Below are 54838 nucleotides of genomic sequence, written 5' to 3'. Positions count from 1 at the left end.
ACGACATCGACCCGATGGACAGCTACGGCCTGTCCAAGCTGGTGAACGAAAAGACTGCCCGCGCCTTCGCCATGCGCTACGGGGCTGACATCTATGCCCTGCGCATCGGCAACGTGATCGAGCCGCACGAATATTCCAACTTCCCGGGCTACCTGGACAATCCGATGTCACGCAAGCGCAACGCCTGGAGCTACATCGACGCCCGCGACCTCGGCGAGATCGTGCATCTCTGCATCCAGAAGGACGGCCTGGGTTTTCAGGTGTTCAACGCGGTGAACGACACCATCACGGCCGACCTGCCTACCGAAGAATTCCTGAAGAAATACGCGCCCAACACGCCGATCACCCGCCCGATGGGCCCGCGTGAGGCACCGCTGTCAAACCGCAAGATCCGCGAGGTTCTGGGCTTCAAGGAAGCGCATGACTGGCGCAACTATGTAAAGCGCTAGGATCAGTGCAGAACCGGGGCGCGGCCGGAAAGGCCGCGCCTTGCGCAAGGGGAGCGTGGAGTGACGAAGACCAAGCTGCGGCTGCCCGACCGGAAGGTCAAGGTTACCCTGCGGGATGTGGCGCTGCACGCCGATGTCAGCGAATCCACCGTCTCGCGCATCATGCGCAACGAAGGTCTGGTGGCCGAGGCGACCCGACAGAGGGTCATGGAAAGCGTCCGCGCGCTTGGCTATGTGCCGAACCGCATCGCCGGATCGCTCGCCTCGCTCGACACGCATCTTGTGGGCGTCGTGGTTCCCTCGCTCTCCAACATCGTCTTTCCCGAGGTGCTTCAGGGGATCAATGCCGGTCTGCGCGGCACCCCGTATCAGGCGGTGATCAGCGTAAGCGACTACGAGATGGATCACGAGGAAACGCTGGTTCGCGGCATCCTGTCATGGCAGCCCAAGGCGATCCTCATCACGGGCTTCGAGCACACGCTTGCGACGCGGCGCATGCTGGATCAAAGCGGGGTGCGGGTGGTCGAGATGATGGAGATCGACAGCGCCCCCATCGACATTGCGGTCGGCATGTCGCATCGCAAGGCCGGTTATGCAGCCGGCAGGCACCTGATCGAGCGCGGCTACCGGCGCTTTGGCTATGTCGGGCACGACTGGACTTCGGATCGCCGCGCGCGCCAGCGGTATGACGGTCTTTCCGAGGCCTTGTCCGAGGCAGGGTTGTCCGTTATCGCCCATGCCATCGCCGACGGCTCCAGCTCGATTGGCGCCGGCAAGGAGCAGACAGCGCAGCTGCGCCACATGGCCGACGTGGACGTAGCGGTCTATTCGAACGACGACATGGCTGTGGGCGGGATATTTCATTGCATCGAAGCAGGCATCTCGGTCCCGGATCAGTTCGCGATCTTCGGCTTCAACGGCCTGGAAATCGGGCGTGAATTGCCAAGACCCCTGTCCACGATCCGCTCGAACCGCTTCCTCATCGGCCAGAAATCCATCGAGGCCATCCTTCAGGCCCCCGAACGCCCCGCGACCAAGACCACCATCGACACCGGCTTCGAGATCTTTGCCGGAGCCACCGCCTGACCACACCGCAGTTCCCGGGATCGCGGATCGGCCCGGACTGCGGCAGGGTCGCAACGGGTTGGGGCACCAAGGTCGAGGGTGAAGGCGAGTGAAGCGCCCCCAAGCATGGTGGCTAGAAACGCAGGGTTTCCTGTAGTCAGGCACCTTCGGAAACTGCCTCGATCCGATGTCCCTCGAGGTCAATCACGAAAGCCGCTTACTAGCCAGGGCCATAGGGCCATACTTGCAAGTGGGGAGATGAATGGTGCTGCAAGAGAGGATTGAACTCTCGACCTCTCCCTTACCAAGGGAGTGCTCTACCACTGAGCTACTGCAGCGCCGTTGGTGGCGGCGGAATAGACGCATTCGCACTGAGGTGCAAGGGGGTATGCACGGGAATTCCTACCCTCTCTGGACCCATCCGCGCCCTTGGGGTAGAAGCCTTGGCCATGCGCAGCCCTTTGGACACCTCGCCTGGGGAAAAGTCCCGGAAGCCCAGACGCCCTGAAAGCCGCGACGATCGGCTCAAGGCGGCGCTGAAGGCCAACATGGCGCGCCGGAAGGCACAGGCAAAGGCCCGCAACGCCGAGGAACGGCCGGGCAAAAGCGAAGGGGAATAGGGCGGATGGATTCGATTCTGGTGCGCGGCAACGGGGCCCTTTCGGGGGCGATCCCGATCGCGGGGGCGAAAAATGCCTGCCTCACGTTGATGCCTGCCACGCTTCTGTCGGATGAGCCGCTGACGCTGACCAACGCCCCGCGGCTTTCGGATATCCGCACGATGACCCAGCTGCTGCAATCGCTGGGGGCCGAGGTCGCCAGCCTTCAGGATGGGCTGGTGCTGGCCTTGTCCAGCCATTCGATCACCAGCCACAAGGCCGACTACGACATCGTGCGCAAGATGCGGGCCTCGATCCTGGTGCTGGGGCCGATGCTGGCGCGCTATGGCCACGCGGTCGTGTCGCTGCCCGGCGGGTGCGCCATCGGCGCGCGGCCGGTCGATCTGCATCTCAAGGCGCTTGAGGCGATGGGGGCAGAGCTCGACCTGCGCGACGGCTATGTCCATGCCAAGGCCCCCGGCGGGCGGCTCAAGGGCGCGGTGGTGGAGTTCCCCTTCGTCTCGGTCGGCGCCACGGAAAACGCGCTGATGGCGGCGACCCTCGCCAGAGGGACGACCGTCCTGAAGAACGCAGCGCGCGAGCCCGAGATCGTTGACCTTGCCCGCTGCCTGAAGAAGATGGGGGCGAAGATCGACGGCGAGGGTACCTCGACCATCACGATCGAGGGCGCCGACCGTCTTGGCGGGGCAACGCACCAGGTGGTGACCGACCGTATCGAACTGGGTACCTACATGCTGGTGCCGGCGATCTGTGGTGGCGAGGTAGAATGCATCGGCGGTACGCTCGATCTGGTGGAAGCCTTCGCCGAACGGCTGGAGGCGGCGGGCGTTTCGGTCACTCAGACCAACCGGGGCCTGAAAGTTGCTCGCAAGAACGGCCGTGTCCGGGCTGTAAACGTGACGACCGAGCCCTTCCCCGGCTTCCCGACCGACTTGCAGGCGCAGATGATGGCGCTTCTCTGCACTGCCGAGGGCGTGTCGGTTCTGGAGGAGAGGATCTTCGAGAACCGCTTCATGCATGCGCCTGAACTGATGCGGATGGGCGCGCGGATCGATGTTCACGGCGGTACTGCCACCGTGACCGGCGTCGAAAGGCTGCGCGGCGCCCCGGTCATGGCGACTGATCTGCGCGCCAGCGTGTCACTGATTCTTGCGGGACTTGCGGCCGAGGGCGAAACCGTGGTCAGCCGTGTCTATCACCTGGATCGCGGTTACGAACGGGTGGAAGAGAAACTCCGCGCCTGTGGCGCGCATATCGAACGTATCCAGGCATGACCGACGCGAAGTTCGAGGATGGCGGCGAAGCGCCGCTGCGGCTGGTGGCACAGGATGCCGAGGATCTGAAGGTGATCTCGGCCCTGATCCAGGACGCGGTTCTGCCGGTGACGGAACTGAAATATGACGCAAAGCGCCACCGCTTCGCGCTGCTGGTGAACCGTTTCCGCTGGGAAGACCGTGACCAGGCTGAACGCGTGGGCCGCGCCTATGAACGGGTGCGCTCGCTCCTTGTGATCGAGGATGTCCGAAAAGTGCAAAGCCTTGGCTTTGATCGCAGCGATAAGGATCTTGTACTGTCGCTTTTGTCCATGGAGTTCACTCCGGCCGAAGATGGTTCGGGTCGGGTGACACTGACGCTTGCCGGGGATGGCGCCATAGCCCTGGATGTCGAGGCGCTGGAAGTACGGCTGGACGATGTGACCCGCCCCTATCGTGCGCCTTCGGGAAAGGCGCCCTCGCACGACAGGGGGTGACGGTCAGCCCCGCAGGGTTGCGGCAAAGGTGTCGAACAGCCCGTCATTCGCCGCAATCAGCGCACCGTCCAGAGGATCGGTACCTTCGCGCAGGCCCTGCACCATGCCACCGGCTTCCTTGACCAGAAGGATGCCTGCCGCAACGTCCCAGGCGGACAGTTCGCGCTCCCAGTAGCCGTCGAAGCGGCCCGCAGCCACATAGGCCATGTCCAGCGACGCTGCCCCCCAGCGCCGCACACCGGCGCAGGCGGGCATCAGCCGCCCGAGATCCCTCAGCATTGCAGGCAGGGTGGATTTTGCGCCAAATGGCACGCCGGTCGCAAAGACCGCCTCATGCATCGCCCGCCGCCCCGAGACACGCAGACGGCGATTGTCGTTCAGCCAGCAGCCTGCACCCTTTTCAGCCCAGAACATCTCGTCCTTCGCCGGGTCGTAGACGACGGCGGAAACGATCTCGCCCTTGTGTTCCAGTGCGATCGACACGGCCCAGTGCGGCATCCCGTGCAGGAAGTTCGTCGTCCCGTCCAACGGGTCAACGATCCAGCGCCGCGTTGGGTCGGCCCCTGCGGCGGCCCCGGTTTCTTCGCCCAGCCAGCCATAGGTCGGGCGCGCGCCCAGCAGTTCTTCCTTGATCAGTCGCTCGGCCTCGCGGTCCGCCCGGCTGACGAAATCGCCCGGCCCCTTGGTCGAGACCTGCAGATTCTCCACCTCGCGGAAATCCTTCACGAGGCTCCGTCCCGCCTTCCGCGCGGCCTTGATCATCAGGTTTAGGTTGGCCGAGCCCTGCATCCATCGCTCCCGCAGCTGTCAGACCCGGCCCTATAGACGGTCGGCGGTCTGAACGGAAGAGGGCTGGACAGCAAGGGCCGAACTACTGCGCAATCATGACCTTCATGTTCTCAAGGCCTTCCCACTTCACCATGTCGAACAGGATCTTCGCATTGCCGGGATGCAACCGCACGCAGCCGGCCGAAGCGGGGCGGCCCAGACGCCTGATCTGATCGGTACCGTGAATCGCGTAATGGCCGTCGTAGAAGATTGCAAAAGGCATCGGCGCATTGTTGTAGCGGCTTGATCTGTGGTTGCGCGACAGGAATTCCGGCGCATAGACCCCGGTTGGGGTAACCTTCCCCGGCCGTGCGGTCGAGACCGGCCAAGTGTAGATGTGCCTGCCTTCGTGGTATACCTTCATCGTCTGGGTTGAAATCGAGACCCGTGCCAAAATTCTGTCTGCAAGGGCCACGCCGGGCAACAGGGTCAGGGCAAGCAGAAGCGCAACAAAAAAGCGCACCATGACGACCTCCGAATGACTCGAACAACGGCTCAAGGATTCCAGCTGACTTTGACAAGTCAAAGGAAAACCTGAGGTCCGGCGATCAACTTGCGTGCTGCGGTCTTTCCGCCCGGCAAGCGGTCGCCGCGCCCAATGGGCAAACAACCGCAGAAGGAGGACAAGCGGCCGGCAGCGGCCGGGGCTGCCGCGCCAAGGCCGGTCCGGGTAATGGTGACCATAGCCCGCCGCTTGCCGTCACCTGCAAACTTGGCCACCGCAGGACCCGCAAGGGCCTTTCCGTCACCCGCGAACGCACCTCGTTGTTCTTCTGTCCTGCCGGATGACACCGCGAGCGCCAGCTGGCGCACAGATAGGCAGTGCGCTTCTCGGCCTGCCACTGCGGAACGGGCTACTGGCCGATTGACGCGCATGGTTCGCAGGCCGATGGTCCTGCGGCCCGATGTGATGTGAAGCGTGCAGTACCGACTCTGATCGCTCTGGCAAGGCGCGGAGGCTAGGTGCTTCTTTGCAATTTCACCGGCTCCGACCGTGCCAGCCGCAGGAAATGCGCGATGTAGGGTTTGCCGGCGTCCTCCTCGCGCGTGGCGGCATACATGCGTTTGGTCACCGGGTCGGGCCCGAGGGGGCGGGTGATGTAGTCGGCATTGGTCCTGACCTCGCGCATCACCCAGTCGGGCAGCACCGCCACCCCACGGTTTGATCCCACCAGCATCAGGATCACGGCCGTCAGTTCGGCGGTTCGCTGTGCCCGCGGCTCCACCTTTGCGGGCGTCAGCAATTCCGTAAAGACATCCAGCTTGTCGCGGCTGACCGGGTAGGTGATCAGCACCTGGTCGCGGAAGTCCTCTGCCGTGATGAAGGCCTTTTGCGCCAGCGGATTCTGCGACGAGGCGACGAAGGTCGGGTGGTAGTCGAACAGGGGGTTGAACACGATTCCCGGCGGCGGTTCGCGGTCGGAGGAGATGACGAGGTCCACATCCTCGCGGTGCAGCGCGGGCAGGGCCTCGAAGGCGAGGCCGGCACGGATGTCCACGTCGATCTCGGGCCAGGCGTGGCGGAAGAGTTCGAGGACCGGGAACAGCCAGTCGAAACAGGCGTGGCATTCGATGGAGATGTGCAGGCGGCCCGTTCGCCCGGCGCGGAGCGCGCGGAATTCCTCTTCCAGCGCGTCGATCTCGGGCAGGATGCGTTCGGCCGCCCGCAGCATCCGCAGGCCCGCCGCCGACAGCCGCATGGGTTTCGAGCGGCGCACGAAGAGCTCCATCCCCGCCTGGTCCTCCAGCCCCTTGACCTGATGCGACAGCGCCGACTGCGTCATGTTCAGCATGTCGGCGGCCCGTGCGAGGCCCCCGGCCTGCTGGATCGCCCGGATCGTGCGCAGGTGGCGCAGCTCGATATACATGAATGAACCTCATGAAGATCGTGAGAACTATGAATTTGTCTCAGGCTTGTCGATCTGCGACAAGGGGGCATCGAAGGAGACCGTCATGCCCACCCCGCGTATCAGCTTCGAATTCTTCCCGCCGCAATCCCTGGACGCTTCCTTCCGGCTGTGGGAAACGGTGCAGGCGCTGGCGCCATTGCAGCCCTCGTTTGTCTCGGTGACATATGGCGCGGGCGGCACGACGCGGACGCTGACGCATGAGGCGGTCTCGACCATCCATCGCAACTATGGCCTGCCGGTCGCGGCGCATCTGACCTGCGTCGATGCCACCCGGACCGAGACGCTGGCCATCGCCGAGGCCTATGCGGCGGCGGGCGTGACCGAGATCGTCGCGCTGCGCGGTGATGCGCCGAAGGGGGCGCAGCGCTTCGTGCCGCATCCCCTGGGCTTTGCCAATTCGGTGGAGCTGGTCGAGAAGCTGGCGCGCACCGGCAAGTTCAAGATCCGCGTCGGCGCCTACCCCGAGCCGCATCCAGATGCCGCCGATGCCACGTCGGACGTGACCTGGCTGAAGCGCAAGATCGACGCGGGTGCATCGAGCGCCATCACCCAGTTCTTCTTCGATGCCGACACCTTCTTCCGCTTCCGCGATCAATGCGTGAAGGCGGGGATCGAGGCCCCGATCATCCCCGGCATCCTGCCGATCACCTCGTGGGAGGGTGCGAAGAAATTTGCCCGGCGCTGCGGCACCTCGATCCCGCACAGGCTGGACGAGGCCTTTGCCACCGCCGCCCGCGACGGGCGCGAGGAGCTGCTGGCGCTGACCCAGTGCACGCAGCTTTGCGACAAGCTGATCGAGGGCGGGGTGGAGGATCTGCATTTCTACACGCTGAACCGCCCGCACCTGACCCGCGAGGTCGTCCACGCCCTGGGCATCAAGCCCGAGGTGGTGCTGGAGAAGGTGGCCTGACTTCCGGCCCCTGCGGGGCCAACCGTCGTCTCCCTGGGCGGCTTTCCGACCTGACCCCAGCAGGTGCCCGGAAAGCCGCCATTTTTCCCGGCTTGCCCCTTGGTCCCGATCGGCTAATGTCGCCCAACCCTGTCGTGGATGCGCCCCATGCCCAAGCTTGTGACCCTTCTGAACGGCCCGAACCTGAATCTTCTGGGCCTGCGCCAGCCCGAGATATACGGGCGCGAGACACTGGATGATGTCGCCTCCAAGGCAGCCGATCTGGCCGAGGAACTTGGACTTTCCCTGCGTGCCCTGCAATCGAACCACGAGGGGCAGCTGGTTGACTGGATCCAGGGATGCCGCGGCACATCGGCGGGCATCATTCTGAATCCAGGGGCTTATTCGCATACGTCGATTGCCATTCTGGACGCGCTGAACGCCTTCGAGGGGCCGGTGCTGGAAGTGCACATTTCGAACATTCACAAGCGCGAGCCATTCCGACACCATTCCTATGTCAGTCTGCGCGCCGACGGGGTGATCGCAGGCTTCGGCACAGAGGGCTACCTGTTGGCTGTCCGCCGGATGGCGTCGCTTCTGGCCGGATGACTGACCGGTTCCAATGGCATCCGAAGGCGCGGCTGTCTGCTGCCGGGCAAGAGGTCGGCCGGGCAGTACCGCAGGGTCCGGTAGCTGATGCCACTGCAGAGGGCCTGGCGCAAGTCATCGGATTGCCAGCCTTCCGGGTCGGAGCACCGGATCAGCCGCCGCCAGAGGAGGGCCGGGTTCCCACCTTCGAGACGCTCACCTCGGGTTCGACCGGGACGCCCCGGCGCATCCGGCGGACGCAAGGATCGTGGATCGCAAGTTTCAAGGTCAACGCGGGCTTGGGCATCGGCCCGGGCGCGCGGGTGGCGGTCTTGGGCCGCCTGGTGCATTCGCTGTCGCTTTATGGCGCGATCGAAGGGCTGCACCTGGGAGCTGCAGTTCACCTGCTGGACACGCTGCGCCCGGATCGGCAAGGCAGGTATTTGAAACAGCAAAGGATTTCTCATCTTTACGCCACGCCGGCGCAACTGCGCATGTTGTCCGAGGGGCAGGAAACATTGCCTGATCTGCAACGGGTTCTTGTCGGGGGATCGAAGCTTGACCCGGCCTTGCGCGGGCGGTTTCAGGCCTTGGCGCCGGCAGCAGCGATCTGCGAATTCTATGGCGCGGCGGAAACCAGCTTCATCACCTTGTCCGATTCGGCGACGCCAGCGGGTTCGGTCGGCCGACCCTATCCGGGCGTGGCGCTGACCTTGGATGCGGCGGGTGAGCTATGGGTGAAAAGCCCCTACCTGTTCATGGATTACGCTGGCAGCCCCGGCGGTGCGCGCTGGCGTGACGGTTGGCTGTCGGTGGGCGAGATCGCGCGGATGGAAGACGGCTTCCTCTATCTGCATGGCCGGGCCGGGCGGATGGTTACCGTGGCCGATCAGAATGTCTTTCCCGAAGAGATCGAGGCACTGATCGAAGCCATGCCAGGCATCCGCCGTGCTGCCGTGCTGCCGATGGCCGACACCCGGCGCGGGCATTCGCTTGTCGCCTTCGTGCAGGGCGACTCATCGACCGAGCCAGCGGTCCTGGCCAGTCTGCGCGGGCAGCTTGGGGCAACAAGGGCGCCCAAAAAGCTGGTCTGGATCCAGGATTGGCCCGCCTTGCCTTCCGGCAAGACGGATCTTCGCGCGCTGGAGGCGCTTTTGCCTTGGCCCGCCTGATCGCCGCACGGCGGACGGCGGTGGTTCCCCGGGGCGGAGCCTTCGCCCGCCTCGGGATCGAGGCCCTGGCAACCCCCGTGGTGCAGGCGGTTCTGGCCGATGCCGGCATCGCCGCAGCGCAGGTGGATGAGCTTGTCCTGTCCAACGCCCTGGGTGCGGGCGGCAATCCCGCGCGGCGGGTGGCACTGGCTTCGGGGCTGGATCAAGTGGCGGGTCTCAGCATCGACCGTCAATGTGCGGGCGGGCTGGATGCGATCCTGCTGGCGCGTGCGCTGGTGGACAGTGGCGCCGCGCAGGTGGTTCTGGCTGGAGGGGTCGAAAGCTATTCCCGCCGGCCGCTTCGGTTTGCCACCGATCCTGATGGAGGACCGCCGCTTCCCTATGACGAGGCCCCCTTCACCCCCTGGCCGGACCGAAACCCCGGAATGGCCGAGGCGGCAGAGGCGCTGGCGCTGCGGCTGGGGATCAATCGTGCAAGGCAAGAGGCCTGGGCCGCAGACAGCCACGCCAAGGCGCTTGGATCCGACCGGTCTGCCGAGATCGTGCCTGTCGGCGGTGTGGCCCGCGACGCGTTTCCGCGTGCGCTTACGCCTCGGCTGCTGGCTCGGGCACCGGTGGTTCGCGGCAGCATCACGGCGGCCACGGCGGCAGTGGCGGCGGATGCTGCGGCGGTTTGTCTGGTGGTCAGCGAAGGGATAGCCGAGGGGCGCGGGCTGGCGATTCTGGCCGGCGCCACGGTCGGGGCTGACCCTATGGAGCCCGGCCTGGCCCCGCTTGCGGCGATCCGGGCTGTCTGGGCGGACGAGCCGCTTGCGATGGCCGAGGTGATGGAGGCCTACGCGGTGCAGGCGCTTGCGGTGGTTGACGGGGCGGGGCTGGACCCGGCCATCGTCAATCCGGGCGGCGGCGGGCTTGCCCGAGGCCACCCCGTAGGTGCCTCGGGCGCGATTCTGGCGGTGCGGCTGTTCCACGACTTGCGGCGGGGCAGGGGGCTTGCCGCCATCGCCGCTGCGGGTGGAATCGGCTCGGCCCTTCTGGTCGAAGCCTCAGGCGCGTGACAACAGCGAGGCGGGGCGCATCCGTGCAAGGCTTTGCGTCACAAGCCCGGCAATGACCGCCTTCAGGATGTCGCCCGGCAGGAAGGCCATGCCCAGGAAGGCGGCCTCGGTCAGGCTCTTGTCCAGCATGATCGCCATGCCGCTGATGCCGAAGACATAAAGCACGCCGATCCCGCCGATGACCGAAGCAGCGCCTGCAGCAAGGCCAGTCGGCAGGGTGGTGCGTTCCATCAGCCAGCCGGTCACAAATGCAGCGACCGGAAAGCCGATCAGGTACCCGACAGACGGCCCGGCAAACACGCCCAGCCCCCCGCGCCCACCAGAGAGCAGCGGCAAGCCTGCGGCAACCAGGGCAAGGAACAGCAGAACGGCCAGCGCGCCCCGCCGCGCCCCAAGCACCGTGCCGCACAGCATGATCCCCAGCGATTGCGCCGTGATCGGAACGCCGGCAGCGAGATCGATCTTCGGAATCAGGCCAAGCACCGCGATCAGGGCGGCAAACAGGGCGATATGGGTCAGGCTTCGTTCCATGTATTCCTCCGTTTTGTCGCGCTTCTATCCGGTGCCGCCTCGGGCTCGCAAGGCCTCGGCCGCCCGGTCGGCGTCGTCAAGGGCGGCAAGCGTGGCGGGCACCAGCACCCGCCAGCGCGGGCGGCGGGCAGAGCGGGCAGACCATGCGTCGGTGATCTGGGCCAGACGATCAAGCATCACGGGGATGAACCGGATCACCAGTGCCATCGCCAGCGCCAGGCGACGAGGCGCCAGACCGAAAGGTGCCAGAGGGCGGGCAAGTCCCTGGAATATGGCAATCATGTCGGACAGGCGCGTGGTCATGGTGACAAAGTTCGCCAAGGCTACTGCGGTCAACATGCGCAGAGTGACCGCCGCCCCACCTGCGAAGTCCCCTGTCCATAGATGCCACGCAGCCACGACCAGCACGAAGGGCCAGAGAGGGCGCAAGAGGCGCAGTCCGGTCATGGCGAAGCCGCCGCCCCCGGCAAGGTATAGCGTGGCCGTTGCCAGTGCAGACAGGCCAAGGCCAAGGGGCGATCCCATGAGAAACAGCCCGGTCGTCGCCAGCGCCATCGCAGCAAGCTTTACCCCGGCGGGCAGGCGGTGCGCCCAGATTTCAACCGGCGAGGTGAGCGTCAGCATCGTGCTCTCCGATCCGTTCCATTTCGGCGGTGAAGGCCGGAATGACCTTGTCCGGCTGCCCATCGGCGACAATCCGACCGGCTTCCAGCCAGATTACCCGGTCGGCCGCGTGCAGCGTTGCCGGATCGTGCGTGATCGTGATCAGCCGCTGTGGAAGGGTGGCAAAGCGGCGGGCAAGGCGCGCCTGGGTCGGCAGGTCCAGGCCCGCAAGGGGCTCGTCCAGCAGGATCGTGCGGGGCTGCATCAGAAGAACCGACAGAAGGCAGAGATAATGCCGCTGCCCCTGGCTCAGCGTCGATACCGGCGCCTTGGCCCAATGTGCGCGACCTTCGGCCGCCAGCAGGGCATGTGCCTTGCGCATTGCCTCGGCCTGCGGCTGGCCTTGCTGGGCAAGACCGAAGGCCAGTTCCTCCTCGACCGTGGGGAAAAGGATCTGGTGATCCGGGTTCTGGAACAGGATGCCGATGGCCGACAGGGCCGCCTTGCGGTCGCTGAAGGGATCTGCGCCTTCGACACGCACGCTGCCCCGGGCCGGCGCGATCAGACCCGCGATCAGCCGCAGAAGCGTGGTCTTGCCCGATCCGTTGCGGCCCAGGATGCCGACGCGCCTTTCGGTGATGTCGAGAGTAAGGTCATCAAGCACCTTGCGCCCGCCAAGGCTGACGCTGGCGGCCGCAAGGCGGATGCCGGAACTGGTATCGGACATGGGGCGGTCCTTGATGATCCGCCGCCCTTCTAGGGTCGCGGGGCGGGCGCCGCAAGCCGTTCAGGCCGGCCGCGCCCGCAAGGCGTCAGCGGCAGGCGGCGACGTACTGGTTGCCGTACTGGTCGCGATAGTAGCACTTACCGCCTGGCGCAGGGCCGATGAGCTGGGCGGCTGTGGCGCCGACAATGGCACCGACAATCGCGCCCTTTTCACGGTCCTTGTCCGACGACACGGCAGCGCCAACGGCAGCCCCGCCGACCGCGCCGATTGCAGTGCGCTGTTCGGCTGGTGTGCAGGCCGAGATGGCCAGCGACAGGCCGACGATAAGAAGAAGCGAACGGGTCATGAGAGACTCTCCTGGTTGAAACGTCACCATGTAATCTCAAGTTGCAGGGCAAGTTCCACTCAAAGCTTCGGCATGACGGATTTCCGGCGTCTGGTCGGTCAGAAACCGCCGATGCCGCCGTGGTCCCAGCCTGCAAGTTCCGGGGTGTCCTTGCGGGCCCGACGCAGGTGGCCGCGCCGACTTCATCCCGATGCAAACCGGATTGGGGTTCGCCTTGTCCAGAGATAGGCTTTCATCGGTCAGGAATGGGTCGGGCCGTGGACGGGGTCGGATCAAGCCTTGCCCGACTGACCTTTGCCGTGGCACGTCTGCGAGGCAGGCCAAGTCCGCACAGCACAGGCCGCCGCGGCATGGAATGCCCCAGATCGAGAGAAGGGTGTGAGCCGAGGGTAGGGCGGGTGATCCAGCTGCGCGTTACGTCAACGGCCCGCTCGATGCATGGACCATCCATGCTGACGCAACGACTGCAAGCAAGGCAGGCGAATCACCCGGATCTGTGGTGCGCGCAAAATACATGCCGAGGGTAACAGGATCGTCTCATGAACGATTCTGGACAATCGCGTTCAGGCACCGCGATCCCCTGATGGCAAGCATGGTTGCCGGGTGACTGCGATCCGTTGCCGAAGGATCGCCTGCGATGGGCACAGCACGGCAAGACCGGACTGGTGAAGTCGCATGCGATCATTCGACCGCATGCGTTGTCACCCACCGGACCGCGGCCAGATTTCAGCCCTGACGGGCGGCGGCGACCGAGGCTTCCAGGATCTCCATCGCCTCGGCAAAATGGGCGTCGGGGATGGTGATAGGGGCCAGGAAGCGGATCACGTTGCCATAGACGCCGCAGGTGAGAAGGATCAGGCCGCGCTTCTGGGCCTCCATCCGCACCCGGCTGGTGAAGCCCGCGTCGGGCTCTTTCGTTCCCGGCTTGCCGAATTCGACAGCGACCATGAAGCCGGGACCGCGGATATCCATGATTTCCGGCGTGGTGGCGCGCATCGCCTCGAGCCGCTGTTTCAGCCGGCTGCCAAGTTCGTTGGCGCGGGCGCAGAGGTCTTCTTCCTCGATCACGTCCAGAACGGCGTTGGCCGCGGCGATGCCCAACGGGTTGCCGGCATAGGTGCCGCCGAGGCCGCCGGGGTTGGCGGCATCCATCAGCTCGGCCCGGCCGGTGACGGCGGCAAGCGGCAGCCCGCCCGCCAGGCCCTTGGCCATGGTGGTCAGGTCGGCGGCCACGCCGTGCATTTCCATCGCGAAGAGATGGCCGGTGCGGGCAAAGCCAGTCTGCACCTCGTCGGCGATCATCACGATGCCGTGCTGGTCGCAGAGCGCCCGGATCGCCTTCACGAGCTCGGTCGGCGCGGGGTAGAAGCCGCCTTCGCCCTGCACGGGCTCGAAGATGATCGCGGCGACGCGGGCGGGGTCGAGGTCGGCCTTGAAGAGCTTTTCGATGCCGGACATGGCGTCCTTGGTGGAAATCCCGTGCGGCTCCATCGGGAAGGGGACGTGGAAGACATCGGGCATCATCGCGCCGAAGCCCTTCTTGTAGGGCTCCACCTTGCCGGTCAGCGACATGCCCATGAAGGTCCGGCCGTGGAAGCCGCCGCCGAAGGCGATGACGGCATTGCGGCCGGTGGCGATGCGGGCGATCTTGATCGCGTTCTCGCAGGCCTCGGCCCCGGTGGTGACGAAGATCGTCTTCTTCTTGAAGTTGCCCGGCACCTTCTCGTTCAGGCGTTCGGCCAGGCGGATGTAATTCTCATAGGGCATCACCTGGTGGCAGGTGTGGGTGAACTTCTGCATCTGGTTCGCCACCGCGGCCATGACCTTGGGGTGGCAATGCCCGGTGTTGACCACCGCGATCCCGGCGGCAAAGTCGATGTAACGGTTGCCCTCGATGTCCCAGACTTCCGCATTCAACGCCTTGTCCGCGTAGATCTGCGTCATCATCCCCACCCCGCGCGAGATGGCCTCGTCGCGGCGCTTAGCTACTTCGGCGTTCAGCATTGTCTTGCTCCCCAGATCGATGCAGACCCCGAGCCCTCGAGGTCTTTGCGCCATTTGATCAAATAACTCAGGCGGGTTCAATCCGTCTTGTGGCCATTCAGCCTTCGTTAACCCTTCCGAAGGCAGGTTGCGAGTCGTGACCTTGACCGGGGGGTATGATGGCAGACGGACAGATTGCGCACTCGATGCAGTCAATGAACCGCGCCATGCGGCTTGATTGCCTGCGCCTGGCCCGTTCGCGCCGGGTCGGGGCGACAACCTGGCACAGGCTGATCGGCGAACACGGTGATGCGCGGGCAGCCCTGGCCGCGCTGCCGGCGATCGCTGCGGCCGCAGGCGTGGAGGGGTATGAGCCCTGTCCCGAAGGCGTGGTCCAGGCAGAGATGAAACGCGGCAATTCCCTGGGCGCGCGGTTGCTTGTGCATGGTGAGGCCGATTATCCCCGTGCCCTGCTTGATCTGCCCGATGCGCCCCCGGTGCTTTGGGTTTTGGGCGATGTTTCGCTTCTGAACCGGCCGGGCGTGGCACTGGTCGGGGCGCGGAATGCCTCGTCGCTTGGCGTGCGGATGGCGCGCCGTCTGGCACAGGGGCTTGCAGGTGCAGGCCTCGCGGTCATCTCGGGCATGGCCCGCGGGATCGACGCAGCCGCACATGCTGCCGTGGTGGAAGCCGGCGGGGCGACGATTGCCGTTCTGGCGGGTGGGATCGATGTCGTCTACCCACCTGAAAACGATGCGCTGGCACGGGAAATTGCCGACAAGGGGTGCCTGATCAGCGAACACCCTCCGGGACTGGAGCCACAGGCACGGCATTTCCCCTTGCGAAACCGGATCGTCGCTGGCCTGTCGCGGGCGGTGGTCGTGGTCGAGGCTGCCGCGAAATCGGGTAGCCTGATCACAGCGAAAGCAGGGCTCGACTATGGGCGGGAGGTGATGGCCGTGCCAGGCCACCCGTTCGATGCCCGCGCATCGGGCTGCAACATGCTGCTGCGGGATGGAGCAGTTCTGGTTCGTGGCCCGCAAGATGTGCTGGAGGCGCTGGTCGCGTCCGCGCATCCCGGAACCGAGGTTCGCGAGCCCTCCCTTCCGGGGCCGGAGGTACCGCAGCCACCGCTGAAAGAGGTGGCGCTGCTGCATTCGATGATCCTGTCCCGCCTCGGGCCCAGCCCGATTGCCGAGGATCAGCTGGTCCGCGACCTGAATCTCAGTCCGGCGCAACTGGCGCCCGAACTTCTGTCGCTGGAGCTGGAGGGCCGCATTGTCCGCCAGCCGGGCGGCCTGCTCGCGCGGGTGGACTGAAGGCCCATCCACCCTTTCGGCTGTAGTCGCTGTTGCGGCGCCTGGCGAGAGGTGTTCGCCATGGATCGCCCGGCGCACGGGGGCTCTGGTTGACAAGCCCGCCTCTTGTCCCACATGGTGCCGCGCCATTCGCCGGGCCCTTGGAGTATCGGGAACACATGCCAGTCGTCGTCGTTGAATCCCCAGCCAAGGCAAAGACAATCAACAAGTATCTCGGCCCGGACTTCACGGTTCTTGCCTCCTACGGCCATGTCCGGGACCTGCCGGCCAAGGATGGTTCGGTCGATCCCGAGCATGGATTCGCGATGCAGTGGGAGGTCGCCCCCGAGTCGAAGAAACATGTGCGCGCCATTGCCGAGGCGTTGAAATCCGACGACACGCTGATCCTGGCCACCGACCCTGATCGCGAGGGAGAGGCCATCAGCTGGCACCTCAAGGAGGCGCTGGCCTCAAGCCTGAAAAAGGGAAAGAAGGTCGCACGGGTCACCTTCAATGCCATAACCCGGGATGCCGTCAGCCGGGCGATGAAGGAACCGCGCGATGTCGACCAAGCGCTGGTAGATGCCTACCTCGCCCGCCGGGCGCTGGATTACCTTGTAGGCTTCACCCTGTCGCCGGTCCTCTGGCGCAAGCTGCCGGGGGCCCGGTCGGCAGGCCGGGTGCAATCGGTCTGCCTGCGCCTGATCGTCGAGCGCGAGATGGAGATCGAGGCCTTCAAGGCGCAGGAATACTGGACCATCAAGGCCGTCTTCCGCACTCCTCGCGGGCAGGAGTTCGAGGCCGGGTTGGTCGCGCTTGGCGGCAAGAAATTGCAGAAATTCGACATTCCTACGGCGACAGCGGCTGAACTTGCCGTTCAGGCTTGCACTTCTCGAACATTCTCGGTGTCTGCGGTCGAATCCAGGCCTGCGACGCGCAATCCCTGGCCGCCGTTCATGACCTCGACCCTCCAGCAGGAGGCCAGCCGCAAGTACGGCATGGGGGCGAAACAGTGCATGAATGCGGCACAGCGCCTGTATGAAGCGGGCTACATCACCTACATGCGCACTGACGGCATCGACATGGCGCCCGAGGCGGTGATGGCCGCGCGCGAGGAGATCGGGCGACGATTTGGGGCGGCCTACGTCCCCGAAAGTCCGCGCATGTACAAGAACAAGGCCAAGAACGCCCAGGAAGCGCATGAATGCATCCGGCCCACCGACATGGCGCTAGATCCCGAGAAGATCCGCGTCGAGGAGGACCAGCGCAAGCTTTACGAACTGATCTGGAAACGCACCATAGCCAGCCAGATGGCAGCGGCCCGGCTGGAGCGGACGGCGGTGGACATCACCAGCCCCGATGGCGAGGTGGTGTTCCGCGCGACTGGTCAGGTGGTGCTTTTCGACGGTTACCTCAAGGTCTATGACCAGGGCCGCGACGACCGGCAGGAGGGCGAGGATGAGGACGAAGGCCGCCTGCCGCAGGTGATGCAGGGCGAGGCGCTGGACAAGGGTGCGATCACACCCGAACAGCATTTCACGCAGCCCCCCCCGCGCTATACTGAGGCGACACTGGTCAAGCGGATGGAAGAGCTGGGGATCGGTCGCCCTTCCACCTATGCCTCGATCCTGACCACGATCGTTGACCGTGAATATGTCCGCAAGGAAAAGAACCGGCTGATCCCGGAAGACAAGGGGCGTCTGGTGACGGCCTTCCTGACGAATTTCTTCCGCCGCTACGTGGAATATGATTTCACCGCTGACCTGGAAGAGGAACTTGACGATGTGTCAGCCGGGGCGCGCGACTACAAGGATGTCCTGGCGCGTTTCTGGCGCGACTTCTCGGCAGCGGTGGCCGAGACGGCCGACCTGCGGATCGGCGAGGTTCTGGAGAAGATTGACGAGTTCCTCGCCCCGCACCTCTATCCGCCGCGCGCCGATGGCGGCGATCCGCGCGCCTGTCCGTCCTGTGGCACGGGACGCCTGCATCTGAAGACGGCGCGCTCGGGCGGGGCCTTCATCGGATGCGGCAATTACCCCGAATGCCGTTATACTCGACCGCTTGCGGGGGATTCGGAAAGCGTCGCCTCGGATGGCCGAATCCTTGGAAAGGATGACCAGGGCAACGAGATCAGCCTGCGTGCGGGCCGCTTTGGCCCCTATGTTCAGCGCGGCGATGCCAGTGAGGCCAATCCCAAGCCGGACCGCGCCAGCCTGCCGAAGGGATGGTCTCCTGACAGCATGACGCTCGAGCGGGCGCTGGCCCTTCTGTCCCTGCCGCGTGAGGTGGGCAAGCACCCCGACGATGGTCTGCCGGTCGAGGCCGGGATCGGTCGGTTCGGGCCTTATGTGAAGCACGGATCGGTCTATGCCAACATCGCGGACGTGGAAGAAGTGTTCACGATCGGCATGAATCGTGCAGTCGAGGTTCTGGCGCAGAAGGCGAGCCGTGGCCGCGGGCCGTCGGTCGCGACGGCGCCGCTGAAGGTGCTGGGCGAGCATCCGGATGGCGGCGAGGTGCAGGTCATGCCAGGCCGCTACGGCCCCTATGTGAAATGGGGCAAGATCAATGCCACTTTGCCGAAAGGCATTGAGCCCGAGGCCGTGACACTGGAAGAGGCGCTTGCTCTGGTCGCCGAAAAGGCTGGCAAGAACGGCAAAGGAAAGAAGGCTGCCACGAAGAAATCGACTGCAAAGTCGGCAGGCAGGAAGGCGCCGGTTAAGAAGGCGTCTGCCGGAAAGGGCGCCCAGACTTAGCCTGCCCGGCAATCTCTCGTGTCAATGATCGGCCGCCACGCAGGTGAAACTTCATGTCTGTCCGCAGTTGTTCCGCGGCGGCTGAACAGCGCCTCGCCTTGGAACCGGCCCTGGTGATGAGCGTCAGCCGTGGCGCGGGTCGAGCAGGCGGCCCAGCACGTCGGTGGCCCGGATCACGCCAAGCCTGCGCCCGTGCTCGGCTACGACCAGCGCCTCTGCACCTGCCTTCAGCGCCTCCATCACGGTCTTGACCGGGGTCTCGGGTGCCACCTCGGGGCCCGATGCGTTACCCGGTGCCATCACGTCGCGCGCCGTCAGCACGCCCAGCGGGTTCATGTGGGCCACGAAATCGGCGACATAGTCGCTGATCGGGTTGGCAATGATCTCGCGCGCGGTGCCGCATTGCACGATCCGGCCACCTTCCATCAGCGCGATGCGGTTGCCCAGCTTGAAGGCCTCGTCCAGGTCGTGGCTGACGAAGATGATCGTGCGCTTCAGGGTCCGTTGCAGCTCCAGCAGCTCGTCCTGCAACTTCGCGCGAATCAGCGGGTCCAGTGCCGAGAACGGCTCGTCCATCAGAAGGATCGGTGCCTCGGTTGCAAAGGCACGGGCCAGGCCAACGCGCTGCTGCATGCCACCCGACAGCTCGCCCACCTTCCGGTCGGCCCATTGCGTCAGGTTCACCAGCGCCAGTTGCGCATCCACCCGGCTGCGCCGTTCGGCCGCGGACATGCCGCCAAGCTCCAGCCCGAGCCCCACGTTCTCGCGTACCGTACGCCATGGCAAAAGGCCGAACTGCTGAAAGACCATTGCGACGCGATGCAGACGGATGCGCCGAAGGGTTGCCGGGTCGGCGTGGGTGACATCGACCAGCACATTGCCATCACAGACATGGACTGCGCCACGACAGACGGGGTTCAGGCCATTCACTGCGCGCAGCAGGGTGGATTTTCCGCTGCCTGAAAGGCCCATCAGCACCAGAATCTCGCCCTCTGCCACATCGAGCGAGCAATTGTGCACTCCCAGCACCTGTCCAGTGGCCTGCTGGATCTCGCCCCGGCTTTGCCCTTGGTCCATCAGCGGCAGGGCCCGGTCGGGGTGGTCGCCGAAGACGATCGAGACGTTCTCGAATCGCACGGCAAGCCTGGAGGTGGCGTTGGGATCGCCGGTCACAGTCATTTCTTCGCCCCCACGCGCAGCATGCGGTCAAGGATGATGGCCACCACGACGATGATGAAGCCGCTCTCGAATCCAAGCGCGGTGTTCACGCGGCTTAGCGCCTGCATGACCGGCTTGCCAAGGCCATCGGCCCCCACAAGTGCGGCAATGACCACCATCGACAGAGACAGCATGATTGTCTGATTCAGCCCCACCATGATCTGCGGCATCGCAGAAGGCAGTTCGACTTTCCAAAGGCGCTGACGTGGCGTGGCGCCAAAGGCGGTCGCGGCCTCAAGCAGTGCCGTGGGGGTCGAGGCGATGCCCAGCTGGGTCAGCCTGATCGGCGCGGGCAGGACGAAGATCACCGTGGCGATCAGGCCAGGTACCATGCCGAGGCCGAAGAAGACGATCGCCGGGATCAGGTAGACAAAGGTCGGTAGCGTCTGCATGAGGTCGAGTACCGGCACCATTGCGCGGTAAAGTCGCGGCCGGTGAGCAGCGGCGATGCCGATGGGCACGCCGATCCCCATGCAGACGACACAGGAGGCGAGGACCAGCGTCAGGCTTTCCGTCGTGGGTTTCCAGTAGCCCTGGTTGAGGATGAAAAGAAAACCCAGAAGAACCAGCAGACTGGTCTTCCACGACCGCTGCAGGATCCACGTCAGCCCGACAAAGATCGCGATGACAACCAGCGGGTGCGGCGTCTGCAGAAGCCACAGGAAGGACCGCACCATCGCCTCAAGCGCCGAAGCGATGGCGTCGAAGATCGGCGCGGCGTTGACCTTCAGCCAGTCAAAGATCGTCTGCGCCGTTCGCCCCACCGGAATCTTGTAACTGGTCAGCAAGTCCAGCACGCAGAGTCCCTTTCGCTAGCTAGGAAACGAGGCCGCGGCAGCATACCAGCCACTGCCGCGGGCCGTGATTGATTGCACTCAGTTCAGCGCCGCAGCGACGGCCGCCTTGGCATCGCCGCCATCCCTGGTCGTGACACCTTCCAGCCACGGCTCCCAGGTTGCGGGATTGGCCGCAAGCCAGGCCTTTGCCGCCTCTTGGGGATCGGCCCCGTCATTCAGGATGGCCCCCATGATCTCGTTTTCCATCTGAAGCGAGAACACAAGATTTTGCAGGAACTTTCCCGTGTTCGGGCATTCCTGGACATAGCCCTTGCGGGTATTGGTCGCCACGATCGCACCACCGAAATCGGGTCCGAACCAGTCATCGCCGCCGGAAAGATAGGTCAGCTGGAAGCTGGAGTTCATCGGATGCGGTTCCCAACCCAGGAAGACTATGGGTTCGCCACGCTGATCGGCACGGGCGACCTGGGCCAGCATCCCCTGTTCCGAGCTTTCCACCACCTCGAAGCCGGACAGCCCGAAGGCATCGGCCGCGATCATGTCGAGAATCAGGCGGTTGCCGTCATTTCCGGGCTCGATCCCGTAAATTTTTCCGTCCAGCGCATCCCGGTGGGTGGCGATGTCGGCGAAGTCCTTGATTCCCAAAGCCGCACCTGCGGCGTTGGTTGCCAGCGTGTACTTTGCGCCCTCAAGGTTGGTGCGCACTGTCTCTACCGTTCCGGCTTCGCGGTAGGGGGCGATGTCGGCCTCCATCGTGGGCATCCAGTTGCCAAGGAAGACGTCGATATCCCCCTCGGCCAGTCCGGTGAATGTGACGGGCAGGGACAGGACCTTGGTCTCGGTCTCATAACCCAGGGCTTCCAGAACGACGGTCGTGGCGGCCGTGGTGGCGGTGATGTCGGTCCAGCCGACATCGGAGAAGACGATCCGGTCGCAGCTTGCGGCAAAGGCGCTGCCGGCCATGGCAAAAGTGACCGCTGTGGTCAGAAGGGTGGAACGGATGGGCATGGCTACTCCCTGTGGCGTTTTTGTTGATTGACGAGTCAATAAACTTCGTGCTGATACGGTTTGGCAAGCACTTTGTGAGGCCGCGCCGATGCCGAAGCTTGGGATGGAGCCTATCCGCAAGGAAGCCCTGGTAAAAGCCACCATTGTCGAGATCGGCAGGGTGGGTTCGCTGGATGTGACGGTCGGTCAGATCGCGAAGCGGGCCGGAATGTCGCCTGCGCTGGCGCATCACTACTTCGGGTCGAAGGAGGAGATGTTCCTCGCCGCCATGCGTCACATTCTGACGCTTTACGGGGCCGAGGTGCGGGGGGCGCTGGCCGCGGCAGAGGGGCCGGAAGGGCGCATCAGGGCGATCCTGGTTGCCAGCTTCAGCCCGGGCAATTTCCGGCGCGAGGCGGTCAGCGCCTGGCTGAACTTCTGGGTTCTGGCGCAATCCGTGCCACAGGCAAAGCGGCTTCTGGCGATCTATCAGCGGCGGCTGCAGTCGAATCTTGTCGCGGCGCTGCGCCCCCTTGCGGGGCGGCGGGCCCTCGAAATCGCCGAATCGCTGGGGGCCATGATCGACGGCCTCTATCTGCGTGAGGTTCTTAAATCCGGTCCCCCTGACGGTGCGGCGGCCGTGGCCATGGCGCTGCGTCATCTGGAGGCAGAACTCGAGCAGGGTGGTGGGGAATGACGGCAGAATATGTGATCGTCGGTGCCGGCTCGGCAGGCTGCGCCATGGCCTACCGTCTGGCCGAGGCTGGCCGCAAGGTCACCGTGATCGAACACGGCGGTTCTGATGCCGGACCTTTCATCCAGATGCCCGGCGCGCTGTCCTACCCGATGAACATGGGCATCTACGACTGGGGCTTCACCACGGAACCCGAGCCGCATCTCGGGGGACGCGTTCTTGCGACGCCGCGCGGAAAGGTGCTGGGTGGATCCTCGTCCATCAACGGGATGGTCTATGTGCGTGGCCATGCGCGCGACTTCGACACATGGGCCGAGATGGGGGCGGACGGCTGGTCCTATGCCGATGTCCTTCCGTATTTCAAGCGGATGGAACATTCGCACGGCGGTTCCGGGCCCGAGTTCCGGGGCACGGACGGCCCGCTGCATGTGACGCGCGGCTCACGATCGAACCCGCTTTTCGATGCCTTCATCAAGGCGGGCGAGCAGGCTGGATACCCGGTGACCGCCGATTACAACGGCCAGCAGCAGGAAGGCTTCGGCCCGATGGAGGCGACGATCTGGAAGGGGCGCCGCTGGTCTGCGGCCAACGCCTACCTGAAGCCCGCGCTGAAGACCGGGAACGTGACCATCGTGCGTGGCTTCGCCCGCAAGGTGGTGATGGAAGGCACCCGCGCCGTCGGCGTGGAAATCGAGCGTGGCGGTCGGATGCAGGTCATCCGCGCGGCGCGCGAGGTCATCCTTGCGGCCTCGTCGATCAACACGCCGAAGCTCCTGATGCTGTCGGGCATCGGTCCGGCCGAGCATCTGCGCGCGCATGGAATCGAGGTCGTGGCCGACCGCAAGGGCGTGGGTGCAAACCTTCAGGACCATCTTGAAATCTACATGCAGTTTTCGGCCCTGCAGCCGATAACGCTTTATAAGTACTGGAATCTCATCGGAAAGGCGTGGGTCGGGGCACAGTGGCTTCTGACTGGCGGCGGACCTGGCGCGTCGAACCAGTTCGAAGCCTGTGCCTTCATCCGGTCCCGCGCCGGGGTGGAATACCCCGATATCCAGTATCATTTCCTGCCCATCGCCGTTCGCTATGACGGCAAGGCAGTGGCCGAAGGCCACGGCTTTCAGGCCCATGTCGGGCCGATGCGGTCCAAGTCGCGTGGTTCGGTCACCTTGCGGTCGGCAAATCCGGCGGATGCGCCGGTCATCCGTTTCAACTACATGTCCCACCCCGAAGACTGGGAGGATTTTCGCGCCTGCATCCGCCTGACGCGCGAGATCTTCGCCCAGGAGGCCTTCAAGCCCTTCGTCAAGGCAGAACTCGCCCCCGGTCCGACGGTCCAGAGCGACGTGGAAATGGACGACTACCTGCGCGAACACGTCGAAAGCGCTTATCACCCTTGCGGGACTGCCCGCATGGGGCGCGCCAGCGATCCGATGGCGGTCGTGGACCCGGAATGCCGGGTGATCGGGGTGCAGGGACTGCGGGTTGCCGATTCCTCCATCTTCCCGCAGGTCACGAACGGCAACCTGAACGGTCCCTCTATCATGACCGGCGAGAAAGCCGCCGATCACATCCTGGGGCGGACACCGCTGCCGGCCTCGAACCTGCAACCCTGGATCAACCCGAACTGGCGGGTATCGCAGCGCTGACTTGATCCCGGTCAAGGCCCGGGTATTCGATCCGGGTCTAGATGCACAAAGACAATCGAAAGGAGACCGGAATGTCGAACACCCCGCATACCCTCCAGGAGGAATTCCCTGGGATGGCGGCAAAGATCAGCGCACTGAAGGTTTCGGATGCGCATTTTGCCCGGCTGCTGGAGGAATACGATGCGGTCAACGACAAGGTTCATCGCGCCGAAACCCGGCTGGACCTTCTGACCGAAGCCGAGGAAGAGGTGCTGCGCAAGACACGTTCGCGCCTGAAGGACCAGATCGCTGCGGCGCTGCGGAAATAGCAGCAGCTGGTGGAAGACATGGTGCCCTCCTCGCAGAGCTTCCGGGGAGGGCGCAAAGCGAATGACGAGGTTCAGCCGATCCCGTAGGGCAGGATGTCGCGGGCGTTGGGGTTGATCGTCAGTCGCCCTTCCAGTGGCGGGACCGACCGCTGGTGGCAGTTGGTGCGTTCGCAGATCCGGCAGGAAATGCCGATGGGTTCGAACCGGCCCTTCAGGTCCAGCCCGTCGGAATAGACAAGCTGCGGCGCATGCTGAACCTCGCAGCCAAGTCCGATGGCATAACGGCGGACCGGGGCGAGGAAGGCCCCGCCGGGTTTCGACACGTCGCGGGCCAGGCAGAGATAGCGGACACCGTCCGGCGTCTCGGCTAGTTGTCTCAGGAATTGTCCGGGGGTTTCAAAGGCCTGATGGACATTCCACAGCGGGCAGGCGCCGCCGAAGCGTGCGAATTGCAGGCGTGTGGAAGAGTGGCGTTTGGTGATCGTGCCGGCCTGATCCACGCGGACGAAGAAGAAGGGAATTCCCTTCGCGCCGGGGCGTTGCAAGGTTGAAAGGCGGTGGCCGACCTGCTCGATCGAGGCGCCGAAAATGTCGGCCAGACGTTCCAGATCATGCCGGACCTCCTGCGCGGTGGTCAGGAAGGCGCGGTAGGGAAGCAGCGCGGCGCCGGCGAAATAGTTTGCAAGGCCGATCTTGGCGATGTCGCGGGCCTCGGGTGTAGAAAATCGGGCTAGGTCCAGCGTGGCTTCCAAGAGATCGTTCTGTGTCAGCAAAGCGATCTGATGCAGAAGCTGGAAGCGCCGAGAGGGGCCGGAAGCGCGGGCGGAAATGTCCAGCCGTCGCGCTGACGGATCATAGTGACGAAGGGGCGCGGTGTTCGAATAGTGCAAGCTGATTCCCGCGCGTCTAAGCACTTCTTGGGCCAGGTTTTCAATTGTTTTGCCGTTATTTGCAGACGTTGCAAAATGTTCGGCTGCGCGGTCGATCGCATCAAGGTAATTGTCGCAATAGTGAAAGAAATCGCGCACCTCTTCCCAAGGGGAAGGGCGCAGGGCGGCATCCTCGCGCCCCAGTGCCTCGTCCAGCGAAGCCAGGCGTTCGTGCGTCTGGCGGTAGGCGCGATGCAGGTCCAGAAAGGCTCGTGCCAGGGCGGGGGCGTTTGAGGCAGCAAGCCGCAGGTCCGCAAGCGGTGGGCTGGCAGAGGTGAAGACCGGATCCGCCAGGGCCTCGCGCATGTCGGTGACCAGGCGCTCGCTCTCGCCAACGGTCAGTTCGGTCACATCCAGGCCGAATTCCTGCGCCAGGGCCAGGACAACCGCCGCGCTGACGGGTCGGTGGTTGTTTTCCATCTGGTTCAGATAGGGCAGGGACACCGACAGCTTGTCGGCAAAGGCCTTTTGCGTCAGGCCAAGCCGGCCCCTTATCTCGCGCAGCTTGACTCCGGCATAGAGCTTCTGGGTGGGCATCGGACCTCCAGCTTTGCAAAGCCGAGCTTCGCTTTGCAAAGCGCCATGGTCAAGCGCCCAGTTGCCGGGCCCGGCGCATCACCGACAGAATCGCAAGTACCGAGGCCAGGGACGAGGCCAGCATCAGCAGCACCAGCGGCAATTCCGTAGCCCCCGGACCCAGCAGCACGCCTGCGAACGCTGCAAGTCCCGCGCCGCCGCCTATCGTGATCGCCCCGCCAAGACCCGAGGCGGTGCCGGCAAGTTCGGGCCGCACCGAAAGCATTCCGGCATTGGCATTCGGCAGGCAGATACCATTCCCCAGGCCCATGAACAGGGTGAGGCCGAAGAAGGTGATCGGCCCCGACAGTCCAGCCAGCGTCAGAACTGCCAGCAGGGCAAGTCCCAGGGTGGTCACCAGCGTGCCGATCAGGATCATCCGGTTCATGCCAATTCGCACCGAATATCGCCCCGCAACGAAATTTCCGCCTGCATAGCCTACGGCAGTAAGGGCAAATAGCCCGCCAACTGCCGAAGATGACAGGCCAAAGACCTTGTCGCCCACATAGGGCGCGCCGCCCAGAAAGGCGAAGAAGCAGCCCGAGGCAAATGCCGCCGCCAGTGTATAGCCCCAGAACCTGCGCGAGGCGAAAAGTGCGGGATAGGTCCGCGCCTGTTGGCGCAAGGTCACCAGGCGCAGGGTCGCCGTCTCGCCCAGATCGGCCCAGACCAGCCAAAGCACCCCGGCGCCCAGCACCAGCAGCAGGGCAAAGTTCGCCTGCCAGCCGTAAAGGTCGTCCAGCACGCCGCCGATCACCGGGCCGATCATCGGCACCAGGCTCATCCCCATGGTGACATAGCCGATCATGCTGGCGGCTTGCGCATCATCCACCATGTCGCGGACGACGGCGCGTGACAGCACCATGCCTGCGGCGATGACGGCCTGCGCCATACGGAAGATCAGGAATACTGTGGCATTGGGTGCCAGCAGCGTTCCGACCGTTGCCATCAGGAACAGCAGCAGCGACCAGATCAGCACCTTGCGGCGCCCGTAGCGGTCCGAGATCGGCCCGATGACGACCTGCAGAGCAGCAGACAGGGCGAGGTACAGCGCGACCGATTGCTGCATCACGCCGTAGGGCACCCCGAACCAGACCGCCATCCCCGGAAGCGAAGGCAGGAAGATGTTCATGGTCAATGCCGACAATCCGGCCAGCAGGATAAGGGTGACGATCCTGGGCGGGGTCGTTCGATCAAGGAAGCGGGATGATTGCATGCGCAACGGCTACGCCCGGCGCAGGGCATTGTCCACCGTCGGACTGCGCGGCCAGAGACGCCGGGCCGCCCCTAGCCCCATTTGTGGAAGATGAAGAAGGCGCCAACCGCAATGAAGGCAAAGCCGAGCGCATGGTTCCAGGCAAGGGGCTCTTTCAGATACAGCACGGAAAAGACAGCGAAGACCGAAAGCGTGATGACCTCCTGGATCGTCTTCAGCTCGGCCGCCGAGAAATGGCTATGCCCGATCCGGTTGGCAGGCACCTGCAAGAGATATTCGAAAAAGGCGATCCCCCAGCTGACCAGGATGACGGTCAGAAGCGGGGCTGACTTGAACTTCAGGTGTCCGTACCAGGCAAAGGTCATGAAGATGTTCGACGCAAGCAGCAGGCCAATGGTCAGGACGGGAACGGGAAGGCTGGGCATGATGTCCTCGCTTGATTGTCGTGGCTTCCATACGCCTGCGCGTGGCGGCTCTCCAGATATTCGCGGATTTGCAATTTGAACGGCAGGCATTCAAACAAATTTGCAAATTTTCTGTTTCTTGCTTCTCGCCTGCGGACCATTCCCCTAGATTGGCGTGGCCGTCAGGCAGGGGGGAAGCCATGAAAGACATCCTGAACGAACTGGAAGCCCGTCGCGAGGTTGCCCGGGCCGGCGGGGGAGAGCGCCGCGTGGCGGCGCAACATTCCAAGGGCAAACTGACCGCGCGCGAAAGGATCGAGCTTCTGCTCGACGAGGGCAGCTTCGAGGAATTCGACATGTTCGTCACCCACCGCTGCACCGACTTCGGGATGGAGAAAGACCGCCCGCCGGGCGATGGCGTAGTGACCGGCTGGGGCACGATCAACGGACGGCAGGTCTATGTCTTCAGTCAGGACTTCACGGTCATGGGAGGGTCGGTCAGCGAAACCCACGGCGCGAAGATCTGCAAGATCATGGACATGGCAATGCAGAACGGCGCTCCGGTCATCGGCATCAACGATTCGGGTGGGGCGCGCATCCAGGAAGGCGTAGCCAGCCTTGCCGCCTATGGCGAAGTGTTCCAGCGCAACATCGAAGCTTCGGGCGTGATCCCTCAGATCTCCCTCATCATGGGCCCCTGCGCAGGCGGCGCAGTCTATTCCCCTGCAATGACCGACTTCATCTACATGGTGAAGGACAGTTCCTACATGTTCGTCACCGGTCCCGACGTGGTGAAGACGGTGACGAACGAGATGGTCACGGCCGAGGAACTGGGTGGTGCCTCGACGCACACCCGCAAGTCCTCGGTCGCGGACGGGGCCTTCGAGAATGACGTCGAGGCCCTGGCCGAGATTCGCCGCCTGTTCGACTTCCTGCCCCTGAACAACCGCCAGAAGCCGCCAGTGCGGCCCTTCTTCGACGACCCCGCCCGGATCGAACCCAGCCTTGACACTCTGGTGCCGGACAATCCGAACCAGCCCTATGACATGAAGGAGCTGATCCTGAAGGTCGCGGACGAGGGCGATTTCTTCGAGATCCAGAAGGACTTTGCCGCCAACATCATCATCGGCTTCATCCGGCTGGAGGGCCAGACGGTGGGGGTGGTGGCCAATCAGCCCATGGTGCTGGCCGGCTGTCTCGACATCGACGCCAGCCGCAAGGCCGCGCGGTTCGTGCGCTTTTGCGATGCCTTCGAAATCCCGATCCTGACCTTCGTCGACGTGCCGGGTTTCCTGCCGGGGACGGGGCAGGAATACGGGGGCGTCATCAAGCACGGGGCGAAGCTTCTCTTCGCTTACGGCGAGGCGACGGTGCCCAAGGTCACGGTGCTGACCCGCAAGACCTATGGCGGGGCTTATGTTGTCATGGCGTCGAAGCACCTGAAGGCCGATTTCAACTATGCCTGGCCCACGGCCGAGGTGGCGGTGATGGGGGCGAAGGGGGCGGTCGAGATCCTGTATCGCAGCGAGCTGGGCGAGCCGGAGAAGATCGCTGCGCGGGTGAAGGATTACGAGGATCGTTTCGCCAATCCCTTCGTGGCGGCGGAAAAGGGGTTCATCGACGAGGTGATCATGCCGCATTCGACGCGCCGCCGGGTGGCGCGGGCTTTTGCGGCCCTGCGGGGCAAGAAGGCGGCGATGCCCTGGAAGAAACACGACAACATTCCGCTGTGACGATGATGGATTTACGCCGCCTGATCCCGGCTATTCTGATCCTGTCAGGTCTTTCCGCCTGTCAGGACGAGGCGCCTGCACCCGATGCGATTTCGGTGCCATCGGGGCGGGCGCTGTCGCTGATCGAGGTCGTGACGAATGTGCCCGGGCCAGAAGGGGCGACCGCGCGCTTCCGGTTCCTTGCCCCGGGCCTGAAACCCGAGGAAGCTGCTGCGGCACAGGACGACATGCAGGTGCTGTGCGATGAATATGCTCTGCCCCGGACTTCGGGCATGGTTCCTGCACCGCGCCAGATCATCATATCGCTTTCCGCAGAAAAGGTTCCCTTTGGCCAGGCTGCGCCTGGGGTCGTGCAGTTCTTCGAAGCCTACAGTCTTCAGGACGGGGCCTGCATGTGGGAACAGTTCTGATGCATGAACAAAATCTTGTATTTCCGGCTGGCGCGACCCAAGAGGCTGATGTAGGAACGCAACAGGTCGCAAACTTGGTTCGGCTGTCGTGTTCTTCCGTTACCCGTTCGGGTATGGTATTGGCAGGCCGGCCCAAATCGGCCGAATGCAACAAATCGGAACGTACTGCCGGTGATGGCATGTCCGGGCCGCAAAAAGGATGGAGTAGAGGATGTCGAAGAGCGGAATCGTTCTGGTCATGGCTATGGTTGCAACCCTGGCTGCTTGCGCCAAGAAGGAAGAGCCGACCCCCGTCGAGCCGGTCACCGTCGAGCCGACCTACACCGGCAAGTACAAGTGATCTTTCGGGACGGGCCTGGCTGCCTTGGGCGGAAAGGCCCGTCCCTCACCTCTGCCCTGACGGGTTCGGTGTAGCCCTCGGGCCGGATTTTCCCCCCAGACATCCTACCCCTTTCGGTCGGAGCCTATGGGCCACCCGGTCGATTTTGCTTATGCGTCCGGCCACTGCCACAAAAGGGAGCCTGGTCAGATGCTGAAGCACCGCGGCTTTCCCGGACGGATGCCGGGAACCGATTTCCAGTTCACGATCCGCCGCGCCAACGTGAAGGAAGGCGCGACAAAACTCATCCGGCGCGAGCGGTTCAAGGACCGCAAGAAGCTGGACCGGGCTGCGGATGCGGCCTTCATGGCCGCACTCTGGCAGTATTTCGGCGAAGAACCATTCCAGCGCGGCAACCTGGATGCAGGGCGGCTGTCCTGGCTGTTCGGCCGCGAGGTTGTGCCCGCCGAGGATCCGTTTGATCCCTGTTCCTACGAGGCGCTTTTGCGCATCGACGTGAAGCGCGCCGAGGCGTCCTTTCCCGAAGTGTTCGCCCCGGATGCACCCGCAGCGTCCGACGACTGGGATGACGAGGACGAGCAGGCATGAAGGCGCCGATGCTGCACCCGTCTCGGCAAGCTTTTGCGCAAGGCTGCGCACGTGGTGGCGATGCCATTGCACCGGGCACCGTTGCGCGGCACGATTGCCTTGCGGATCATTGGCAGTTTGCCCGTGGTGTGCGCAGACACAGTTGTTACCCTTCCCCTTCCCTTCGGCCCGGCCCATCCCAGGCCGGGCCTACCCTTGGCGGGCAGTCCTCTGCCGATTGCGCAACCCGGCCGAGAAACTGCTTTGAATCCAGTGCCGTTGCAGTAAAATCCGCAGCAATAACGACAACTGAACGAGGCAGTTCTTCATGCGCAAGTCGCTCATCCTTTTCGCTGTTCTGTCCATGCCGCTTTCCGGCTGCATGCAGGATCCCACGTCGCGCGGGCTGGCTGGTGCCGCCGCAGGCGCGCTGGTCGCCGATGCGCTGGACGAAAACATCATCGCCGGTGCCGCGCTGGGCGGCCTTGCCGGTGCTGCTACTTGCGGCATCGAACTGGGCCTGCCGCCCTGCCGCCCGTCTTACTGATCTGACCGCCTTCAGGCGGGTCCAAACCTTTACAAGGGCCATCCGGGCTGAGCGCCGGGGTGGCCCTTTGCCATTCGTGCCGCAAGGGGGAGCCGATGTTTGACAAGATCCTGATCGCCAACCGGGGCGAGATCGCATGTCGCGTGATCAAGACCGCGCGCAGGATGGGGATCAAGACCGTGGCGGTCTATTCCGATGCCGACCGCAACGCGCTGCATGTGCAGATGGCGGACGAAGCGGTGCATATCGGGCCGCCCCCCGCCGCACAGTCCTATATCGTGATCGAGCGCATCCTGGATGCGATCCGCAGGACGGGTGCGCAGGCCGTGCATCCGGGCTATGGCTTTCTCAGCGAGAACATGAATTTCGCCGCCGCGCTGGAGAAGGAGGGCGTCACCTTCATCGGCCCGCCTAGCCCCGCCATCGAGGCGATGGGCGACAAGATCACCTCGAAGAAGCTGGCGATGGAGGCTGGTGTTTCCACGGTTCCCGGCTACATGGGCCTGATTTCGGACGCTGCCGAGGCGGTGAAGATCAGCCACGAGATCGGCTATCCGGTGATGATCAAGGCCAGCGCGGGCGGCGGCGGCAAGGGGATGCGGATCGCATGGAACGACCAGGAAGCGGCCGAGGGCTTCCAGTCGTCGAAGAACGAGGCGGCGGCCAGCTTCGGCGACGATCGCATCTTCATCGAGAAGTTCGTGACCCAGCCAAGGCATATCGAGATCCAGGTCCTGGCCGACAAGCACGGCAACTGCGTCTATCTGCATGAGCGTGAGTGCAGCATCCAGCGCCGGAACCAGAAGGTCATCGAAGAGGCACCTTCGCCCTTCCTGGACGAGGCAACCCGCAAGGCCATGGGGGAACAGGCCTGCGCGCTGGCCCGCGCCGTGGGTTATACCAGCGCCGGGACGGTCGAGTTCATCGTCGATGGCAGCCGCAATTTCTATTTCCTTGAAATGAATACCCGTTTGCAGGTCGAACATCCGGTCACGGAACTGATCACCGGCATCGACCTAGTGGAACAGATGATCCGCGTCGCCGCCGGCGAACCGCTGCCCTTCCGGCAGGAGGATCTGAAGATCAACGGCTGGGCGATCGAAAGCCGGCTCTATGCCGAAGATCCCTATCGCAACTTCCTGCCCTCGATCGGCCGTCTCACCCGCTACCGGCCGCCTGTGGAAGGCCCGACAGAACGCGGCGGGATCGTGCGCAATGATACCGGCGTCTACGAGGGCGGCGAGATCAGCATGTTCTACGACCCGATGATCGCCAAGCTTTGCACCTGGGCCCCGACCCGCGCCGCGGCGATCGAGGAGATGCGCCTTGCGCTGGACACGTTCGAGGTCGAGGGAATTGGCCACAACCTGCCCTTCGTCGGCGCGGTGATGGACCATCCGCGCTTTGTTTCGGGCAACATCACCACGGCCTTCATCGCCGAGGAATACCCCGATGGCTTTCAGGGCGCGGTGCTGGAGGAAGCGACCCTGCGCCGGGTAGCAGCGGCGGCGGCGGCGATGAACCGGGTGGCCGAAATCCGCCGGACGCGGATTTCCGGCACGATGGACAACCACACCCGCCGCGTGGGAGATGACTGGATCGTGACCCTGCAAGGCCAGAGCCATTCGGTCAGGATCGCGGCAGATCCGAACGGGTCCACCGTGACCTTCGCCGATGGCGAAAGCCTGCGCGTCGAAAGCGACTGGACACCGGGCCAGCCGCTGGCCCGGCTCTGGGTCGAAGGCACGGTGCTGGCGATCAAGGTGGGCAAGATTCCGATGGGCTTCCGCATGCGTCTGCGCGGGGCCGACCTGAAGGTCCATGTCCAGACCCCGCGCCAGAAGGCGCTGGCTGCCCTGATGCTGGAGAAGGCCCCGCCGGACACGTCGAAATACCTGCTTTGCCCGATGCCGGGCCTGGTGGTGAAGATCGACGTGGCCGTGGGCGACGAGGTTCAGGAGGGCCAGGCGCTGGCCACCGTCGAGGCGATGAAGATGGAAAACATTCTCAAGGCCGAACGCAAGGGTGTGGTCAAGGCCGTCAGGGCCGCACCAGGCGCAAGCCTCAAGGTCGATGACGTGATCCTCGAGTTCGAATGATGTCAGCGCCCGGCCGGGTTCCGTTCAAGAATTTCCTGCCGACGCAGGGGAAGCCTGTCTATGGCGTGCGTGATTTCGCGCAGATCCCAAGGCAGGGGCTTGCGGATCACCGGGCGCAGATCCTTGTCCATGATCACCAGCGAAAAGCCGCGCGGGCGCAGTTTCTGGCGCCATTCGCTGCGCGCCGCGGGGTCGGTGTCGATGACCAGAATCACGTCGCGCTCTTCCAGATCGGCGTAAGAGCGCGACAGAAGGTCCATCTGTCGCACGAAATTTGGATCATTGGGGCTGTCTGCGAACACGACAAGGGGCCGCCTGACGTAAAGCTGTTCGTCGAAGGCGACCTCTGTCGCAGGAAGGGGGCCGAAGGGCGCAGGCCCCTCTTCCGTCGCCTCGGCGACTGCGATCAGGGGCAGAAGGGCAACGAAAACAAGCGCGTGCAGGGGTTTCATGGGGCCTCTCTTTGTCTTCGATATAGGCGACGCGCGCAGAATTCCAAAGCAATGATGAACGACTTCTCCGGGGTGTGACATGACCGACGATCTGAAGGCCTGGGAGGCCCTTGCCACGAAGGAACTTAAGGGCGCTGCGCCCGACAGCCTGAACTGGCAGACGCTGGAGGGAATCACGGTGAAGCCGCTTTACACGGCGGCGGACGTGCAGGGCCTGCCGCAGATGGGCGAATTGCCGGGATTGCCACCCTTCACACGGGGCGTGCGCGCCACGATGTATGCTGGTCGACCCTGGACGATCCGGCAATATGCCGGGTTCTCGACGGCCGAGGAATCGAATGCCTTCTACCGCAAGGCGCTGGCGGCGGGGCAGCAGGGCGTCTCGGTCGCCTTCGACCTTGCCACCCATCGCGGTTATGACAGCGACCACCCGCGCGTTGTGGGCGATGTGGGCAAGGCGGGCGTGGCAATCGATTCCGTCGAGGACATGAAGATCCTCTTCGACGGTATACCCCTGGAAAAGATCAGCGTTTCCATGACGATGAACGGGGCGGTCATTCCGATCCTCGCAAGTTTCATTGTGACGGGGGAAGAGCAGGGTGTGCCGCGCGCCGCCCTGTCGGGCACCATCCAGAACGACATCCTGAAGGAGTTCATGGTGCGCAACACCTACATCTATCCGCCCGAACCCTCGATGCGGATCGTTGCCGACATCATCGAATACACCAGCCGCGAGATGCCCAAGTTCAACTCGATCAGCATCAGCGGCTACCACATGCAGGAGGCCGGCGCGAACCTGGTCCAGGAACTGGCCTTCACGCTGGCGGATGGCAAGGAATACGTCCGCACCGCCGTAGCCCGTGGCATGGATGTAGATGATTTCGCCGGCCGATTGTCGTTCTTCTTTGCCATCGGCATGAACTTCTTCATGGAAGTTGCGAAGCTTCGCGCTGCGCGGATGCTGTGGCACCGGATCATGGCCGGCTTCGGGGCAAGGAAACCGTCCAGCCTGATGCTGAGAACCCACTGCCAGACCTCGGGCGTCAGCCTTCAGGAACAGGATCCCTACAACAATGTGGTGCGCACCGCCTACGAGGCGATGGCGGCGGTGCTGGGCGGCACACAGTCGTTGCACACCAATGCCCTGGACGAGGCGATCGCGCTGCCCACCGAATTCGCGGCGCGGATCGCGCGCAACACCCAGCTGATTCTGCAGGAGGAAACCGGGATCACCCATGTCGTCGATCCGTTGGCAGGCAGTTATTATGTGGAAAGCCTGACCAACCAGCTGGCCGAAGAGGCCTGGAAGCTGATCGAGGAAGTCGAGGCGATGGGTGGCATGACCAAGGCCGTGGCCAGTGGCATGCCGAAGCTCAGGATCGAGGAATCGGCGGCGCGCCGGCAGGCGATGATCGACCGGGGCGACGAGGTGATCGTCGGGGTCAACAAGTATCGCAAGGACAAGGAAGATCCGATCGACATCCTGGATATCGACAACATTGCCGTCCGCGAGGCGCAGATTGCCCGGCTTAAGGCCGTGCGCGACGCACGCGACGAGGGCCGGGTCGCGGCCTCTCTGGCCGAACTGACCCGGCGGGCCGCGCAGGGCGGAAACCTTCTTGAAGCAGCCATCGAAGCGGCCCGCGCCCGGGCCACGGTCGGGGAGATTTCGGACGCCATGGAAAAGGTCTTCGGCCGCCACCGCGCGGAGGTCAAAACGCTCGCCGGCGTCTATGGCGCGGCCTACGAGGGCGATCAGGGCTTTGCCCAGATCCAGAAGGATGTCGAGGCCTTTGCCGAGGCCGAGGGCCGGCGCCCGCGGATGCTGGTGGTCAAGATGGGCCAGGACGGGCACGACCGCGGCGCGAAGGTCATCGCCACGGCCTTTGCCGACATCGGCTTTGATGTGGACGTGGGCCCGTTGTTCCAGACGCCCGAGGAAGCGGCGCAGGATGCCATCGACAACGATGTGCACGTGATCGGCATCTCCAGCCAGGCGGCAGGCCACAAGACCCTGGCGCCGAAGCTGATTGAAGTGCTGAAGGCGCGCGGGGCCGAGGATATCCTGGTGATCTGCGGCGGAGTGATCCCTCAGCAGGACTATGACTTCCTGAAGGCGGCAGGGGTGAAGGCGATCTTCGGCCCCGGAACGAACATCCCCGCGGCGGCAAAGGAAATACTGGACCTGATCCGCGCGGCGCGGGGCTAGCCGCAGCTTTCCACAGGAGCGCGTTTCGCGCCGGCCTGTTGTCTCGCCTCTGGCCGTTCCGGCCAACCGGCTCGGGCGCCGGGGGTTTCACCCCCGAACCCCGGAGTATTCGGGAAGGAGCAAATCCGTTTGCTTCTTGCCAAATACGCCCGGGGGGTGGGGCAGGATGCCCCCAATGGACGAGGAGATGGCGAAGGCCGACGACGAGAGGAAGGCCTTGCGGCGCAAGCCGCGCAATGGGGTTACAGCTCGGTTTCCCCGTTAGGGCCGGGCTGATCCGGCAGCGGCGGCAGCAGCGGCGCCTTGCGGCGGATCAGGATGTCCCCGTTCGGCAACATCACCGGAGCATCGTAGTTCTTGAAATCGTCGATCAGCCGGATCAGTTCGTGCAGCCTCGGTGCGATCTCGTCACCGAAGGTCTCCAGTCTGGGGCCGATTCCGGTGAGCGCCTTTTCCATCTCGTCCAGGGCCGGCTGCATTTCCGACATCAGGCCCCGCAGGACGAGCTTCGCGCCCTCTTCCATCAGGCTGAAGCCGTCTTTCTCGGCCTCGGGCACATCAGGCGGAGTTTCCTGCGCGACGGCAGGCAAGGCGGCCAGGAACAGGGCGGGCAGCAGTCGCATGATTTCATTATGCTGAAGCGACCACGGCATTTCAAATCACATCTGGCAGGTCGATTGTCACCGGGAAATGGTCGGAAGCCTGCAGAAGTGCCTCGCGCAGTTCCGGGATCTCGGCCACCTGTGGATCGTCGAACGGGTGCCAGATCCGCCATTCGGGCGCTCTTGCCGCAAGGTCGGGTGAGACCATGATGAAATCCAGCAATGCCTCGAAATAGCGTTTCTGCGGCGCAAGGTAGAAGCGGGCGCTGGCCGGTGCAATGCTGACCCGGCTTTGCAGCGCCATTGCGGCATGCGGATCGATCAGCTGGCGCGCAGGGTCCGGGTCGGTGCCCAGAACGATTTCCACCCCGGAATGGCCGAAGAGCTTTTCGAATTCGTCGATTCCCGGACCGTCGTTGAAATCGCCCAGCACGATCAGGCTGTCGCCTGCGGCAAGATGTTCCTCGACGCGCTGCCGGATCCAGAGGCATTGCGCCAGCTGCTTGCGGCGGTTCTCGATCGACAGGCGGATCTGCGCCTCGTGCCCGATGGCACCGTAGGGGTTCTTCGACTTGGCATGCACCCCGATCAGGCGCAGGGAACGTCCGCCCGCCGTGGTCACGGCAAGTTCCAGCGGCGGCTTGGAAAAGCGGATGTTCTCGAACACGTTGTCGGCGTCGAGGTCGTAGCGGAACGTGGTGTCGAACCGTGGTGCGCCCGGCACGTCCTGGGTTGTCGAGGTCGGACCCTTCGGGTCGTGCCGGGCCGTCAGCCGATCGGGGTCGTACAGAAAGGCGATTTCCTGCTCGGTCTCGCTGGGAAAGCCGATCAGGGCCCTGCGCGCCCGGAGGTCATACTTGCGCGCGAAGTTTTCCAGCGCCTTGACGGTGGACCGTTTGCCGTTGGTGTCCGGTGCCTCGATCACCACGATGCCGTCGGCATCTAGCGCTGTAAAGACGATGCCCAGTGCCCCGAGCTGTTCGCCGCGGCTGACCTGATAGCGGGCAGAGGGCTTGTCATCCTCAAGCAAGCGGCCGTTGTTATCGAACAGGGCATTGAACCACTCGACGTTGTAGGTGGCCAGCCGCAGGGGGCGGGCGGTCGTCATGCCGCCTCGCGCGCCGAAATCTGGCGCCAGGCCTCATTGATCAGTTGCAGACGGCGTTCAGCAAGCTTGAGGGCCTCGGGCGGAACGCCGCGTGCGTTCATCACATCGGGGTGGGTATCGCGGACCAGCTGCTTCCAGGCGCGGCGCGCCTCGGCCTTCGAGGCGCCGTGCGGCAGTCCAAGCACATCATAGGGGTCGCGCGGGGCACCATCCACCAGGCGCGAACGGACGATGCGGAAGCAGGCTTCGTCAAGGCCGAATTCCTCGGCCACATGGCGCAGGAAGGCGTCCTCGCCGGGGTGATAGGAGCCGTCGGCTATGGCGATCTGAAAGAGCGCCTCGAGAATGTCCACAAGCACATGGTGGTCATCGGCGCAGATCCGGCGGCCTTCGGGGTTGAAAAGGCGGGCGATCTTGCGGGCATAGGCGTCGAAGCCCGCAACGTCCTGCCGCGCCAGGTTGAAGACGCGCGCGGCGTGGGCTTCTTCGCCTTCCGGGAAGGTGAAGATGCGGCGGAAGGCGGTGACTTCGTCGCGTGTCACGGTGCCGTCTGCCTTGGCCATCTTGGCACCCAGGGCCAGGACGGCGATGGTGAAACCGACCGACTGCTCGGGCGCGGATGCACCGCGCAGCCGGTCGAAGACCACCGACAGGGGCTCGCCCCCGGCAAGGGCGGACAGGGCTTCAGCAATTCGGGTCCAGATCGACATGGGGACAGTCTATCCCTGTGCGCGTGGCTTGTCAGAGGAATTTCTGCATCAGCACAAGGTCGATGAAACGGCCGAACTTGCGGCCCGCCTCGCGCACCCGGGCGATCTCGGCAAAGCCAAGACGGGCGTGGAAAGCAAAGCCATCGGGGTTCTCGGCCGAGACGCCGGCGATCATCTGGTGCGCGCCGGCCGCGCGTGCATGGTCACAGACCGTTGTCAGAAGGGCAGAGCCCAGGCCCCGGCCCCGGGCTTGCGGTGCCAGAAGCACGGTGTGTTCCATGCAGGTGGCATAGCCGATCCCGCCCCGGAACTGGGCGTAGGAGGCAAAGCCCAGGATTTCGCTGTCCGCAGCAACAAAGGTCGCATGGCCCGCGGCATCCCGATCGGCGATCATCCTTGCAACCTCGTCGGCGGACTTCTCTGCCGAATTGAAGGTGACGAGTGTGCCGCGGATATACGGGTTCCAGAGCGCGGCGATCGCGCTGGCATCGCTAGAGGTGGCGCGGCGTATCATGTCAGGGTCCGCGGGCCGTTCGGCGTATCAATGACCGCGCGCAGGGCGGGCGGCCCGACGCCGATTGCAACCCGCGGATCGGTCAGCGTCGGGAGAGCTGCGCGCAGGGCCCGGGCATCGGGATGGCTGACCTCCAGCCGTGCCAGCCGCAGACCGTGGTCGGGCAGGGCAGGGGCGGGGTGCAGCATGCCCTGCCAACGGATCAGAGCCGGGAAAAAGTTGTCAAAGGGAAGCCGTCCGCTTTCCGGCACGGCCATCTGCCAGCGGTAGTCGCCCCGCGCCAGTTGCATGGGCAACCCCCAGCCGGGTGGCCCATGGCGCAACGCAGCCTCCATGTCATCGCAGGCCACGATCCAGTTCGTCAGACGGGGCGGGCCGGAAAAGCGGTCAAGGTCGAACCATCGCGGTCGGTCCGGGGCTGGGGCCTCGGGATCGATGGCGATGACTTCCAGATACAGGTCGCCCAGCGACAGCAGCCGGTTGTGCGTGCCCATCGCCGGGTGCGTGCCGCCGCCTGTCATGGGCACGCCAAGTGCTGCCTGCACCGCGGCCGCCCCATCCTCCAGCCGTTCGGCAGAGACTGCGACATGGTCCAGACGCAGCATCAGGCTGCCCTTGTTACGCGGGTTTCTGCCTTCAGTGCCAGGGCTAGCGACTGGAAGCGCGCCTGAGCGACCTCGCCGAACAGTCCCTCGCCCGCTGGGGTCAGTTCGAGGCCCAGCACCCGCTTCTTCGGTTGCCAGCTGAGCCGCCCCGCCTTTGCCGGATCGCCGACCGAGAACATGGCGCCGAAGCGCATCGCCTTTCCCAGAACCTCTGCCGCCTGAATCTCGTCCTCGGACAAAAGCCGGAACATCGGTTCCAGCCGCGAGCCAGAGCGGCTGTTCTTGTAGCGGTGCAGAAGCGCAAGGCCCAGGAAGACCCGGCCCGGATGGTCGAGCCCGCCAAGGTTCGCACGGGTGGCGTTGTCGAAGCAGGCCTCGGCCCGAAAATCAGGGTGTGCGCGCCAGGTGGTGTCATGCAGCAGGCAGGCGGCCTTGACCAGGCGCAGCCTTTCCTTCGGCGCGTCGGGGAAAAGCGGCAGCAGGAATTCATACAGCTTCTTGCCGAAGCCGGGGATCCGGGCCTGAACCATCTCGGCCATGCGCGCGGCCTCGATCAAGGGGTCGCGTGCACGCAGTTTCTCGGGCATGTGTTCGTAAAGCAGCCCCTCACGGATGCCATAGGCCGAAACGTCGATCTCGGCCGGGTGGAACTGTCTGATGATTTCGCGCAGCACCTCGCAGGCGAGGGGCACAAGTTCCATCCGTTCGGCGCTGGTTCCCGTGCGGCCGCGCAGAACCGCCAGGTCGGCAACCGAAAGCCAGTCGAGCGTGTCGGTCAACCCCTTGGGCGTCATCCGGTATTCGTGCAGGACGGTCAGGGGATAATTCCGCCTCTCCATGTCAAGGCGCGCGATGACCCGCCAGCTGCCGCCGACCAGATAGATGCGTTCTCCGGCCGACTTCATCACCGACTGCGCCTCTTTCAGAACCTTGGCAATATGGGCGCGACGCTTCTTCGTGTCCTGAGACACCTGTTGCAGACGAAATGGGCCAAGCGGCGTCGAGATGCGCTTGCCCACTCGGCCATCGCCGATCCGGGCCAGTTCCATCGAGTTGCCGCCGATATCGCAGACGATCCCCTTGGCGTCCGGCCAGCCCAACAGCACGCCCTGCGCCGAAAGTCGCGCCTCTTCGTCGCCGTCGATGACATGCAGCTTCAGGCCGGTTTGGCGGGTGACCTCGGCCTGGAATTCGGGGCCATCCTCGGCCTCGCGCGTGGCTGCGGTGGCGACCACGGTCAAAGGTTCGATCTGCATGCCTTCGGCCAGCAGCGCAAATCGCTTCAGCGCAGCCAAGGCCCGGACACGGCCCTGCGGGTTCAGCCGGCCTGTTTCCGCCAGGCCCTTGCCCAGGCCGCACATGATCTTTTCGTTGTAGAAATAGGCAGGCGAACGCGCCGCGCCGTCGAACACCACCATGCGGACCGAGTTCGAACCGACGTCGATGACGCCCACCCGCGACAGGGCGCGGGCCGATGGGTCATCGAAAAGGGGCTTGCCGAACGGGCCTTCGTCTTCGTCCTCGTTCAAGGGCGCGGTGCCGTCAGCCATCACAGAATCCCCCGGGTCTTCGTGTGGCCATGGTGCCGGCCACGTCCGGTGGGGTCAACCGTGCTCCCCCAAGCGCAGCCCATGGTCACCCGACTGCGCCCTTGCTTCGGAGGTCGCCACGAGAAGTGGCGATGTCACCCGACAAACCTTGACTTCGCGATCAGTGCGCCGCGGCCGCCCCACCGGCTTCGTCGTCCTTGATCGAGATCAGCCGAGGCGCATCCTTGGCCCCGGCAGTGCCGCGGCCGGACAGCGAAGGATTTTCCATGAAGAACTGGTGGCAGCTGAACAACTGTCCGTCTGCGGGGTTGAGATCGCGTGAATAGCTTCCGTCAGGCGCCAGAACCCAGCTTTGCGCCTCGTCGCGTAGGTTCGCGGCCATGATCTGGGTCAGGATCTGGTTCTTCACCGTCGGGTTCAGCGCCTCGACCAGGGTTTCCACCCGGCGCAGCAGGTTGCGGCCCATCCAGTCGGCCGACGAGAAGAACACTCGCGCCTTCCTGGCCGGCAGACCGTAGCCGTTTCCAAAGCAGACGATGCGCGAATGTTCAAGAAACCGTCCGACGATGGACTTTACCCGGATGTTTTCCGAAAGCCCCTTCACGCCGGGACGCAGCCCGCAGATGCCGCGAATGACGAGGCTGATCCTCACGCCAGCCTGACTGGCCGAATAGAGGGCGTCGATCACGTCGGGCTCGATCAGGGCATTCATCTTGGCCCAGATTTCCGCCGGTCGTCCGGCGCGCGCGTGCTCGGCCTCGGCCGCGATCAGCTCCAACAGGCGCGGCTTCAGGGTGATCGGCGAAATCGCAAGGTTTTCAAGGCCCTCGGGTTGCACATAGCCCGACAGATAGTTGAAGACCTTGGTCGCATCGCGCCCCAGCGCCGGGTCGCAGGTGAAGAAAGACAGATCGGTGTAGATGCGCGCGGTGATCGGATGGTAATTGCCGGTGCCGTAATGCGTGTAGGTCACCAGTTGGTCACCTTCGCGCCGCACGACCGTGCTGATCTTGGCATGGGTCTTGTAGTTGACGAAGCCATAAACGACATGGGCGCCCGCGCGTTCCAGCCGTCGCGACTGGCGGATGTTCGCGGCCTCGTCGAACCGCGCCTTCAGTTCGACCAGCGCTGTGACCGACTTGCCGTTCTCGGCCGCCTCGCACAGCGCCGAGACGATCGGGCTGTCCCATGAGGTGCGATAAAGCGTCTGCTTGATGGCCAGCACGTTCGGATCCCGCGCCGCCTGTTCCAGGAAGCGGATCACCATGTCGAACGTCTCGTAGGGGTGATGCAGCAGCATGTCCTTCTGCCGGATGGCGGCGAACATGTCGCCGTCGTGGTCCTGCACCCGTTCGGGCACTCGGGGGGAGAAGGGGGGCCACATCAGATCCTTCCGGCTGGGAAGGATCAACTCCTTCAGGTCGGCCACGCCCAGCAGACCCTTGACCTCGACCACCTCGTCCTCGGTGACGCCCAGTTCCTCCATGATCAGCGCGCGCAATTCCTCGGGTGCGCCCGCGGACAGTTTCAGCCGGATCACCTCGCCCCGGCGGCGACGTTTCAGCGCGGTCTCGAATTCGCGGACCAGATCCTCGGCCTCGTCCTCCACTTCCAGATCGCTGTCGCGCAGGACACGGAAGGTGCAGTGCCCGCGGTCGGTATAGCCGGGGAAAAGCATGTTGAGGTGCAGAAGCAGCAGTTCCTCCAGCGGAAGGAAGCGATGCTCGCCCTCCTTGCCCGGCAGGGGAACGAAGCGCGCGATCTGCTGCGGAATCGGCAGAAGCGCCTTCAGCGGACGGCGATCGGTGACGCGTTCAAGCTCCAGCGCCAGCGAAAAGCCGGTGTTGGGGATGAAGGGGAAGGGGTGTGCCGGGTCGATCGCAAGTGGCGACAGAACCGGGAAGACATTGTGCAGAAAATGATTTTCCAGATGCTTCAGGTCGCGCGCTGTCAGTTTCGAACGGCTGAGGATACTGATGCCTTCCGCCTCCATTGCCTTGCGCAGGCGGTTGAAGGTGCTTTGCTGGGCCTGCATCAGGCGGCGGGCGTCGGCGTTGATCAGCTGCAGCTGTTCAGCCGGGCTGCGGCCGTCTTCCGAAAGCGTGGCGTTGCCGTTCCTGACCAGTGCCCGCAGGCCGGCGACGCGCACGGTGTAGAATTCGTCCAGGTTGGTGGCCGAGATCGACAGGAAGCGCAGCTGTTCCAGAAGCGGCACGGCGGGGTTCGCGGCCTCTTCCAGCACCCGCCAGTTGAAGGCGAGCCAGCTGAGTTCGCGATTGAAGAACCGCCCCGGCCCGGCGGTTTCCGCAAAGGGAAGCTCGACCGGTGCGGGAAAGGGGGACGTTAGGAAATCGGCCTGGGTCATGGCTGGCTTATGCCGCGCGGTTGGTGACGGAACGATGACAGTCTTTCATCGGCGCCTTCGCCTGTCCAGCGGGGCAGCGGCGGGCGACCGGGCCCATGGCACGAGGAACAGGCAGTCGGATAAGGGAAAGACGAAACCAGCAGCGGCGTGCGAAGCTTCGGTAAGGAGGGGCGCACCCGAAGCGATCGGGAACGCTGTGTCAATCGCCGGAATTTCCGGCCTGTACCGGACGTTCCATCCGCCTTCCTTCCGTCGCTTCCAGCGGGCGTTGATCCTGAGCCCCGGACCTGCGGTCGCGCCCGGATCAGGACATGTCCGGCAGATCGTCGGGGCCTTCGCCGCCAAGCAGTTCGGCAGCCAGCGCGCGGGTGATCGGGCGCCCGCGGGACAGCGCGGCTGCGTCCAGGGCCGCGACCAGCGCCCGTGCCGCGCCGATCGACCGGGGCATGCGCGCCACCAGATAGGGGATGAGGTTCGCAGGCACCGAAACCTGCCGGTCGGAGAAAAGCTTGACCAGAACCGCCGACAGAAGAGCGTCGTCCGGACCTTCGATATGCGCCACTGCGGCGGCCTGCATCCGGCTGAGCAGATCGGGCAGCTCAAGCCCCCAGTCGCGTGGCGGAGTGCGCGCCGTCACCAGAAGTGCGCCGCCGGTCGTGACGATGTTGTGCAGATGGAACAACGCGGTTTCGGCAAGGCCGGGGCGGTCGGCATCCTCGACCGCCACGCAGCGCCCTGCGAAGGCGGAAAGGTCGGCACCGGCAAGCTCGGCCGCCGGCAGGATCAGCCCGCCGGTCATCGCCGCCCAGATCGTGACAAGATGCGTCTTGCCCGCACCCTCGGGCCCGACGAGCATCAGCTTGCGCCCGGGCCAGTCGCGCCAGCTGTCGATGCTGTGCAAGGCCAGCGCGTTCGACGGCGCGACGAGGAAATCGGCCCGGGTCATCGCCTCGCGCCCGGGCAGGTCAAAGGCCAGCTGGCGGATCAAGTGGCGTCCCCACCCGAAGCCTTTCGGCTGCGTCTTGCGCGCGGAGCCGGCGGCGTACTGTCGGCAAGGGCCGAGGCGCCGCGGTACAGCAGACTTGCACGGTATTGCTCGATTCCGAAGCGGGTCAGTACGCCGATGGCTGCGGCGACCGGCACGGCCACCAGCATGCCGACGAAGCCGAAGACCGAGCCGAAGGCCGACAGCGCGAAAAGAAGCCAGACCGGGTGCAATCCGACCGACTTGCCCACCAGCTTGGGCGTCAGGATGTTGCCCTCGATGAACTGTCCGGCGGCGAAGATCGCCGCGATGATAGCGATCTGCACCCAGTCCCCCCAGAACTGGAACAGTGCCAGCCCCACGGCCAGAACCCCGCCGACGATCGAGCCGACATAGGGAATGAAGGTGATCGCCCCGGCTATGGCGCCTACGACAAGGCCGAACTGCAGACCGGCCAGCATCAGCGCCACGGCATAGAACGTGCCAAGCGCAAGGCAGACCGAGACCTGCCCCCGCACGAACCCCGCAAGCACCGTGTCGATCTCGCTGGCCAGGCGGCGGATCGTGGGTGCGTGGTCAAGTGGCAGCATCGAATCGATCCGGGCCACCATCCGGTCCCAGTCCAGCAGCAGATAGAAGGCCACGACCGGCACAACCACGATGAAGACCACGACCGAGATGAAGCCGAGCGCGCCGCTCACTACGCCTTGCACCAGTTGACCACCGCGCGACTGGATCGCCATGCCGATCTCGGCCAGGGTCTGCCGGATGGCCGAGGTCGAGTCGGCCAGATCGGGGAACCGTTCCAGCAGGAAGCCCTGCAGGCGTCGGGCGATGTCGGGGGCGGCGTTCACCAACGCGGTCAGCTGGTTGACCAATGTGGGTATGACGGCCAGCACCAGCAGGATCACGAGGAGCAGCGCAATCAGCGAGATCAGCGTGGTCGCGGCTGCACGCCCCAGGCCCAGACGCTCCAGCCGGTCGGCGATGGGGTCAAGAAAATAGGCGATCGCGCCGCCCACGATGAAGGGCAGCAGCACGTCACCCAGGAACCACAGCAGCAGCAGGAAGACCGCCGCGGCGATGCCCCAGTAACGGATCTGGTCTTTGGCGGGCAATGCCATGTGGGGATCCTTTCGGCTGCGCCACAGATATCGCCCTTGGCGGAGAGCTGCGCAAGGGCCGGGTTTCCGGCGGAAATTCGCTGTCAGCACCCGCTTAGTCACGGGTGCCTAAGCCCCGGGCCGATGGACTGGGGCGGCGGCGGCGGGCAGGTGGGCGTCGTCCGGGGCGCGGTGTCCCGGCAGACCGAAAGGCAGACGCGATGCAGAAACTGATCCTCCCCCTCTCTCTGGTCGTCCTGACCCCGATGGCGGCGCTGGCGATGCCCGCCGTGGGCGACCTGATCGGCACTGATCCCGAAACCGCAAAGGCCGCGCTGGAGAAGGTCGGCTGCATGGTGGGCGAGTTCGAGGCCGAGGGCGGCAAGATCGAGGCCAAGTGCAAGGACACGGCCACCGGCAAGATGATGGAGGTCTATCTGGACCCCGCCACGGGCAAGGTCGTCAAGATCTCGGGCGAGGAGTAAGATGGCTGCCCCCCGGAGCTCGTATCCCGGGGCGATCCCGGCTGGGCGGCGCGATGCACCGCCCAGTCTTTGGGACCCGGTCGTGCGCATCACGCATTGGGGGATAGCGGTGTCGGTCCTGTCGAATGCCCTTCTGAATCGAGGCGGCAGCGTGACTCATGTCACGCTGGGCTGGATCGTCATGGCCTTGCTGGTGCTGAGGTTGCTCTGGGGGCTGGTGGGGCCCGACGAGGCGCGGTTCTCGGCTTTCCCGCCGAACCCCCTGGCGGCGCTGGCACATCTGCGTGAACTGGTGACGGGGCGGGTTCGCGACTATCCCTCGCACAACCCCGCCGGGGCGCTGATGGCCTATGCCTTCTGGGCCACGCTGCTGGTGGTGACGGCCACCGGTCTGGTGATGACCGGCGGTGCGACACCGATGCAGGTGGCCAATGACAAGGCGGCGGTTGCATCCGGCGACTGGTCTGCTTTGATCCGTGAAGGTGGCGAGGAGGACGAGTCGGAACTCTCCGACGCTGCCAAGGAGGTACATGAAGTGGCCGCGAACCTGCTGCTGATCCTGGCCGCCCTGCATGTGGCGGGGGTCTTCGTGGAAAGCCGCGCCATGCGGCGTAACCTGGTTGCGCCGATGGTGCTGGGCGAAAGAAAGAAATGAGCGCTGAACCTGGTCTACGCAGCGCAGGGCGGCGCCAGGCTGTCGCCCTGTCAATCTTCCTGCTGGTCCAGACACTGGGCACGGTGTTCTTTGTCGGGGACGTGATCGGCGATCTGAGGGCGGAGCCGACCTCTTTCCATTTCATCTTCGAGGCCTTGGTGACCTCGGCCCTTGTGCTGGGTATCCTGTTCGGGGCCTTTGCGCTGCGCCGCACGATCGAGCTGCTGCGCGCGCAGGAGCAGGCGCTGGACGTGGCGCGGGGTGCGCTGGCCGAAGTGATCGACCGCCAGTTCGAGGCCTGGGCCCTAACGCCGGCGGAACGCGACGTGGGTCTGCTGGCGCTGAAGGGGCTGGATGTGGCCGAGATTGCGGGTCTGCGCGGCGCGGCGCAGGGCACGGTGCGCGCACAGCTGACGCGGATCTATGCCAAGGCCGGCGTCTCGGGCCGTGCCCAGTTCGCAGCGTTCTTCGTCGAGGATCTGCTGGGCGCTGGCGTGCCCAAGACGGCCGCTGAGGCCGCCCAATAGCTGGCGGGCGGCACGGTCCCCGCTCAGGCGCGCAGCGAGAAGCCGCGGGCCAGATGATGCCGCACGAACCAGATCATCGCCATGCCCGGCAGAAGCGAAAGGCAGGTCATTGCCATGACCATGCCGATGTCGGTCTGAAAGCCGAACATGGCCTGGATCGCCATGGTGATCGGCTTGCCCCCGGTCACGGTCAGGATGCGGGCGAACACCACCTCGACCCAGGAGAAGATGAAGCAGAAGAAGGCCGCCACACCGATCCCGGGCGCGATCTGGGGGATCAGGTGGCGCAGGAAGAAGCCGGGGGCCGAATGGCCATCCAGAAAGGCGGTCTCGTCGAATTCGGGCGGCACGGCGCGGATGAAGCTTTCCAGGATCCAGATCGCCACCGGCAGGTTGAACAGGCAATGCACCAGCGCGATGCCGACGGGCGAATTCACCAGGCCGATCCGGGCAAAGAGGATGAAGATCGGCAGCGACAGCACCACCGGCGGTGTCACCCGGAAGACCAGGATGGCCAGCAGGAAATGCCGGTCTCCGGTGAAGCGGAAGCGCGCCAGCGCATAGGCCGCAGGCAGCGCCACGGCGATGCAGAGCGCGACGTTCAGAAGCACATAGACAGCCGAATTGACCATCGCCGCGCGAAGTTCCGGCGCGGCCAGCACCGCGCGGTAGTTCATCAGGCCGATTGCTCCCTCGGCCACATTCGGGCGGGGAAGGGTGGCGGTAAAGCTCAGGATCACCGCCTGGACCAGCGGCAAAAGGATGAAACAGGCCAGCGCCAGAAGGGCAAGCGCGCGGATCATGCCGACCGAGCCCCCTGTTGCCCCCGCGTTGCCAGGACGAAGGCCCAGACCACGGCAAGGACGATGAGGAAGTAAAGGCTCGCCCGTGCGGCAGCCTGGCCGTAGGAAAAGCCCCTGATTTCCTCGCCCAGTTCGATGGACAGGAAGCGGGTGCTGTCGCCCGGACCCCCAGCAGTCAGGGTGAATGCCTCGGTGTAGATCATGAAGCTGTCCACGAAGCGCAGCAGGAAGATGATTGCCAGCGCACCCGCGATCTTCGGCAGTTCGATGTAGCGGAAGATGGCCCAGCGGGTCGCGCCGTCGATGCGTGCGGCCTGGCGATAGGCTGGCGGAATGGCGGACAGCCCGGCATAGGCCAGCACCACCACAAGCCCCAGCCAGTGCCAGGTATCCATGACAAGCAGCAGCGCCCAGGCATGCCAGGCGGTAGACTTCCAGTCGAAGCCCAGGGCCAGAAGCCCCGGCCCCATGAGCCCGTTCTGAGGCTGGACCAGCCCCATCCATAGCATCGGGATCATGTTCCACGGCACGACCAGCGGCATGGCTACCAGCATCAACCCCCAGACCGCCCGCGTGCCCAGGCCGACGAACATGAGCGCGACCCCGACGCCAAGCGGCACCTGTATGGCCAGCACCATCGCCGAAAACAGCAGGCTTCGGCCAAGCGAGGCGAGGAACCGGTCGGATGCAAGGATGTCGGCAAACCATTCCACCCCCACCCAATGCACGTCGGTCAGGGTGAAAATGTCGTGGAAACCGTAGTTGAAGACGGCAAGCAGCGGAACCGCACCGACCACGCCCAGCAGCAGCAGGGCAGGCAGAAGCAGAAGCCAGGCGCGATTGTCATGCGGTCGCATCACCGACAGGCGACAGGGAAGCCTTCGGGAAGTCAATGGTGGTTGCGGAATTTCCTGCGCCCGTTCCGTGCAGGATCATGCGCTTGCCCTGGCGGGGTCGGGTTCGGCAGGGCAAGGGCGGCGCGGGGCAGGGGTGGGGGCGCTGAAGGCGCTGCGTCGTTTTCGGGCCGCAAGCCGTCCGGCTTCGGCTTGGAATGACCCGGGTGCCCGGCTAGTCTTCCGGCAAAACAGGAGAGAAGCCCATGACCCGCACCGACGCCATCGCCCTGATCCGCCGCTATTACGATGCCTTCAACGCCGGGAACGCGGAAGGCATGCTTGCCTGCCTGACCGATGACATCGAGCATCGGGTGAACGAGGGCGCGCACAGGATTGGGAAAGAGAAGTTCCGCGAGTTCTGCGCCCACATGGGTGACAGCTATCGCGAGCAGCTGAAGGACATGGTGATCTTCGCCAATGACGAGGGCACCCGCGCAGCGGCGGAATTCGTCGTGCATGGCACATATCTGAAGACCGATCCCGGCCTGCCCGAGGCGAAGGGCCAGACCTATGTGCTGCCGGCCGGCGGTTTCTTCGACATCCGCGACGACCGGATTTCACGCATCACCACCTTCTACAACCTGAACGACTGGATCGCGCAGGTTTCGAAATGAACATCGACGAAATCGATGTCCGCGCGCTGCGCGGGGCCGAGCTAGAGGCCGCACTGGACGCGGTGGCCGAACTGCGGATCACCGTGTTCCGCGACTGGCCCTATCTTTATGATGGCACTCTCGACTACGAACGGCAGTATCTTGCGACCTATCGCGACAATCCTGGCGCCTTGCTGGTCGGTGCCTTTCACGAGGGCCGGCTGGTGGGCGCCTCGACCTCCACCCCGATGGAGGACCACGCCCCGGAATTCTCGGCTCCGTTCCGCGAGATGGGCATTCCCACCGACAAGATCCTTTATGGGGCGGAATCGGTGCTGCTTCGCCCCTACCGCGGGATCGGCCTTGGCCATCGCTTCATTGACCTGCGCGAGGCCCATGCCCGCGCGCTGGGCCGCACGCATGTCGCCTTCTGTTCGGTGATCCGGCCCGATGATCACCCGGCCCGGCCGGCCGTCTATCGCAGCAACGACGCCTTCTGGCGGGGCAGGGGGTATGAGCAGCTGCCCGGCGTGGTCGCGCGGTTCAGCTGGAAGGATCTGGGCGACACGGAAGAAACCGAGAAACCCTTGCAATTCTGGATGCGGTCCCTTGATTAGGAAAAAGGATCAAGGCGATGGCAGCAGAACAGCTCCCGTTCCATGCCGAAACGGGAAAGGCGGCGCTTGAACGTCTGGGGTCGCGGCCGCAGGGCCTGACGGCGGCCGAGGCCGCGCGACGGCTGGCCGAATACGGCCCCAACCGTCTGCCCGAGGTGAAACCGCGCGGACCGGTTGCAAGGTTCCTGACCCAGTTCAACAATGTGCTGATCTATGTGCTTCTGGGCGCTGCCACCGTGACGGCGCTGATGGCGCACTGGGTCGATACCGGTGTGATCCTTGCGGTCGTCCTTGCAAATGCGGTGATCGGTTTCATCCAGGAGGGCAAGGCCGAAGCTGCCATGGCCGGCATTCGTTCGCTTCTGGCGCCGAAGGCGGCGGTGCTGCGCGACGGGGTGCGGGTGACGGTGCAGGGGGCGGACCTGGTGCCCGGTGACATCGTGTTGCTGGAGGCCGGCGACAAGGTGCCGGCCGACCTGCGGGTGATCGAAGCCCGAGGGCTTGCAGCGCAGGAGGCGATCCTGACCGGCGAGTCCGTGCCGGTTGACAAGGATCCCAACCCCGTGGCGGCGGATGCTCCGCTTGGCGACCGCCGTTCGATGCTGTGGTCGGGGACGCTTGTCACGCAAGGCACGGCCAAGGGGCTGGTCGTGGCGACCGGCGCGCAGACCGAGATCGGCCGGATCGGTGGGCTTCTGGCCGGGGTGGAGCAGCTGACCACACCCCTGGTCGCGCAGATGGATCATTTTGCGCGCTGGCTTTCGTTCCTGATCCTGCTGATCGCGGCACTTCTTCTGATTTACGGCTATTTCGTCGGACACCACGACTTTGGCGAACTGTTCATGGCGGTGATCGGCGTGGCCGTAGCGGCAATTCCCGAGGGATTGCCAGCCGTTATGACGATCACCCTTGCGATCGGTGTTCAGGCCATGGCGCGCAGGAATGCCATTGTCCGCCGCCTGCCCGCGATCGAGGCGATCGGCTCGGTTTCTGTCATCTGCACCGACAAGACAGGCACCCTGACCCGGAACGAGATGGTCGTCGTGGCCGGCGAGACGCCAGAGGGTGCCTTTGCCGTGACCGGCGACGGTTATGCGCCCGAGGGCGAGATCACCCCGCCCGGAGACCTTGGCCGCCTGGGCCGGGCGGCCGCGCTGTGCAACGACGCGCATCTCCACCGCCGGAACGGCCACTGGTTTGTCGAGGGCGACCCGATGGAGGGCGCACTTCTGGCCTTTGCCGCCAAGGCCGGGGCCGCCGGCCCCGAAGAACGCCTGGATGTCGTGCCGTTCGACAGCCGCCATCGCTATATGGCCGTGCTCAGCGCCGACGGTGTGACCCGGGTAAAGGGCGCCCCGGAACGGGTGCTGCGCATGTGCCGCGACATCGACTACGGCTGTTGGCATGACCGGGCCGAGGCAATGGCCCGTCAGGGGTTGCGCGTGCTTGCCTTCGCCGAGCGGGTCGAGGGCAGTGACGAAATCGACGCGGGAACCCTGGACGGGGGGCTGACCTTCCTGGGGCTTCTCGGCCTGATCGATCCCCCCCGCCCCGAGGCGATCGCGGCGGTGGCCGAATGCCGTTCGGCCGGGATCCGGGTGAAGATGATCACGGGCGACCATGCCGGCACGGCGGCCGCCATCGCCGCGCAGATCGGGCTTGCCCGGCCAGATCGTGTTCTGACAGGGGCGGACCTGGACAAGCTGGACGACGCCGAACTGGCGATGGAGGTCATGGATGTCGATGTGTTCGCCCGTACCAGCCCCGAACACAAGCTGCGGCTGGTGACGGCGCTGCAGGCGAACGGACTGTCGGTCGCGATGACCGGCGACGGGGTGAACGACGCCCCGGCGCTGAAGCGCGCGGATGCAGGCATCGCCATGGGCCTGAAGGGATCTGAAGCCGCAAAGGAGGCGGCGGACCTCGTGCTGGCCGACGACAACTTTGCCTCGATCGCCGCGGCGGTGCGCGAGGGGCGGACGGTCTATGACAACCTCAAGAAGGTGATAAGCTGGACCCTGCCGACGAATGCCGGCGAATCCATCGTCATTGTCTTTGCGATCCTTGCGGGGCTTCTGCTGCCGCTCAGCCCGGTGATGATCCTGTGGGTCAACATGATCACAGCTATCACTTTGGGCCTGGCGCTGGCCTTCGAGCCGACCGAGGCCGGCACGATGCAGCGCCCGCCCCGCGCGCGCACTGCGCCGATCCTTTCGGGTGAACTGGTCTGGCACGTGGTGCTGGTGGCGGGGCTGTTCATTGCCGGGATCCTTGCCATGTTCAACTACGCGCAGGACCGGGGCTATTCGCTGGCCCTGTCGCAGACCATCGCAATGAACACGCTGGTCGTGCTCAAGACCTTCCATCTGTTCTTCATCCGGAACATCCACGGAACCTCGCTGACCTGGGGCGCGGTGAAGGGCACGAAGGTGGTCTGGATCGTGGTGATCGCCGTCACCGCCGCACAGTTCGCCATCACCTACGTTCCGGCGCTGCAGGTAATCCTGGGCACCGAAGCCGTGCCCTTCTGGGATGGCATCCTGATCGTTGCGGTCGGGGCGGTCTTCTTCGCACTGGTCGAGATCGAGAAGCAGATTCGCCTTGGCCTGCGTGCGGGGCCAGGTGGGGTGACCAAAGAATCCGCTTGAAAACCGGCCCTTTCGTGGGCATATGGCCGGTCTGAACCTGCGGTCCACCGCGGGCCGCGCCACATTGGAGAGACCATGGCCAAGGAAGACATTCTCGAATTCCCCGGTGTCGTGAAGGAACTCCTGCCCAATGCGACGTTCAGGGTCGAACTCGAGAACGGCCATGAACTGATCGCGACCATGGCGGGAAAGATGCGCAAGAACCGCATCCGTGTTCTGGCCGGCGACAAGGTGCAGGTCGAGATGACGCCCTACGACCTGTCAAAGGGCCGCATCAACTATCGCTTCAAGTAAATTGCGCCTTATCCTTGGATCGGGCAGCCCGCGCCGCAAGGAATTGCTGGCGCAGATGGGGATTGTGCCCGACCTGATCCTGCCCCCCGACATCGACGAAGACCCGCGGAAGGGCGAACTGCCGCGGCCCTATTGTCTGCGTCTGGCGCGGGAAAAGGCGCAGGCCGTGCCGGCGGGGCCCGAGGATGTGGTCCTGTGCGCCGATACCACCGTGGCGTTGGGCCGTCGCATCCTGGGCAAGCCCGAAGATGCCGGCCAGGCGGCGGCCTTCCTGACCGCACTGGGCGGGCGGCGGCACCAGGTGATTACCGCCGTTGCCGTACGCCGGGGCGAGCGCGTACTGACGCGGGAAAGCATGAGCGTCGTCAAGATGAAGCGGCTGTCGGATGCCGAGTTGAATGCCTATCTCGCCAGCAACGAATGGCAGGGCAAGGCCGGAGGCTACGGTATCCAGGGTTTGGCCGGGGCGCTGATTCCATGGATTTCCGGCAGCTACACGGGGATCATGGGCCTGCCCGTGGCAGAGACGGCTGCGCTTCTGACGGCGGTGGGCTATCCGGTCTGGAGGCAGTCATGAAGGGTCGGGTTCTGGTTCTGGACGAGATCGCGGGCCGTCAGGCTGCTGCGCTGATGGTGGACGGACGGCTGGAGGAACTGGCCATCGACCCGGAAGGCGACGTGATCCTGCCCGGCGCGATCTACCGTGCGGTTGCCGACCGACCGGTGAAAGGGCAGGGCGGCATCTTCGTGAAGCTGCCCCAAGGCTCGGGCTTTCTGCGGCAGATTTCCGGCGTGGCGCCGGGGCAGCGGCTTCTTGTGCAGGTCACCGGCCCGGCTGAACCCGGCAAGGCTGCCCCTGTCACCACGCGGCTGCTGTTCAAGTCGCGTTTTGCCATCATCACGCCGGACGCGCCTGGCCTGAACATCAGCCGCCGGATCCGGGACGAGGGTCTGCGGGCCGATCTTCAGGCGCTGGCCGAGACCGGGATGGAAGGGGCCGACCCGCGTCTTGGCCTGATCCTGCGCTCGGGCTGCGCCGAAGCCCAGGATGAGGCCATCGCCGAGGACATCGCCGCGATGCGCGGTCTGGCCGAGGCGGTGCTGGCCGATCTGTCCGGCGGTCCGGAGCTTCTGGTCGATGGCCCTTCGGCCCACGAGCTGGCGTTCCGCGACTGGCTCGACCCCGCGGTGGACGAGGCCGACACCGCCCCTGGCAGCTTCCAGCGGCAAGGTGTCACCGAGGCGCTGGAGGCACTGCGCAGCCCGCGTGTGGCGTTGGATGCGGGCGGGCACATGATGATCGAGCCGACACGCGCCCTGGTCGCCGTGGATGTGAACACCGGGCCGGACACGTCGCCGGCCGCGGCGCTTAAGGCCAATATCGCAGCTGCCCGCGACCTGCCGCGCCAGTTGCGCCTGCGAGGGCTGGGCGGACAGGTGGTGGTGGATTTCGCCCCGATGCCGAAGCGCGACCGGCAGGTGCTTGACCAGGTGCTGAAGGCGTCGTTCAGGGCCGAGGGCGAGACCAACCTTGCCGGCTGGACCACGCTGGGCCTTTACGAGCTTACCCGCAAGCGCGACCGTCTGCCGCTGGCCGAGGTGCTGCCATGACCTGCCCAATCTGCGGCAAGCCTACCGCCCCCGCCTACCGCCCCTTCTGCTCGCGCCGCTGCGCCGACGTGGACCTCGGACGCTGGCTGACCGAGGGTTACCGCATCCCGGCCGAGACTGCGGACCAGGCGGAAGACCTGCCCGGAGATCGCCCGGAGCAGAAGCCGCATTGAAGGGCGTTTTCCCTCTGGACAGCCCCCCGCGCCTTGGGTATCACCCGCCCACCAAACGGTGCCCAGATAGCTCAGTTGGTAGAGCAGCGGATTGAAAATCCGCGTGTCGCTGGTTCGATTCCGGCTCTGGGCACCATTTAATCCAACAAAATTAATGAACTAGGGTCAGGACCCATTGATTTTGTAGACTTGGCCTGATTCAATCTCCGAAAGGAGACTGGAGCATGAGCAACCTTTTCTGGCTGACCGACGCGCAGATGGCGCGGCTGAAGCCCTTCTTTCCCAA

The 54838-nt window shown here is 64.7% G+C and carries 56 protein-coding genes and 2 tRNA genes (1 of these 58 cut by a window edge); 31 read left to right on the top strand and 27 right to left on the bottom strand.

The features are described 5' to 3' along the window. Together EYB42_RS15090 and EYB42_RS15085 are read left to right on the top strand one after the other, a co-directional pair. Positions 1–449 carry the 3' portion of an NAD-dependent epimerase/dehydratase family protein gene (locus tag EYB42_RS15090; RefSeq protein WP_135450956.1) on the top strand. It extends 445 nt beyond the left edge of the window, so 449 of the gene's 894 nt are visible here — the last part of the coding sequence; its start codon lies beyond the left edge, outside the window; the stop codon is at positions 447–449. A 60-nt stretch (positions 450–509) separates the two neighbouring features. Beyond that, a complete protein-coding gene (locus EYB42_RS15085; RefSeq protein WP_205909998.1) occupies positions 510–1535 on the top strand; it encodes a LacI family DNA-binding transcriptional regulator in 1026 nt (341 codons plus the stop codon). A 242-nt stretch (positions 1536–1777) separates the two neighbouring features. Here the strand turns inward: EYB42_RS15085 and EYB42_RS15080 are convergent. Continuing rightward, positions 1778–1852: transfer RNA gene (locus EYB42_RS15080), tRNA-Thr, on the bottom strand. A gap of 287 nt (positions 1853–2139) precedes the next feature. Here EYB42_RS15080 and murA point away from each other — a divergent pair. Then, on the top strand, positions 2140–3408 hold the full coding sequence (murA, locus tag EYB42_RS15075) for a UDP-N-acetylglucosamine 1-carboxyvinyltransferase (protein WP_135450955.1): 1269 nt from the start codon (positions 2140–2142) through the stop codon (positions 3406–3408). Next, positions 3405–3884, top strand: a complete 480-nt coding sequence (locus tag EYB42_RS15070; protein WP_135450954.1) for a DUF2948 family protein — start codon at positions 3405–3407, stop codon at positions 3882–3884. Before murA ends, EYB42_RS15070 begins: the two co-directional genes overlap by 4 nt. 3 nt (positions 3885–3887) lie before the next feature. Here the strand turns inward: EYB42_RS15070 and EYB42_RS15065 are convergent, their stop codons facing one another. The 3 genes from EYB42_RS15065 to EYB42_RS15055 all read right to left on the bottom strand — a co-directional run bounded on the left by EYB42_RS15065 (position 3888) and on the right by EYB42_RS15055 (position 6580). Further along, entirely contained in the window at positions 3888–4673 is a 786-nt protein-coding gene (locus EYB42_RS15065; RefSeq protein WP_135450953.1) for an inositol monophosphatase family protein, read from the bottom strand. Positions 4674–4755: 82 nt separating this feature from the next. After that, positions 4756–5178 carry a L,D-transpeptidase gene (locus tag EYB42_RS15060; RefSeq protein WP_135450952.1) on the bottom strand — a complete coding sequence of 141 codons (423 nt, stop codon included), beginning with the start codon at positions 5176–5178 and terminating at the stop codon, positions 4756–4758. Positions 5179–5671: 493 nt separating this feature from the next. Further along, positions 5672–6580 carry a LysR family transcriptional regulator gene (locus EYB42_RS15055; protein WP_135450951.1) on the bottom strand — a complete coding sequence of 303 codons (909 nt, stop codon included), beginning with the start codon at positions 6578–6580 and terminating at the stop codon, positions 5672–5674. Positions 6581–6665: 85 nt separating this feature from the next. Between EYB42_RS15055 and metF the strand changes: the two genes are divergently transcribed. The 4 genes from metF (at position 6666) to EYB42_RS15035 (ending at position 10329) form a co-directional block, all read left to right on the top strand. Then, positions 6666–7532, top strand: coding sequence for a methylenetetrahydrofolate reductase [NAD(P)H] (gene metF, locus EYB42_RS15050; RefSeq protein WP_135450950.1), 867 nt, complete (start codon positions 6666–6668; stop codon positions 7530–7532). A gap of 147 nt (positions 7533–7679) precedes the next feature. Then, positions 7680–8120: a type II 3-dehydroquinate dehydratase gene (gene aroQ, locus EYB42_RS15045; RefSeq protein WP_135450949.1), complete on the top strand. Its 441-nt coding sequence runs from the start codon at positions 7680–7682 to the stop codon at positions 8118–8120. After that, positions 8117–9271, top strand: coding sequence for an AMP-binding protein (locus tag EYB42_RS15040; protein ID WP_135450948.1), 1155 nt, complete (start codon positions 8117–8119; stop codon positions 9269–9271). Before aroQ ends, EYB42_RS15040 begins: the two co-directional genes overlap by 4 nt. Then, positions 9259–10329: a thiolase family protein gene (locus EYB42_RS15035; protein WP_135450947.1), complete on the top strand. Its 1071-nt coding sequence runs from the start codon at positions 9259–9261 to the stop codon at positions 10327–10329. Before EYB42_RS15040 ends, EYB42_RS15035 begins: the two co-directional genes overlap by 13 nt. On the opposite strand, the gene EYB42_RS15030 is transcribed toward EYB42_RS15035, so the two are convergent. The 5 genes from EYB42_RS15030 to EYB42_RS15010 all read right to left on the bottom strand — a co-directional run bounded on the left by EYB42_RS15030 (position 10318) and on the right by EYB42_RS15010 (position 14540). Continuing rightward, positions 10318–10860, bottom strand: a complete 543-nt coding sequence (locus EYB42_RS15030) for a biotin transporter BioY (RefSeq protein ID WP_135450946.1) — start codon at positions 10858–10860, stop codon at positions 10318–10320. The genes EYB42_RS15035 and EYB42_RS15030 overlap by 12 nt on opposite strands. Positions 10861–10884: 24 nt before the next feature. Next, complete coding sequence (locus EYB42_RS15025) at positions 10885–11484, bottom strand: energy-coupling factor transporter transmembrane component T family protein (RefSeq protein WP_135450945.1); 600 nt, start codon at positions 11482–11484, stop codon at positions 10885–10887. Continuing rightward, positions 11459–12190: an energy-coupling factor ABC transporter ATP-binding protein gene (locus EYB42_RS15020; RefSeq protein ID WP_135450944.1), complete on the bottom strand. Its 732-nt coding sequence runs from the start codon at positions 12188–12190 to the stop codon at positions 11459–11461. Before EYB42_RS15020 ends, EYB42_RS15025 begins: the two co-directional genes overlap by 26 nt. Positions 12191–12275: 85 nt before the next feature. After that, the gene (locus EYB42_RS15015) at positions 12276–12536 is read right to left on the bottom strand and encodes a YMGG-like glycine zipper-containing protein (RefSeq protein WP_135450943.1); all 261 of its coding nucleotides are present in this window, start codon (positions 12534–12536) and stop codon (positions 12276–12278) included. 726 nt (positions 12537–13262) lie between these two features. Further along, a complete protein-coding gene (locus tag EYB42_RS15010) occupies positions 13263–14540 on the bottom strand; it encodes a 4-aminobutyrate--2-oxoglutarate transaminase (protein WP_135450942.1) in 1278 nt (425 codons plus the stop codon). Between the two features lie 206 nt (positions 14541–14746). Between EYB42_RS15010 and dprA the strand changes: the two genes are divergently transcribed. After that, positions 14747–15838: a DNA-processing protein DprA gene (gene dprA, locus EYB42_RS15005; RefSeq protein ID WP_240784199.1), complete on the top strand. Its 1092-nt coding sequence runs from the start codon at positions 14747–14749 to the stop codon at positions 15836–15838. A 158-nt stretch (positions 15839–15996) separates the two neighbouring features. Beyond that, positions 15997–18573, top strand: coding sequence for a type I DNA topoisomerase (gene topA / locus EYB42_RS15000; protein ID WP_135450941.1), 2577 nt, complete (start codon positions 15997–15999; stop codon positions 18571–18573). Between the two features lie 123 nt (positions 18574–18696). Here topA and choV read toward each other — a convergent pair whose 3' ends face one another. The 3 genes from choV to choX form a co-directional block, all read right to left on the bottom strand. Continuing rightward, on the bottom strand, positions 18697–19752 hold the full coding sequence (gene choV, locus EYB42_RS14995) for a choline ABC transporter ATP-binding protein (protein WP_135450940.1): 1056 nt from the start codon (positions 19750–19752) through the stop codon (positions 18697–18699). Beyond that, a complete protein-coding gene (gene choW / locus EYB42_RS14990; RefSeq protein WP_135450959.1) occupies positions 19749–20585 on the bottom strand; it encodes a choline ABC transporter permease subunit in 837 nt (278 codons plus the stop codon). The genes choV and choW overlap by 4 nt, the downstream gene beginning before the upstream one ends. Positions 20586–20666: 81 nt before the next feature. Then, a complete protein-coding gene (gene choX / locus EYB42_RS14985) occupies positions 20667–21596 on the bottom strand; it encodes a choline ABC transporter substrate-binding protein (protein WP_135450939.1) in 930 nt (309 codons plus the stop codon). Positions 21597–21684: 88 nt separating this feature from the next. On the opposite strand from choX, the gene betI reads away from it, so the two are divergent. The 3 genes from betI (at position 21685) to EYB42_RS14970 (ending at position 24226) form a co-directional block, all read left to right on the top strand. Next, positions 21685–22272, top strand: a complete 588-nt coding sequence (gene betI / locus EYB42_RS14980; protein WP_135450938.1) for a transcriptional regulator BetI — start codon at positions 21685–21687, stop codon at positions 22270–22272. Then, positions 22269–23918: a choline dehydrogenase gene (betA, locus tag EYB42_RS14975; protein WP_135450937.1), complete on the top strand. Its 1650-nt coding sequence runs from the start codon at positions 22269–22271 to the stop codon at positions 23916–23918. Before betI ends, betA begins: the two co-directional genes overlap by 4 nt. 71 nt (positions 23919–23989) lie before the next feature. Beyond that, positions 23990–24226 (top strand): YdcH family protein, encoded by a 237-nt coding sequence (locus EYB42_RS14970; protein ID WP_135450936.1) that lies wholly within the window; start codon positions 23990–23992, stop codon positions 24224–24226. Between the two features lie 71 nt (positions 24227–24297). On the opposite strand, the gene EYB42_RS14965 is transcribed toward EYB42_RS14970, so the two are convergent. The 3 genes from EYB42_RS14965 to EYB42_RS14955 form a co-directional block, all read right to left on the bottom strand. Further along, positions 24298–25692: a helix-turn-helix domain-containing protein gene (locus EYB42_RS14965; RefSeq protein ID WP_135450935.1), complete on the bottom strand. Its 1395-nt coding sequence runs from the start codon at positions 25690–25692 to the stop codon at positions 24298–24300. A gap of 49 nt (positions 25693–25741) precedes the next feature. Then, positions 25742–26947 (bottom strand): multidrug effflux MFS transporter, encoded by a 1206-nt coding sequence (locus EYB42_RS14960; RefSeq protein WP_135450934.1) that lies wholly within the window; start codon positions 26945–26947, stop codon positions 25742–25744. Positions 26948–27018: 71 nt separating this feature from the next. Continuing rightward, on the bottom strand, positions 27019–27372 hold the full coding sequence (locus EYB42_RS14955; RefSeq protein ID WP_135450933.1) for a DMT family protein: 354 nt from the start codon (positions 27370–27372) through the stop codon (positions 27019–27021). A gap of 179 nt (positions 27373–27551) precedes the next feature. On the opposite strand from EYB42_RS14955, the gene EYB42_RS14950 reads away from it, so the two are divergent. The 6 genes from EYB42_RS14950 to EYB42_RS14930 all read left to right on the top strand — a co-directional run bounded on the left by EYB42_RS14950 (position 27552) and on the right by EYB42_RS14930 (position 33047). Continuing rightward, positions 27552–29084, top strand: coding sequence for an acyl-CoA carboxylase subunit beta (locus tag EYB42_RS14950; protein ID WP_135450932.1), 1533 nt, complete (start codon positions 27552–27554; stop codon positions 29082–29084). A gap of 2 nt (positions 29085–29086) precedes the next feature. Beyond that, positions 29087–29494, top strand: a complete 408-nt coding sequence (locus EYB42_RS14945) for a DUF6497 family protein (protein ID WP_240784197.1) — start codon at positions 29087–29089, stop codon at positions 29492–29494. Positions 29495–29705: 211 nt separating this feature from the next. Continuing rightward, positions 29706–29834, top strand: a complete 129-nt coding sequence (locus EYB42_RS17745; RefSeq protein ID WP_256371610.1) for a hypothetical protein — start codon at positions 29706–29708, stop codon at positions 29832–29834. A gap of 189 nt (positions 29835–30023) precedes the next feature. Further along, positions 30024–30422, top strand: coding sequence for a hypothetical protein (locus tag EYB42_RS14940; RefSeq protein ID WP_135450931.1), 399 nt, complete (start codon positions 30024–30026; stop codon positions 30420–30422). Positions 30423–30729: 307 nt separating this feature from the next. Continuing rightward, positions 30730–30948, top strand: coding sequence for a hypothetical protein (locus EYB42_RS14935; protein WP_135450930.1), 219 nt, complete (start codon positions 30730–30732; stop codon positions 30946–30948). Positions 30949–31043: 95 nt separating this feature from the next. Next, positions 31044–33047, top strand: coding sequence for an acetyl-CoA carboxylase biotin carboxylase subunit (locus EYB42_RS14930; RefSeq protein WP_135450929.1), 2004 nt, complete (start codon positions 31044–31046; stop codon positions 33045–33047). Between the two features lie 2 nt (positions 33048–33049). Here the strand turns inward: EYB42_RS14930 and EYB42_RS14925 are convergent, their stop codons facing one another. Further along, entirely contained in the window at positions 33050–33499 is a 450-nt protein-coding gene (locus EYB42_RS14925) for a DUF4174 domain-containing protein (protein ID WP_135450928.1), read from the bottom strand. 79 nt (positions 33500–33578) lie between these two features. Here EYB42_RS14925 and scpA point away from each other — a divergent pair, with 79 nt between their 5' ends. Continuing rightward, positions 33579–35708: a methylmalonyl-CoA mutase gene (gene scpA, locus EYB42_RS14920; RefSeq protein WP_135450927.1), complete on the top strand. Its 2130-nt coding sequence runs from the start codon at positions 33579–33581 to the stop codon at positions 35706–35708. A gap of 242 nt (positions 35709–35950) precedes the next feature. Here scpA and EYB42_RS14915 read toward each other — a convergent pair whose 3' ends face one another. The 9 genes from EYB42_RS14915 to EYB42_RS14875 form a co-directional block, all read right to left on the bottom strand. After that, the gene (locus tag EYB42_RS14915; protein WP_135450926.1) at positions 35951–36331 is read right to left on the bottom strand and encodes a hypothetical protein; all 381 of its coding nucleotides are present in this window, start codon (positions 36329–36331) and stop codon (positions 35951–35953) included. A 31-nt stretch (positions 36332–36362) separates the two neighbouring features. Then, positions 36363–37418, bottom strand: a complete 1056-nt coding sequence (locus EYB42_RS14910) for an endonuclease/exonuclease/phosphatase family protein (RefSeq protein WP_135450925.1) — start codon at positions 37416–37418, stop codon at positions 36363–36365. Further along, a complete protein-coding gene (locus tag EYB42_RS14905; protein ID WP_135450924.1) occupies positions 37415–38128 on the bottom strand; it encodes a molecular chaperone DjiA in 714 nt (237 codons plus the stop codon). The genes EYB42_RS14910 and EYB42_RS14905 overlap by 4 nt, the downstream gene beginning before the upstream one ends. A 31-nt stretch (positions 38129–38159) precedes the next feature. Continuing rightward, positions 38160–38642 (bottom strand): GNAT family N-acetyltransferase, encoded by a 483-nt coding sequence (locus EYB42_RS14900; RefSeq protein WP_135450923.1) that lies wholly within the window; start codon positions 38640–38642, stop codon positions 38160–38162. Then, positions 38639–39247 (bottom strand): VOC family protein, encoded by a 609-nt coding sequence (locus EYB42_RS14895; RefSeq protein WP_135450922.1) that lies wholly within the window; start codon positions 39245–39247, stop codon positions 38639–38641. Before EYB42_RS14895 ends, EYB42_RS14900 begins: the two co-directional genes overlap by 4 nt. After that, positions 39247–40797: a Ppx/GppA family phosphatase gene (locus tag EYB42_RS14890; RefSeq protein ID WP_135450921.1), complete on the bottom strand. Its 1551-nt coding sequence runs from the start codon at positions 40795–40797 to the stop codon at positions 39247–39249. The genes EYB42_RS14895 and EYB42_RS14890 overlap by 1 nt, the downstream gene beginning before the upstream one ends. A gap of 160 nt (positions 40798–40957) precedes the next feature. Continuing rightward, positions 40958–43162, bottom strand: coding sequence for an RNA degradosome polyphosphate kinase (locus EYB42_RS14885; protein ID WP_135450920.1), 2205 nt, complete (start codon positions 43160–43162; stop codon positions 40958–40960). 304 nt (positions 43163–43466) lie between these two features. Further along, on the bottom strand, positions 43467–44108 hold the full coding sequence (locus EYB42_RS14880; protein ID WP_394346498.1) for a chromosomal replication initiator DnaA: 642 nt from the start codon (positions 44106–44108) through the stop codon (positions 43467–43469). 38 nt (positions 44109–44146) lie between these two features. Next, the gene (locus tag EYB42_RS14875) at positions 44147–45271 is read right to left on the bottom strand and encodes an AI-2E family transporter (protein WP_135450918.1); all 1125 of its coding nucleotides are present in this window, start codon (positions 45269–45271) and stop codon (positions 44147–44149) included. A gap of 200 nt (positions 45272–45471) precedes the next feature. Between EYB42_RS14875 and EYB42_RS14870 the strand changes: the two genes are divergently transcribed. The 3 genes from EYB42_RS14870 to EYB42_RS14860 all read left to right on the top strand — a co-directional run bounded on the left by EYB42_RS14870 (position 45472) and on the right by EYB42_RS14860 (position 46917). Continuing rightward, on the top strand, positions 45472–45735 hold the full coding sequence (locus EYB42_RS14870; protein ID WP_135450917.1) for a PepSY domain-containing protein: 264 nt from the start codon (positions 45472–45474) through the stop codon (positions 45733–45735). A gap of 82 nt (positions 45736–45817) precedes the next feature. After that, complete coding sequence (locus tag EYB42_RS14865; protein ID WP_240784195.1) at positions 45818–46390, top strand: cytochrome b/b6 domain-containing protein; 573 nt, start codon at positions 45818–45820, stop codon at positions 46388–46390. After that, positions 46387–46917 carry a helix-turn-helix transcriptional regulator gene (locus EYB42_RS14860; protein ID WP_135450915.1) on the top strand — a complete coding sequence of 177 codons (531 nt, stop codon included), beginning with the start codon at positions 46387–46389 and terminating at the stop codon, positions 46915–46917. The genes EYB42_RS14865 and EYB42_RS14860 overlap by 4 nt, the downstream gene beginning before the upstream one ends. Before the next feature lie 23 nt (positions 46918–46940). On the opposite strand, the gene EYB42_RS14855 is transcribed toward EYB42_RS14860, so the two are convergent. Together EYB42_RS14855 and EYB42_RS14850 are read right to left on the bottom strand one after the other, a co-directional pair. Continuing rightward, complete coding sequence (locus EYB42_RS14855; protein ID WP_135450914.1) at positions 46941–47720, bottom strand: carbohydrate ABC transporter permease; 780 nt, start codon at positions 47718–47720, stop codon at positions 46941–46943. Further along, positions 47717–48577: a carbohydrate ABC transporter permease gene (locus EYB42_RS14850; protein ID WP_135450913.1), complete on the bottom strand. Its 861-nt coding sequence runs from the start codon at positions 48575–48577 to the stop codon at positions 47717–47719. Before EYB42_RS14850 ends, EYB42_RS14855 begins: the two co-directional genes overlap by 4 nt. A gap of 242 nt (positions 48578–48819) precedes the next feature. Here EYB42_RS14850 and EYB42_RS14845 point away from each other — a divergent pair, with 242 nt between their 5' ends. The 8 genes from EYB42_RS14845 (at position 48820) to EYB42_RS14810 (ending at position 54688) form a co-directional block, all read left to right on the top strand. Beyond that, complete coding sequence (locus EYB42_RS14845) at positions 48820–49230, top strand: ketosteroid isomerase-related protein (RefSeq protein WP_135450912.1); 411 nt, start codon at positions 48820–48822, stop codon at positions 49228–49230. Then, a complete protein-coding gene (locus EYB42_RS14840) occupies positions 49227–49826 on the top strand; it encodes a GNAT family N-acetyltransferase (protein WP_135450911.1) in 600 nt (199 codons plus the stop codon). The genes EYB42_RS14845 and EYB42_RS14840 overlap by 4 nt, the downstream gene beginning before the upstream one ends. A 17-nt stretch (positions 49827–49843) precedes the next feature. Then, on the top strand, positions 49844–52474 hold the full coding sequence (locus EYB42_RS14835; protein WP_135450910.1) for an HAD-IC family P-type ATPase: 2631 nt from the start codon (positions 49844–49846) through the stop codon (positions 52472–52474). Between the two features lie 75 nt (positions 52475–52549). Beyond that, positions 52550–52768 carry a translation initiation factor IF-1 gene (gene infA / locus EYB42_RS14830; protein ID WP_135450909.1) on the top strand — a complete coding sequence of 73 codons (219 nt, stop codon included), beginning with the start codon at positions 52550–52552 and terminating at the stop codon, positions 52766–52768. 1 nt (position 52769) lies between these two features. Further along, on the top strand, positions 52770–53345 hold the full coding sequence (locus EYB42_RS14825) for a Maf family protein (protein WP_135450908.1): 576 nt from the start codon (positions 52770–52772) through the stop codon (positions 53343–53345). After that, positions 53342–54379 (top strand): ribonuclease E/G, encoded by a 1038-nt coding sequence (locus tag EYB42_RS14820; RefSeq protein WP_135450907.1) that lies wholly within the window; start codon positions 53342–53344, stop codon positions 54377–54379. The genes EYB42_RS14825 and EYB42_RS14820 overlap by 4 nt, the downstream gene beginning before the upstream one ends. After that, positions 54376–54552 carry a DNA gyrase inhibitor YacG gene (locus tag EYB42_RS14815; protein ID WP_135450906.1) on the top strand — a complete coding sequence of 59 codons (177 nt, stop codon included), beginning with the start codon at positions 54376–54378 and terminating at the stop codon, positions 54550–54552. The genes EYB42_RS14820 and EYB42_RS14815 overlap by 4 nt, the downstream gene beginning before the upstream one ends. Before the next feature lie 60 nt (positions 54553–54612). After that, a tRNA-Phe gene (locus EYB42_RS14810) sits at positions 54613–54688 on the top strand. Positions 54689–54838 lie beyond the last annotated feature (150 nt).

It is taken from the genome of Tabrizicola caldifontis (assembly GCF_004762095.1).
Lineage (GTDB): Bacteria > Pseudomonadota > Alphaproteobacteria > Rhodobacterales > Rhodobacteraceae > Tabrizicola > Tabrizicola caldifontis.
This window is presented reverse-complemented; position numbering and strand designations above follow the sequence as displayed.

What these genes read in the sequence shown, in the direction of transcription:
- murA (WP_135450955.1), top strand. Translation starts at nt 2,140, where the DNA reads ATGGATTCGATTCTGGTGCGCGGCAACGGGGCCCTTTCGGGGGCGATC.
- EYB42_RS15070 (WP_135450954.1), top strand. Translation starts at nt 3,405, where the DNA reads ATGACCGACGCGAAGTTCGAGGATGGCGGCGAAGCGCCGCTGCGGCTG.
- EYB42_RS15065 (WP_135450953.1), bottom strand. Translation starts at nt 4,673, where the DNA reads ATGCAGGGCTCGGCCAACCTAAACCTGATGATCAAGGCCGCGCGGAAG.
- EYB42_RS15060 (WP_135450952.1), bottom strand. Translation starts at nt 5,178, where the DNA reads ATGGTGCGCTTTTTTGTTGCGCTTCTGCTTGCCCTGACCCTGTTGCCC.
- EYB42_RS15055 (WP_135450951.1), bottom strand. Translation starts at nt 6,580, where the DNA reads ATGTATATCGAGCTGCGCCACCTGCGCACGATCCGGGCGATCCAGCAG.
- metF (WP_135450950.1), top strand. Translation starts at nt 6,666, where the DNA reads ATGCCCACCCCGCGTATCAGCTTCGAATTCTTCCCGCCGCAATCCCTG.
- aroQ (WP_135450949.1), top strand. Translation starts at nt 7,680, where the DNA reads ATGCCCAAGCTTGTGACCCTTCTGAACGGCCCGAACCTGAATCTTCTG.
- EYB42_RS15040 (WP_135450948.1), top strand. Translation starts at nt 8,117, where the DNA reads ATGACTGACCGGTTCCAATGGCATCCGAAGGCGCGGCTGTCTGCTGCC.
- EYB42_RS15030 (WP_135450946.1), bottom strand. Translation starts at nt 10,860, where the DNA reads ATGGAACGAAGCCTGACCCATATCGCCCTGTTTGCCGCCCTGATCGCG.
- EYB42_RS15025 (WP_135450945.1), bottom strand. Translation starts at nt 11,484, where the DNA reads ATGCTGACGCTCACCTCGCCGGTTGAAATCTGGGCGCACCGCCTGCCC.
- EYB42_RS15020 (WP_135450944.1), bottom strand. Translation starts at nt 12,190, where the DNA reads ATGTCCGATACCAGTTCCGGCATCCGCCTTGCGGCCGCCAGCGTCAGC.
- EYB42_RS15015 (WP_135450943.1), bottom strand. Translation starts at nt 12,536, where the DNA reads ATGACCCGTTCGCTTCTTCTTATCGTCGGCCTGTCGCTGGCCATCTCG.
- EYB42_RS15010 (WP_135450942.1), bottom strand. Translation starts at nt 14,540, where the DNA reads ATGCTGAACGCCGAAGTAGCTAAGCGCCGCGACGAGGCCATCTCGCGC.
- dprA (WP_240784199.1), top strand. Translation starts at nt 14,747, where the DNA reads ATGCGGCTTGATTGCCTGCGCCTGGCCCGTTCGCGCCGGGTCGGGGCG.
- topA (WP_135450941.1), top strand. Translation starts at nt 15,997, where the DNA reads ATGCCAGTCGTCGTCGTTGAATCCCCAGCCAAGGCAAAGACAATCAAC.
- choV (WP_135450940.1), bottom strand. Translation starts at nt 19,752, where the DNA reads ATGACTGTGACCGGCGATCCCAACGCCACCTCCAGGCTTGCCGTGCGA.
- choX (WP_135450939.1), bottom strand. Translation starts at nt 21,596, where the DNA reads ATGCCCATCCGTTCCACCCTTCTGACCACAGCGGTCACTTTTGCCATG.
- betI (WP_135450938.1), top strand. Translation starts at nt 21,685, where the DNA reads ATGCCGAAGCTTGGGATGGAGCCTATCCGCAAGGAAGCCCTGGTAAAA.
- betA (WP_135450937.1), top strand. Translation starts at nt 22,269, where the DNA reads ATGACGGCAGAATATGTGATCGTCGGTGCCGGCTCGGCAGGCTGCGCC.
- EYB42_RS14970 (WP_135450936.1), top strand. Translation starts at nt 23,990, where the DNA reads ATGTCGAACACCCCGCATACCCTCCAGGAGGAATTCCCTGGGATGGCG.
- EYB42_RS14965 (WP_135450935.1), bottom strand. Translation starts at nt 25,692, where the DNA reads ATGCCCACCCAGAAGCTCTATGCCGGAGTCAAGCTGCGCGAGATAAGG.
- EYB42_RS14960 (WP_135450934.1), bottom strand. Translation starts at nt 26,947, where the DNA reads ATGCAATCATCCCGCTTCCTTGATCGAACGACCCCGCCCAGGATCGTC.
- EYB42_RS14955 (WP_135450933.1), bottom strand. Translation starts at nt 27,372, where the DNA reads ATGCCCAGCCTTCCCGTTCCCGTCCTGACCATTGGCCTGCTGCTTGCG.
- EYB42_RS14950 (WP_135450932.1), top strand. Translation starts at nt 27,552, where the DNA reads ATGAAAGACATCCTGAACGAACTGGAAGCCCGTCGCGAGGTTGCCCGG.
- EYB42_RS14945 (WP_240784197.1), top strand. Translation starts at nt 29,087, where the DNA reads ATGATGGATTTACGCCGCCTGATCCCGGCTATTCTGATCCTGTCAGGT.
- EYB42_RS17745 (WP_256371610.1), top strand. Translation starts at nt 29,706, where the DNA reads ATGTCGAAGAGCGGAATCGTTCTGGTCATGGCTATGGTTGCAACCCTG.
- EYB42_RS14940 (WP_135450931.1), top strand. Translation starts at nt 30,024, where the DNA reads ATGCTGAAGCACCGCGGCTTTCCCGGACGGATGCCGGGAACCGATTTC.
- EYB42_RS14935 (WP_135450930.1), top strand. Translation starts at nt 30,730, where the DNA reads ATGCGCAAGTCGCTCATCCTTTTCGCTGTTCTGTCCATGCCGCTTTCC.
- EYB42_RS14930 (WP_135450929.1), top strand. Translation starts at nt 31,044, where the DNA reads ATGTTTGACAAGATCCTGATCGCCAACCGGGGCGAGATCGCATGTCGC.
- EYB42_RS14925 (WP_135450928.1), bottom strand. Translation starts at nt 33,499, where the DNA reads ATGAAACCCCTGCACGCGCTTGTTTTCGTTGCCCTTCTGCCCCTGATC.
- scpA (WP_135450927.1), top strand. Translation starts at nt 33,579, where the DNA reads ATGACCGACGATCTGAAGGCCTGGGAGGCCCTTGCCACGAAGGAACTT.
- EYB42_RS14915 (WP_135450926.1), bottom strand. Translation starts at nt 36,331, where the DNA reads ATGCGACTGCTGCCCGCCCTGTTCCTGGCCGCCTTGCCTGCCGTCGCG.
- EYB42_RS14910 (WP_135450925.1), bottom strand. Translation starts at nt 37,418, where the DNA reads ATGACGACCGCCCGCCCCCTGCGGCTGGCCACCTACAACGTCGAGTGG.
- EYB42_RS14905 (WP_135450924.1), bottom strand. Translation starts at nt 38,128, where the DNA reads ATGTCGATCTGGACCCGAATTGCTGAAGCCCTGTCCGCCCTTGCCGGG.
- EYB42_RS14900 (WP_135450923.1), bottom strand. Translation starts at nt 38,642, where the DNA reads ATGATACGCCGCGCCACCTCTAGCGATGCCAGCGCGATCGCCGCGCTC.
- EYB42_RS14895 (WP_135450922.1), bottom strand. Translation starts at nt 39,247, where the DNA reads ATGCTGCGTCTGGACCATGTCGCAGTCTCTGCCGAACGGCTGGAGGAT.
- EYB42_RS14890 (WP_135450921.1), bottom strand. Translation starts at nt 40,797, where the DNA reads ATGGCTGACGGCACCGCGCCCTTGAACGAGGACGAAGACGAAGGCCCG.
- EYB42_RS14885 (WP_135450920.1), bottom strand. Translation starts at nt 43,162, where the DNA reads ATGACCCAGGCCGATTTCCTAACGTCCCCCTTTCCCGCACCGGTCGAG.
- EYB42_RS14880 (WP_394346498.1), bottom strand. Translation starts at nt 44,108, where the DNA reads ATGACCCGGGCCGATTTCCTCGTCGCGCCGTCGAACGCGCTGGCCTTG.
- EYB42_RS14875 (WP_135450918.1), bottom strand. Translation starts at nt 45,271, where the DNA reads ATGGCATTGCCCGCCAAAGACCAGATCCGTTACTGGGGCATCGCCGCG.
- EYB42_RS14870 (WP_135450917.1), top strand. Translation starts at nt 45,472, where the DNA reads ATGCAGAAACTGATCCTCCCCCTCTCTCTGGTCGTCCTGACCCCGATG.
- EYB42_RS14860 (WP_135450915.1), top strand. Translation starts at nt 46,387, where the DNA reads ATGAGCGCTGAACCTGGTCTACGCAGCGCAGGGCGGCGCCAGGCTGTC.
- EYB42_RS14855 (WP_135450914.1), bottom strand. Translation starts at nt 47,720, where the DNA reads ATGATCCGCGCGCTTGCCCTTCTGGCGCTGGCCTGTTTCATCCTTTTG.
- EYB42_RS14850 (WP_135450913.1), bottom strand. Translation starts at nt 48,577, where the DNA reads ATGCGACCGCATGACAATCGCGCCTGGCTTCTGCTTCTGCCTGCCCTG.
- EYB42_RS14845 (WP_135450912.1), top strand. Translation starts at nt 48,820, where the DNA reads ATGACCCGCACCGACGCCATCGCCCTGATCCGCCGCTATTACGATGCC.
- EYB42_RS14840 (WP_135450911.1), top strand. Translation starts at nt 49,227, where the DNA reads ATGAACATCGACGAAATCGATGTCCGCGCGCTGCGCGGGGCCGAGCTA.
- EYB42_RS14835 (WP_135450910.1), top strand. Translation starts at nt 49,844, where the DNA reads ATGGCAGCAGAACAGCTCCCGTTCCATGCCGAAACGGGAAAGGCGGCG.
- infA (WP_135450909.1), top strand. Translation starts at nt 52,550, where the DNA reads ATGGCCAAGGAAGACATTCTCGAATTCCCCGGTGTCGTGAAGGAACTC.
- EYB42_RS14820 (WP_135450907.1), top strand. Translation starts at nt 53,342, where the DNA reads ATGAAGGGTCGGGTTCTGGTTCTGGACGAGATCGCGGGCCGTCAGGCT.
- EYB42_RS14815 (WP_135450906.1), top strand. Translation starts at nt 54,376, where the DNA reads ATGACCTGCCCAATCTGCGGCAAGCCTACCGCCCCCGCCTACCGCCCC.